At 37.9% G+C, this 57,671-nt stretch carries 50 protein-coding genes and 1 pseudogene (2 of these 51 only partly in view); 45 read left to right on the top strand and 6 right to left on the bottom strand.

Annotated features, from left to right (window positions below; genetic code table 11):
- Nucleotides 1-1,069: the 3' portion of a GMC family oxidoreductase gene (locus BW986_RS10180; protein ID WP_076367550.1), read on the top strand. It extends 695 nt beyond the left edge of the window; the window shows 1,069 of its 1,764 coding nt (coding positions 696-1,764); its start codon lies beyond the left edge, outside the window; its stop codon occupies nt 1,067-1,069.
- Between the two features lie 213 nt (nt 1,070-1,282).
- On the opposite strand, the gene BW986_RS10175 is transcribed toward BW986_RS10180, so the two are convergent.
- The gene (locus tag BW986_RS10175; RefSeq protein ID WP_076367548.1) at nt 1,283-1,792 is read right to left on the bottom strand and encodes a DoxX family protein; all 510 of its coding nucleotides are present in this window, start codon (nt 1,790-1,792) and stop codon (nt 1,283-1,285) included.
- A 589-nt stretch (nt 1,793-2,381) separates the two neighbouring features.
- On the opposite strand from BW986_RS10175, the gene BW986_RS31100 reads away from it, so the two are divergent.
- Nucleotides 2,382-2,594, top strand: coding sequence for a DinB family protein (locus BW986_RS31100; RefSeq protein ID WP_311316540.1), 213 nt, complete (start codon nt 2,382-2,384; stop codon nt 2,592-2,594).
- Nucleotides 2,595-2,616: 22 nt separating this feature from the next.
- Nucleotides 2,617-2,871: a hypothetical protein gene (locus BW986_RS31095; RefSeq protein ID WP_311316539.1), complete on the top strand. Its 255-nt coding sequence runs from the start codon at nt 2,617-2,619 to the stop codon at nt 2,869-2,871.
- A gap of 118 nt (nt 2,872-2,989) precedes the next feature.
- Here the strand turns inward: BW986_RS31095 and BW986_RS10165 are convergent, their stop codons facing one another.
- Nucleotides 2,990-4,447, bottom strand: a complete 1,458-nt coding sequence (locus tag BW986_RS10165) for a S8 family serine peptidase (RefSeq protein ID WP_076367546.1) — start codon at nt 4,445-4,447, stop codon at nt 2,990-2,992.
- A gap of 732 nt (nt 4,448-5,179) precedes the next feature.
- Between BW986_RS10165 and BW986_RS10160 the strand changes: the two genes are divergently transcribed.
- The 28 genes from BW986_RS10160 (at nt 5,180) to BW986_RS10035 (ending at nt 38,073) form a co-directional block, all read left to right on the top strand.
- Nucleotides 5,180-5,851 carry a GntR family transcriptional regulator gene (locus tag BW986_RS10160; RefSeq protein WP_076367544.1) on the top strand — a complete coding sequence of 224 codons (672 nt, stop codon included), beginning with the start codon at nt 5,180-5,182 and terminating at the stop codon, nt 5,849-5,851.
- A gap of 568 nt (nt 5,852-6,419) precedes the next feature.
- Complete coding sequence (locus tag BW986_RS10155) at nt 6,420-7,886, top strand: 4-hydroxyphenylacetate 3-hydroxylase family protein (protein ID WP_076367542.1); 1,467 nt, start codon at nt 6,420-6,422, stop codon at nt 7,884-7,886.
- A gap of 29 nt (nt 7,887-7,915) precedes the next feature.
- Nucleotides 7,916-8,707: a carbon-nitrogen family hydrolase gene (locus BW986_RS10150; RefSeq protein WP_076367540.1), complete on the top strand. Its 792-nt coding sequence runs from the start codon at nt 7,916-7,918 to the stop codon at nt 8,705-8,707.
- Nucleotides 8,704-9,381 carry a DUF2848 family protein gene (locus tag BW986_RS10145; protein ID WP_260320810.1) on the top strand — a complete coding sequence of 226 codons (678 nt, stop codon included), beginning with the start codon at nt 8,704-8,706 and terminating at the stop codon, nt 9,379-9,381. Before BW986_RS10150 ends, BW986_RS10145 begins: the two co-directional genes overlap by 4 nt.
- A 1-nt stretch (nt 9,382) precedes the next feature.
- Nucleotides 9,383-10,099, top strand: coding sequence for a cupin domain-containing protein (locus BW986_RS29550; protein WP_142244564.1), 717 nt, complete (start codon nt 9,383-9,385; stop codon nt 10,097-10,099).
- Nucleotides 10,100-10,625: 526 nt separating this feature from the next.
- Entirely contained in the window at nt 10,626-11,447 is an 822-nt protein-coding gene (locus BW986_RS10135) for an FAD synthetase family protein (RefSeq protein WP_179086042.1), read from the top strand.
- Nucleotides 11,447-11,908, top strand: a complete 462-nt coding sequence (locus tag BW986_RS10130) for a flavin reductase family protein (RefSeq protein WP_076367998.1) — start codon at nt 11,447-11,449, stop codon at nt 11,906-11,908. The genes BW986_RS10135 and BW986_RS10130 overlap by 1 nt, the downstream gene beginning before the upstream one ends.
- 91 nt (nt 11,909-11,999) lie before the next feature.
- Nucleotides 12,000-12,767 carry an IclR family transcriptional regulator gene (locus BW986_RS10125; RefSeq protein ID WP_081395565.1) on the top strand — a complete coding sequence of 256 codons (768 nt, stop codon included), beginning with the start codon at nt 12,000-12,002 and terminating at the stop codon, nt 12,765-12,767.
- Nucleotides 12,768-13,133: 366 nt separating this feature from the next.
- On the top strand, nt 13,134-14,477 hold the full coding sequence (locus tag BW986_RS10120; protein ID WP_076367536.1) for an MFS transporter: 1,344 nt from the start codon (nt 13,134-13,136) through the stop codon (nt 14,475-14,477).
- A gap of 32 nt (nt 14,478-14,509) precedes the next feature.
- Nucleotides 14,510-14,650 carry a hypothetical protein gene (locus BW986_RS30150; RefSeq protein ID WP_179086041.1) on the top strand — a complete coding sequence of 47 codons (141 nt, stop codon included), beginning with the start codon at nt 14,510-14,512 and terminating at the stop codon, nt 14,648-14,650.
- A gap of 159 nt (nt 14,651-14,809) precedes the next feature.
- Nucleotides 14,810-15,625 carry a carbon-nitrogen hydrolase family protein gene (locus BW986_RS10115; RefSeq protein ID WP_076367534.1) on the top strand — a complete coding sequence of 272 codons (816 nt, stop codon included), beginning with the start codon at nt 14,810-14,812 and terminating at the stop codon, nt 15,623-15,625.
- 283 nt (nt 15,626-15,908) lie between these two features.
- Nucleotides 15,909-17,264 (top strand): APC family permease, encoded by a 1,356-nt coding sequence (locus tag BW986_RS10110; protein WP_076367532.1) that lies wholly within the window; start codon nt 15,909-15,911, stop codon nt 17,262-17,264.
- 27 nt (nt 17,265-17,291) lie between these two features.
- The gene (locus BW986_RS10105) at nt 17,292-18,917 is read left to right on the top strand and encodes an amidohydrolase (RefSeq protein WP_076367530.1); all 1,626 of its coding nucleotides are present in this window, start codon (nt 17,292-17,294) and stop codon (nt 18,915-18,917) included.
- Nucleotides 18,918-18,949: 32 nt separating this feature from the next.
- Nucleotides 18,950-19,849: a carbon-nitrogen hydrolase gene (locus BW986_RS10100; RefSeq protein WP_076367528.1), complete on the top strand. Its 900-nt coding sequence runs from the start codon at nt 18,950-18,952 to the stop codon at nt 19,847-19,849.
- Between the two features lie 550 nt (nt 19,850-20,399).
- Nucleotides 20,400-20,540, top strand: a complete 141-nt coding sequence (locus tag BW986_RS30145; protein ID WP_179086022.1) for a hypothetical protein — start codon at nt 20,400-20,402, stop codon at nt 20,538-20,540.
- A gap of 1,000 nt (nt 20,541-21,540) precedes the next feature.
- Nucleotides 21,541-22,845 carry an MFS transporter gene (locus BW986_RS10095; RefSeq protein ID WP_076367526.1) on the top strand — a complete coding sequence of 435 codons (1,305 nt, stop codon included), beginning with the start codon at nt 21,541-21,543 and terminating at the stop codon, nt 22,843-22,845.
- Nucleotides 22,846-23,199: 354 nt separating this feature from the next.
- Nucleotides 23,200-24,117 carry a class II fructose-bisphosphate aldolase gene (locus tag BW986_RS10090; protein WP_076367524.1) on the top strand — a complete coding sequence of 306 codons (918 nt, stop codon included), beginning with the start codon at nt 23,200-23,202 and terminating at the stop codon, nt 24,115-24,117.
- 147 nt (nt 24,118-24,264) lie between these two features.
- Nucleotides 24,265-24,795: a thiol peroxidase gene (tpx, locus tag BW986_RS10085; protein WP_076367522.1), complete on the top strand. Its 531-nt coding sequence runs from the start codon at nt 24,265-24,267 to the stop codon at nt 24,793-24,795.
- A 596-nt stretch (nt 24,796-25,391) separates the two neighbouring features.
- On the top strand, nt 25,392-26,057 hold the full coding sequence (locus tag BW986_RS10080) for a GntR family transcriptional regulator (RefSeq protein WP_076367520.1): 666 nt from the start codon (nt 25,392-25,394) through the stop codon (nt 26,055-26,057).
- Nucleotides 26,058-26,429: 372 nt separating this feature from the next.
- Nucleotides 26,430-27,827 (top strand): NCS1 family transporter, encoded by a 1,398-nt coding sequence (locus BW986_RS10075; RefSeq protein ID WP_076367994.1) that lies wholly within the window; start codon nt 26,430-26,432, stop codon nt 27,825-27,827.
- A 133-nt stretch (nt 27,828-27,960) separates the two neighbouring features.
- Nucleotides 27,961-29,343 (top strand): allantoinase AllB, encoded by a 1,383-nt coding sequence (gene allB / locus BW986_RS10070; RefSeq protein ID WP_076367518.1) that lies wholly within the window; start codon nt 27,961-27,963, stop codon nt 29,341-29,343.
- 166 nt (nt 29,344-29,509) lie between these two features.
- Complete coding sequence (locus BW986_RS10065) at nt 29,510-30,265, top strand: IclR family transcriptional regulator (protein WP_081395564.1); 756 nt, start codon at nt 29,510-29,512, stop codon at nt 30,263-30,265.
- Nucleotides 30,266-30,505: 240 nt separating this feature from the next.
- Complete coding sequence (locus BW986_RS10060; protein ID WP_076367514.1) at nt 30,506-31,330, top strand: transketolase; 825 nt, start codon at nt 30,506-30,508, stop codon at nt 31,328-31,330.
- A 1-nt stretch (nt 31,331) separates the two neighbouring features.
- Nucleotides 31,332-32,279: a transketolase family protein gene (locus BW986_RS10055; RefSeq protein WP_076367512.1), complete on the top strand. Its 948-nt coding sequence runs from the start codon at nt 31,332-31,334 to the stop codon at nt 32,277-32,279.
- Between the two features lie 33 nt (nt 32,280-32,312).
- A complete protein-coding gene (locus BW986_RS10050) occupies nt 32,313-33,773 on the top strand; it encodes a four-carbon acid sugar kinase family protein (RefSeq protein WP_179086040.1) in 1,461 nt (486 codons plus the stop codon).
- Nucleotides 33,774-35,531, top strand: a complete 1,758-nt coding sequence (locus BW986_RS10045) for a thiamine pyrophosphate-binding protein (RefSeq protein ID WP_076367508.1) — start codon at nt 33,774-33,776, stop codon at nt 35,529-35,531.
- A 145-nt stretch (nt 35,532-35,676) separates the two neighbouring features.
- Nucleotides 35,677-36,615 (top strand): sugar phosphate isomerase/epimerase family protein, encoded by a 939-nt coding sequence (locus BW986_RS10040; protein ID WP_076367506.1) that lies wholly within the window; start codon nt 35,677-35,679, stop codon nt 36,613-36,615.
- Between the two features lie 207 nt (nt 36,616-36,822).
- Complete coding sequence (locus BW986_RS10035; RefSeq protein WP_081395563.1) at nt 36,823-38,073, top strand: allantoate amidohydrolase; 1,251 nt, start codon at nt 36,823-36,825, stop codon at nt 38,071-38,073.
- A 457-nt stretch (nt 38,074-38,530) separates the two neighbouring features.
- On the opposite strand, the gene BW986_RS10030 is transcribed toward BW986_RS10035, so the two are convergent.
- A complete protein-coding gene (locus tag BW986_RS10030) occupies nt 38,531-40,183 on the bottom strand; it encodes a PucR family transcriptional regulator (protein WP_076367502.1) in 1,653 nt (550 codons plus the stop codon).
- A gap of 519 nt (nt 40,184-40,702) precedes the next feature.
- On the opposite strand from BW986_RS10030, the gene BW986_RS10025 reads away from it, so the two are divergent.
- From BW986_RS10025 to BW986_RS31210, 9 genes and pseudogenes are all read left to right on the top strand, one after another.
- The gene (locus BW986_RS10025; protein ID WP_076367500.1) at nt 40,703-42,055 is read left to right on the top strand and encodes an allantoinase; all 1,353 of its coding nucleotides are present in this window, start codon (nt 40,703-40,705) and stop codon (nt 42,053-42,055) included.
- A gap of 428 nt (nt 42,056-42,483) precedes the next feature.
- On the top strand, nt 42,484-43,248 hold the full coding sequence (allE, locus tag BW986_RS10020) for a (S)-ureidoglycine aminohydrolase (RefSeq protein WP_076367498.1): 765 nt from the start codon (nt 42,484-42,486) through the stop codon (nt 43,246-43,248).
- A 129-nt stretch (nt 43,249-43,377) separates the two neighbouring features.
- Nucleotides 43,378-43,761 carry a cupin domain-containing protein gene (locus tag BW986_RS10015; protein ID WP_260320809.1) on the top strand — a complete coding sequence of 128 codons (384 nt, stop codon included), beginning with the start codon at nt 43,378-43,380 and terminating at the stop codon, nt 43,759-43,761.
- Nucleotides 43,762-44,008: 247 nt separating this feature from the next.
- The gene (locus tag BW986_RS10010; protein ID WP_076367992.1) at nt 44,009-45,313 is read left to right on the top strand and encodes a uracil/xanthine transporter; all 1,305 of its coding nucleotides are present in this window, start codon (nt 44,009-44,011) and stop codon (nt 45,311-45,313) included.
- A 330-nt stretch (nt 45,314-45,643) separates the two neighbouring features.
- Entirely contained in the window at nt 45,644-47,812 is a 2,169-nt protein-coding gene (locus tag BW986_RS10005; protein WP_076367496.1) for a malate synthase G, read from the top strand.
- A gap of 947 nt (nt 47,813-48,759) precedes the next feature.
- Nucleotides 48,760-48,924 carry a hypothetical protein gene (locus tag BW986_RS30140; RefSeq protein WP_179086039.1) on the top strand — a complete coding sequence of 55 codons (165 nt, stop codon included), beginning with the start codon at nt 48,760-48,762 and terminating at the stop codon, nt 48,922-48,924.
- The gene (locus BW986_RS29545) at nt 48,914-49,156 is read left to right on the top strand and encodes a hypothetical protein (RefSeq protein ID WP_076367492.1); all 243 of its coding nucleotides are present in this window, start codon (nt 48,914-48,916) and stop codon (nt 49,154-49,156) included. The genes BW986_RS30140 and BW986_RS29545 overlap by 11 nt, the downstream gene beginning before the upstream one ends.
- 113 nt (nt 49,157-49,269) lie before the next feature.
- Nucleotides 49,270-50,532, top strand: a complete 1,263-nt coding sequence (locus tag BW986_RS09990; RefSeq protein ID WP_076367490.1) for a pyridoxal-phosphate-dependent aminotransferase family protein — start codon at nt 49,270-49,272, stop codon at nt 50,530-50,532.
- Nucleotides 50,533-51,037 (top strand): annotated as a pseudogene (locus BW986_RS31210) (amidohydrolase family protein); the annotation flags it as partial.
- 374 nt (nt 51,038-51,411) lie between these two features.
- Here BW986_RS31210 and BW986_RS09980 read toward each other — a convergent pair.
- From BW986_RS09980 to BW986_RS09970, 3 genes are read right to left on the bottom strand one after another with little or no spacing between them, the layout of a single operon-like run.
- A complete protein-coding gene (locus BW986_RS09980) occupies nt 51,412-51,858 on the bottom strand; it encodes a PaaI family thioesterase (protein ID WP_076367486.1) in 447 nt (148 codons plus the stop codon).
- Nucleotides 51,859-51,875: 17 nt separating this feature from the next.
- Nucleotides 51,876-53,426, bottom strand: coding sequence for a solute symporter family protein (locus BW986_RS09975; protein WP_076367484.1), 1,551 nt, complete (start codon nt 53,424-53,426; stop codon nt 51,876-51,878).
- Nucleotides 53,423-53,776: a DUF485 domain-containing protein gene (locus tag BW986_RS09970; RefSeq protein ID WP_076367482.1), complete on the bottom strand. Its 354-nt coding sequence runs from the start codon at nt 53,774-53,776 to the stop codon at nt 53,423-53,425. The genes BW986_RS09975 and BW986_RS09970 overlap by 4 nt, the downstream gene beginning before the upstream one ends.
- Before the next feature lie 263 nt (nt 53,777-54,039).
- Here BW986_RS09970 and BW986_RS09965 point away from each other — a divergent pair, with 263 nt between their 5' ends.
- The 5 genes from BW986_RS09965 to paaC all read left to right on the top strand — a co-directional run.
- On the top strand, nt 54,040-55,368 hold the full coding sequence (locus tag BW986_RS09965) for a phenylacetate--CoA ligase family protein (protein ID WP_076367480.1): 1,329 nt from the start codon (nt 54,040-54,042) through the stop codon (nt 55,366-55,368).
- 202 nt (nt 55,369-55,570) lie between these two features.
- Nucleotides 55,571-55,810 carry a ferredoxin gene (locus BW986_RS09960; protein WP_076367478.1) on the top strand — a complete coding sequence of 80 codons (240 nt, stop codon included), beginning with the start codon at nt 55,571-55,573 and terminating at the stop codon, nt 55,808-55,810.
- Nucleotides 55,811-55,937: 127 nt separating this feature from the next.
- Nucleotides 55,938-56,894 (top strand): 1,2-phenylacetyl-CoA epoxidase subunit PaaA, encoded by a 957-nt coding sequence (paaA, locus tag BW986_RS09955; RefSeq protein WP_076367476.1) that lies wholly within the window; start codon nt 55,938-55,940, stop codon nt 56,892-56,894.
- Between the two features lie 18 nt (nt 56,895-56,912).
- Nucleotides 56,913-57,272, top strand: coding sequence for a 1,2-phenylacetyl-CoA epoxidase subunit PaaB (paaB, locus tag BW986_RS09950; RefSeq protein ID WP_076367474.1), 360 nt, complete (start codon nt 56,913-56,915; stop codon nt 57,270-57,272).
- Nucleotides 57,262-57,671 carry the 5' portion of a 1,2-phenylacetyl-CoA epoxidase subunit PaaC gene (gene paaC / locus BW986_RS09945; RefSeq protein WP_076367472.1) on the top strand. The gene runs 391 nt beyond the window's last position, so the window shows 410 of its 801 coding nt (coding positions 1-410); the start codon lies at nt 57,262-57,264; its stop codon lies beyond the right edge, outside the window. Before paaB ends, paaC begins: the two co-directional genes overlap by 11 nt.

Below are 57,671 nucleotides of genomic sequence, written 5' to 3'. Positions count from 1 at the left end.
ACCTGATGAATTTGGGGTTGGCAAGAGAAAGTTGACCATTTTTGCCAAAACAACGGTGAACAAAATCTTATTTAAGAAAAAGAAAGGGCAAATGGTTGCCATCGGGGTTGAATATGTTAAGGACGGTGTTTCACGCGTAATGTACGCACGGAAAGGTATCATTGTCTCTTCAGGCCAATTTTCCTCCGTCATACTTCAACGCTCAGGTATTGGCAAGTCTGAAGATTTAGCTAAAGCCGGCATATCGACCCTAATAGAAAGCCCTCATGTCGGATACAACTTCCAAACTCACTATTCTGTCGGTATGGGGATTAGAGTGGAAACAGGAAGACTTCTTCAGGTATTGGCAACTGATCCTAATCAGCCAGGAGCATTTGGAGCGTTTAAAAAAGTTAATAACCCTATAGGCGGCCGGCGCATTCAATTATTAGGCCTTCCACTGCCGGTCTTTGTACCTGGTCAGGAAGTTGCGATAAATGGTTGGGATTTTAACCCGGAAAATCCTAGTAATATTATGAGTATCGGAATTGTAGATGTAAATCCAAGAAGCCGAGGCACTGTCATGGTTTCCCACAGCGACCCAGAGGCATATCCAACCATTGATTTAAACCCGTTGGCAAATCCAGATGACCTAAATTTCATGGTCGATCAATATATTGAGACTTATAACATGATCGTTAGAGCACGCCAACTCGATCCGGGAGGCATATATCAGGCAGTCTTTCCTGATGAAAGCGTATTCCAAATTCCGGATGAGAATGAAAAGCGGGCTAAATTGGCTGGTTTTGTCAGATCTTCGTATTCCCTTTTTACTCACTTCGGAGGACAATGCAAAATGGCGAAGAGCATTCAAGATGGAGTTGTCAATGGACAACTGGATGTATTTGGTACAACTAATCTTAAGGTGGCCGATCTATCCATTTCGCCTATTTTGCCAGACGGCAATACATCCATCCCTGCTCAGATGATCGGTTTAAATGCCGTACGACTTATTCAAACCAATCCACATCCTTATGTGTTGGATGATGAAGACTTTGAGGATTTCGAAGAAAGTGAATCAGAGGATTAAAACTCCAATCTTCAACTAACGGGTGCGTTCGTATTTAGTTATGATAGGTTTATTGTAGGTATTTTAGAAGAAAAAATAGATAAGGGGATCCTGTTACTCCAAAAAGCTTGGTTTTCTAATGCAAGTTAAAAGTGAAAAACATAATCACCATTATCGGCAAAAAAGAGGTCGGGATACTGATCCCGACCTCTTTTTTTAATACTCTACTCTTTGTTAAGCTGCATTTTTTACCTCTCTTGTTCTGTTAGCAAATAGTTTTTCTTTAAGAGTAGGTATAATTATACCATCTACCCCATACCTTCCTGCATTCATAGCAGAAACAAGGATAAACATGGATAATAGAACAAGTTGTGGATTGGTACTTGTCGTGCCACTAAACAAATAAGAGAAGTTCATAACCAGACCAAAAAAGACAGCTGTTTTAGTGAAACAACCCACCAATAAACCTATCCCGACGAGGAATTCTCCCCAAGGTACTAACGCATTGAATATCTCGACATTAGGAATGGCTACATTTTCAAGAAATACAACCCACCATCCCTGAACAGCCGGATGCTCTCCAGTCGAATTTGCCAACGCACCCTGTAAGAAACCAGAAGCATCAAATTGTCCGCCAGTTAACTTCCCCCAGCCAGCCATAACCCACGTATATCCGAGATACACACGTAACACAGCCAAAAGAATGGAGACATTTTTGTTAAGCCTTAAAAGATCAATAAACATACTTTTCCTCCCTATAATTAAAAAATAATGACTAGGAGATATAATAACACAATTGAAAACGATTTTCATTATCAATTATGTAAATGTTATATAAATAATCTTCTTTTAATACAATTTGATTAATATAGATCACACTATAGATTACAAAGAAGATCAGAGCTGTCTTTAAAACAGCTCTTTTCTTATGGAGCTAGAAGGGCAGGGTAGTTGAAGAATGAATATGGTTTTTTATGGTAAAGAATATCCTGGCCATAAAGGGACATAATTTCATCCAGTAAGGATGTCACCTTTCATAGACCATTTCAATACAAACTCCTCCAAAACAGTTCACACTACCTTCCCTAGATATATAGACGATAGTACTTATAAGAAGGTTTTTTGTTTTATAAAATTATTCCTTTGTTACTACAGCTAAAAATATAGAAAACATTTTAGAAATAGTACAGCAATAGTAGGAATCATCGCCTGACAACATCCAATCAGAAAAGTTTAACCGGTTATAAACATGATAAACCGAAATAAATACTAGAATTTTTTTCTTATAGAACTTTTGGGGCAGATTAGTTGAATAAAAAAAGGTGGGACAAAAATGGAAGCGTTGATTGAAGAGTATGGTCGTGGATACGCAATGATTCGGAAAGCAATCGAAGGATTAGCGGAGGAGGAGCTTCGTTTCAAGCACGCACCGGACAAGTGGAGCATCCATCACATTCTCATCCATGTGACGGATGCTGAGGTCTTGTCTCTACATCGACTGAAAAAAAGTCTTGGCAGAGCAGGAGCCACTTCTGCTTTCGCTTAACCAAGACGGATGGGCGAATGGCTTGGGGTATGATCTGTTGGACCGTGAACAGTATTTGCTCTTGTTCCAATTGCTGCGTTCCAGTATGCAGCCTATTCTGGACCATCTGACAAATGAACAAAGCGGGCGGGTGGGAGTATATGACGATGCAAAGCGGTGCACATTTAAGCAATTGCTGGAATTTCGTGTTGAGCATGTTCGAGGAAACCTTGCCCAGATTGAGAGGGTGAGGGAAGCGTATCGGCAGAGCAATTGTCTGTTAAATTTATGGAACTAACGGGTGCAAGAGTTAAATATGGAGGCCACTCACCGAATCAGCAGTCTCCATATTTATTTTGATAAGATGATTTCCTTTTCATGTACTTTTAATATTTCATCTTATATAGAAGCATAAGCTACTTCTTTATATTTTCTAATGCTCTATAAGCATTTGCTTCTCCTGAACCAAACAAAGCATCTTGTCCTTTCTTTCCATGGTCAAGAGCTGTTTGCTTAATACGTGCTGTTACCTGGGCAGGATTATACTCCGGATTAGCTGCCTTAATAACTCCTGCAATTCCAGCTACTTGAGGAGCGGCCATGGAAGTACCAGCATTAAACTCATATGAAGTACCTAAATAGGTAGGCCAAGTACTTAGGATTAAGTTACTTGGATCAGCCGCCGCAGGGTCATTGGTTTCTGCATATTTAGGCCCATAATCCCCTCCAGGAGCTGCCACGTCAATGGCACTGTTTCCATAATTGGAGTAGAAAGCAAGCTGTTGAGTTGACCATTTTGTGGAGGCAGACACATTAATGACTCCTGGCATTTGTGCTGGTACTACAGTTGCAGGCCCTTTCACGCTCATTCCATATGGTTCGTACAGTTTATTTAAAAATTCGTTTACTTCCTTCTTGTCATCTAAATTTAAACTTTCATTACCACTACCGGCTACTACAGTTACTCCATTCTTTACTGCATATTGAATAGCTCTCTTCCAAAGTAACGTTTCAGCGACTGATTTATAACTTTCTCCCTCAATTGTCATTTTGGTATTATTATAGAAACGAAGAGACATATTAATAACATCTACCTTGTCATTTGTTGCTGCAATAATTCCATCTATAATCCAAGCTGGTAATCCAAGGGCTTGCTCTGAGTATAATACTCGATAGGATCGGATTCCTAGATCTGGTCCTACACCGTTTACTTTACCATTTGCACCAATGATCCCAGCAACGTGAGTACCGTGCCCATTGCGATCTTTTATATCAGTAGGATCACCTGTTTCAGATTCATCCATTCCAGCAGGAACAAGATTACGTCCACCTATTATATTATTTTTTAAGTCAGGATGAGACTCATCAATTCCAGTATCAATAACTCCCACCACTGCTTTATGAGTAATACTACCATCTTTATTTTTATATCCGCCTGTTTCTAAATCATATGATTTCCCGCCGTTGGTCACCCTTTGAATATCCCATTGGGAGTCCCAATAACTCTCTGAATTTTGCTGGCTGATGATACTAGACTCATAGTTGTAAGGGCTGACTGCTGTTTTGTCTATGGTTAGGGGGATTTCTCTGTTAGCAGCTTCTATTGAAGAATTACCTTTTAGGTTTTTAAGAAAAGCAGGCTCGTCAGATTGTGCTTCTATTCCACCAACTTCAGGAAGAACTTTGGTTACTTTACCACCAGCCTTCCGTATTACCTCTTGATAATTCTCTGGTAATCCACTTTTAAATGCTATTGCGTATGTATTGTTCATCTCCTGATTTTGACTCTTAGCTTGGGTAGGAACACCACCAACGGACAATATCCCTGCTCCTACTGCAATCGAAAGTACCGTATTTAGAATTTTCTTTTTCATAAGTCTCCTCCTATATATGGAAAATATTCATCATATACTATCTTAATATACAACAACTTAAATTCCAAGTTTTCCTAATAAATCTCATATTATTGAAATTGGCAGCTCTTTTCTTATTGTACTATCGGGGCAGAGTAGTTCATTAAGACTTTTAGAATCAAACTATCGGTTGAGACCTTTATCTTGTATATAGATAGGGAAATGTATTTTTGAATAGGGGATACAGGTCATGTTAGGGGATAGAAATATCAGTTTTGTTTCCGGAGGTATAGATGTATTTTAGGTGTTGTAGGTTTTTTATTTTTTAAGGAGACCAAGAAAAGCTAATTAAATTTCTAATTAAAGTAACGGATGCGTAAGTTTATAAGAAGTATGGAAAATGATCAAACTTCTTTTATATAAAAGTATCATTCAATTGAATATGTTAAGAGCATGTTTTGATCAATCTTTTTCAAAGCATGCTCTTTCTATTTATTTATCAAGGTTATTTGTATTAATTAATCAAACTTTAGAACCGTGAGTTAGTGCCATTGATGGCCGTCAATTGGCGGCTTTTTAAAGTATGATTCTTGATATAGGTTGGATTTAAAAATTCAGAAAAATATAAAAAATATGATTGACTTATGTTTTGAGTTTTATGTATTATGTATACATAACACATATTAAGTTTTACCAATCATATAGATTCCCATTATTCATATTGAAAAGACTCATCAAAAAGGACGGATTAACATGGCAGGAATCCATTTAAAACCAATCGAAAAGGAAAAAACAACGCAAGATAAAGTATATAAGCAAATTAAACAAGCGATTTTATTTGGTGGTATTACCGGTGATGAAATATTTACAGAAGTTCAATTAGCGGAAAGGTTAAATACTTCAAGAACGCCGGTAAGGGCAGCTATTCAAGATTTGGTGAAGGAAGGATTACTAGTCTCTATTCCGAGGAAGGGATTAACGGTAAGAAAGATTACACCAGAGGAACAGGATGAAATCTTTTTACTAAGAAGTGCTATTGAAGTTGAATCGGTGAAAAAACTAACAAAAGAAATTACATCACCTGAACAACTGAGGTTACTTAAATTAATTCTGAAGCAACAAGAAGAGGCATTGCAAAATGATGATGCCATTAGTTTCATAAGGCTAGACCATGAGTTTCATCTCTCGCTGACAAGACTAGCAAATTTCACCATAATAGAGCAAGTCTTGAACAATCTGCATAACCTTACTCAGCTTATGGGTTTAAAAGCAGTCAGTAAACATGGGAGAATGAAGAAAGTTTTGATGGAACATAATCAGATTATCCAGGCTTTAGAAGAAAAAAATCCCGAACTAGCTTCACAGGCGATTTTAAATCATTTAGAAAAAACAAAAGAAACATTAATTATTGTTGATAATTCCTGATTTTCCATCAAATGCTTGAAGGGGGGATTGCTCCTGGTAAAAGGTAGGTTACTACATCTCTAGGGACAAAAAATAAGGGTTTAGAATCAACTTCAGCCTATGAAATAGAAGATATACTGCAAGGTCAAACCAAGTCTTTTGTCACGTTTATAGCAAAAGCCTTGGGAAAATTCTTTCGAATGCCTTTTCCTGAGTTTTGCTATAAATAGTCTTATTGTTGAAACAATGAGAGATCAGTCAGAGGTAAGTCTATAGTTTATTGGAATTGAAAGCGTTTACCTGTCACATTTTGTTTTATGGTGCGCAAATCACAATTCATTAAAACGCTTAAGTTAGCACCCATCAAGAAGTAAAAGAACAAGCTGTTAATGTTCATAGGTAGAAGAGTAAAGGATATGAACATGAAATTCAATAGTATGTGTTTACCTTAATTATATGATCGGAAATGCAAACCTTTAATGTATACACAATACATAATACACAACACATAATACAATTAAGGTTCGCTGTTAAATTGTTTCTTGTTTTTAAAACATGTACTTATTCAAACATATAGGAGGAATCAGGTATGGTTAGAACAGGTAAAGAATATTTACAGACATTGAAAGATGATAGAGCGATCTACATAAATGGGGAACGAGTACAGGATGTGACGACCCATCCAGCTTTTACAGGAATTATAGATACCATTGCAGGCTTATACGATTTAGCATCAGATGAATCTCAGAATATGACATACAAAACTGAGGACGGTACACTGGCAAATAAAATTTATATGATTCCAAGGAGTCGGGAAGAACTTAAAGAGAGAAGATTGGCGATTTCTAAATGGTCTGAAGCAACTTGTGGATTTGTCGGAAGAAGCCCTGATCATGTCGCCAGCTTTTTGGCTGCCTTTGCCAGTTCACCCGAAGTGTTTGATCGTGGTGGAGAAGGTTATGGGAATAATGTTTTGAATTTCTATAAACATGTTCGAGATGGGGATCTATATGTAACATACGTTATTATTCCGCCACAAATTGATCGAAGTAAAGCAGCTCATGAGCAGGAAGATAAATTTCTCCCAGTTGGAGTGTACGAAGAAAGAGAGGATGGAATTATTGTTCGGGGTTCTCAAATGCTCGGTACTGCATCAGCAGTATCAGATTACTTATTTGTAAGCTGCCTTACACCGCTCAGACCTGGTGATGAAGATTATGCCCTGTCTTTTGTACTGCCGATTCATGCAAAAGGATTAAAATTTTATGCAAGGCCTGGTTATGCTGAAAAATCACCAAGCACATTTGATTACCCATTATCTTCTCGTTTTGATGAAAGTGATTCATTAGTTGTTTTTGACGATGTATTTATTCCTTGGAAAGATATTTTTGTTTACAAAAATATTGACATCGTGAGAGCTCAGTTCCATGAAACACCAGCTCATATATTAGGCAATAATCAAGCGCAAATAAGATTTAGCAATAAATTGAAATTTTTGATTGGTGCCGCTCGAAAAGTTTCTGCGATGAATGGAATTGATAAAATCCCTTCAGTCCAAGAGAAGTTAGGGGAACTTGCTTCTATTGCGGCTTCTGTGGAAGGTAATCTTTTAGCTTCTGAATATAATTGTACGATTGACAAAAATGGTGTGGCACGACCGAATCCACGTTTTCTTTATGGAGTAGTGGGTCAACAGGAAACTATTTATGCTTCCACCATTAAAATTTTAAGGGAGTTATGCGGTGGAGGTGTTTTACAATTACCATCTTCATATAAAGAACTCATCAATCCTGAAACGAAAGATGATATGTATCAATATATACGTTCTACGGGAGTTGGGGCTGAGGAGAAAGTTAAATTATTTAAGTTAGTGTGGGATATTATTGGTTCAGAATTCGGAGGCAGGCATCAACAGTATGAATTGTTCTATAATGGTGCACCTTTCGTCACGAAAGGCTTTTCATTTAGGAATTACGGCTATGATGAGCCGGTTCAAATGGTGGATAAATTTTTAGAAAGCTATTCTCTTCCCACTCAGGTGAAAGAACTAATATAAGAAATATAAATAAAAGGATGGTTGAAGAAATGAAAATTGCATCAATACAATTGGAGATTAAAGATAGTGAATCCAAAAGTGCCCGCATAGATCGCGTGGAGTCCATGATTGACGGATTAAAAGGACAAGATTTAATAGTTTTACCAGAAACGTGGGCAACGGGGTACTTTTCTTTTGATCGTTATATGGACGAATCGGAAGAATTGAATGGGAATTTTGTACAACGTTTCTCCTCAAAGGCAAAAGAAGTTCATTCATATATATTTGCAGGCAGTTTTATAGAAAAAAATAATGGAAAATACTACAACACTAGTGTGCTATTTTCTCCTGATGGGACACTTATAGGAACCTATCGAAAAATGCATTTATTTCGTTATGGTTCAAAAGAAGGTCAAATATTGACGAGAGGAAATGAAACAACTGTAGTGGATACGGAATTCGGGAAAGTAGGCTTATCAACTTGCTATGATTTGCGATTTCCTGAATTGTATCGTGCAGAAGTGAATTTAGGAGCAGAATTACTTCTTGTTACATCTGCTTGGCCACATAGAAGGCTGGAGCATTGGAAGTTATTCAATTCAGTCCGAGCATTGGAAAACCAGTGTTTCTTGATTTCGAGTAATTGTGTTGGTCATACTAATGACGTCCTTTTAGCTGGTCATAGTCAAGTGGTTGATCCATGGGGGATTGTTGTGGCTGCTGGAGGAGATGAAGAAACGATTGTAAAAACAGAGATTGATCCATCTCAGGTTACTAAAATTCGTGATGTATTCCCTAATTTGAAGCACCGAGTTTTAGATGGACAGGAGGAATTCAGTTGATAAATATTAATGTTTGTGGAAGAAATATTGTCGCAGATCCTAAACGATTACTTATTGCCGGCTATACGGGAAAAGACCAGGAATCTGTAAAAAAACATATTGATGAATTGAAGGAGATCGGAGTTCCAGCTCCTCCACAAGTTCCGATGATTTACGATCTTTCAACAAATCTTATTACGACAAATAAGTCAATTTCAGTTATTCAAGAAAGCAGCAGCGGAGAAGCGGAAGTGGTCATCATGAAAATTGGAGGGAAATGGTATTTAGGGCTAGGTAGTGATCACACTGACCGCGGGCTTGAAAAAGTGTCTATTCAGAAATCCAAACAAGTATGCAGCAAGCCCATTTCAACACAATTTTGGTCCTTGGATGACGTAAAAGATCGATGGGATGACATTGAAATGAGAAGCTGGATGATTGTTGATGGAGTGAAAAAAGAGTACCAGACAGGCAAGCTAGGAGAATTCCTGCATCCTGAAGAATTGCTCGAAATTATCGAGGAACGTGGATATGATAGTGAGGATATGATTGTGTTTTGCGGAACATTACCGATTAAAAATGGTGAATTTATTTATGGGGAAGCATTTTCGGCAGAATTATATGATCGTTTAACAGGTAACAAAATTCAATTGAATTATCAGGTTCATATTTTAACGGATGCGGAGGTAGTTTGACATGGAAAAATCAAAAATAGAGATTGATAGAAAACCAGAAATTGAATTTGTTGAGTATAAAACCTATGAGGCTGTTCCTTCAAAAACTGTAGAAGGTGCATCCCAACGAATTATTGCGCAGATTCCAGATACTAATGTAGCAACTCGCATTCTTGAACTAGAGGCAGGTACTGATACATCCCCAGATGGAGTGCAAGTTCATGATTTTTGGGAAGAATTATATATTATTGAAGGATCCTTAATTGATTTACGTCTAAATGAGGAATTTACGGCAGGAATGGTTGCTTGCCGTCCTCCCGGGATGGAACATGGACCATGGAAATCACCTAATGGTTGCAGGATTTTCGAAGTTCGCTATTATGCAGATCAGAAAAAAGAAGAACATGAATTTGTCGATCATAACACTTTTGAAGCGCAGCCTTTTAGTAAGGTTAAGAGCCTTTCTGAAAGAATCATTGCTTCTGACCCTACTACAGGAGTCGCTACAAGAATTCTTCAGAACGGTCCAGGGACAGATACTTCTCCTAATGGAGTGCAAGTCCATGATTTTTGGGAAGAATTATATATTATTGAAGGATCTTTAATCGATTTACGTCTAAATGAGGAATTTACGGCAGGAATGGTTGCTTGTCGACCTCCTGGGATGGAGCATGGACCATGGAAATCACCAGATGGCTGTAAGATTTTCGAGGTCCGTTACTACTCCAAGGAACAATAAACAGGTATGTTTTGAAACGAATTAGCTCCTGCATTCCTATACGAATATGGTAATCTATCAAATGGCTTCTCGTGACATCAAACAACGAGGAGCCTTTTATCTCCGATACATCCTTACTTAGGAACCAAGTGCTGATTGCTCAAATTGATAATTGGATTAGCTCGGGGAGTAAGTGTCTGAATTTTCTGTGTATCAAATTATGTATACACCATTCATTACACAGAAACCTTTAATCGTTAAACAATGAGTGCACATTCGGGATTATTGGAAAGTTAAATTATTGACTTGGTAAATTAATCACATGAATGGGTGATACCCGTCCACCAGAAACGAAACTTGGTCCTTGGTTACCAAACGGATGCAAGGCTTTTGAGTTCCGTTATTATATTAAATAAAATCGACAACACAATTTTTCCCCCTTTGACAAAAATTATTATCTTGATGACGAAGAAGGTGAAGCAAGTTGGAAGTTTTCCATTTAACACATCCACTAAAGGGGTCCATATTTCCAATGGAGCCTCATGTAATGGCATTAGGTTTTTTTGACGGTGTTCATTTAGGTCATCAATCACTGTTAATGCAAACCAAGAAAATAGCCGAAAAGAACAATCTTAAATTCACGGCGATGACCTTCGATCCACATCCAAATGAAGTAATCAAATTGGAGAAAGATTTGAGATATTTAACTCCTCTAGCTTTAAAGATTGAAAGAATGGCTGCTATTGGAGTGGATAAACTCTTTGTCATAAAGTTTAATTTATCATTTGCTTCCCTTTTGCCATCTGATTTTATTGATCAATATGTTTTAGGTCTTCAAGTTAAACACTTAGTGGTAGGATTTGATTTTACCTTTGGTAATAAAGCCCAGGGGACTGCTGATTATTTGCAAAAAGTGAGCAAAAATAACCCCTTTGATGTAACCGTCATTTCAAAACAGGTACATAATGACGAAAAAATAAGTTCAACTTTAATTAGAAAAATAGTAAGGGATGGGGATGTCCACCTTGTTCCTTACTATATGGGACATCATTTTGAAATTAAAGGGGTCGTTTATAGTTCAAATAGACATAAACACGAGAAAAAGAAAAATATGGAGTTCCATACCGAAAATAAGTATATCCTGCCAGCACCAGGTGTATATAGTGTAGAAATCAAAACCTGGAACAGAACCTGTCATGGGTTATTTAAAAGATATGGGTCCAGCAGGAAAAATGATGAAATAAGCGGTCAAATTATAGAAATGCTGAAGGGAGGTGTAGTGGAAGAAGTGACAGTTAAATTTTTAAAACAGATGCCTTTTGAGTCAAAGTCTCAGTGGAGTTCAAATTTTGAGGAGGTTATAAAATGATGGATGATAGAAATTTTAGAAATGCAATGGGGAAATTTGCTACAGGAGTAACAGTGATCACAACACTTTTAGAAGATGAAGCACATGGTATGACGGCGAATGCATTTATGTCAGTTTCCCTTAATCCAAGATTGGTCTTAATATCCATAGGCGAAAAAGCTAAAATGCTGGATAAAATTAATGAGTCTGGAAAATTTGCTGTAAATATATTGTCTGATGATCAAAAAGAGTTATCCATGCATTTTGCGGGACAGATTAAAGAAGACCGTCAGATTGAATTTGGCTGGATAAATGAACTGCCAGTAATAAAAAATGCTTTAGCAAACATCGTATGTAAGGTCCATAGTAAACAAATAGCTGGGGACCATATACTCTTTATTGGAGAAGTAACTGAACTCGTCATTAACGAAGGGGCACCACTAGCCTTCTATGAAGGGAAATACGGCAAAATACTCAGCTAAACTTATGGCAGGATGATTATTTAAGTTTGATGGTTAAAGTTGTATGAGCTTTCTAAAAAGCGCTTTTGTTGTGGTTAAGGAGGGGAAACTCATGCAAAATAAGACAGTCGTCAGATCAATGGATATCCTTACTCTTTTCTTGACTCATTCAAAGCTAAGTCTGAATGAAATCGTACATTTTTCAGGGATACCGAAAACATCTGTTTTTCGAATGGTAATGTCACTTGAAGAGATGGGTCTTCTCGATAAAGATAGAGATGGAAAGTATTCACTTGGCCTTTTATTTCTTCAGTTTGGCAATTTAGTAGCTGAACGGTTCGATATTCGAAAAGTAGCTTTGCCGACTATGCAAAAACTTCATGATAAGGTAGGGGAAGCTGTTAATCTCATCGTTCAAGACGGCAAAGAGGCAATCTGCATCGAAAAGCTGGATAAAAAACAGCATGTAAGGCATTATACGGCAATCGGCCGGAGAATGCCGCTTTATGCCGGAGCGTGTTCACGTGTCATTCTCGCTTTTCAGCCACAGTATGAGCAGGAACAATATTTAGAGCAAACCGAACTGAAGTCAGTCGCATCTGGAACGATTACAGATAAAGAGAGACTTCGTATTCTTTTAGAAGAGTCTCAAAAAACGGGATTTACGGTCAGTCACTCGGAACTTGAAAATTATATATCTGCGGTAGCGGCGCCTATTATTGATTACAAAGGTTATATCATAGCGGGCATTAGTGTTGCAGGTCTTGAGGTGAATTACCAAAAGGAGTTGTTGCCTCCATTGGTTGAAAAGGTTAAGAGTGCAGCACTCGAGATTTCAAGGAATGTTGGTTATACCGATAAACATCTTTGCTTAGGCTGATATATTAATATGTCCACGGTTGGGAACAAATTGCGATTGTCTTTAAGCTTTTTCACCAGAACGATTTTTGTCTTTTTGAAGGTATTTCTATAATGTATTGTGTATACACAATACATTATACATAATACCTATGGAATTAAAAGCTCATTAACTGCATGTTCAAGATGATTACGGATGAGAAGCAATACTAGAGGTAAGGATCAGACGCTCTTTATCGGGGGAGTAAGCCAGTTCGTTTTTAATGATGTTGCACCTTTTACCGTCTATTAAGGAAAATGGGAGGAATTATCAGCAGGCCATCTTGATAATTCTCCAACATCTAAGAAACCGCATCCAGATATGTAACTAATTCGGAGGTGTGTTAAATTGAGTGGAAAAAAGAAACTGGACAAGAAATCAAAAAAGATATTATTTGCGAGTTTACTTGGCAGTACTATTGAATTTTATGATTTCTTTCTTTATGGAACCGTTGCTGCACTTGTATTTAATAAATTGTATTTTCCTAATGACGATCCGTTTATAAGTTTATTGCTTGCTTATGCATCATTTGGAATTACATTTTTTATACGACCCCTTGGAGGGCTAGTTTTTAGTCATTTGGGAGACAAGTTTGGCAGGAAAAATACTCTCGTGCTTTCACTTTTATTAATGGGAATTTCTACAGTATGTATTGGACTCCTGCCAACATATAACATGATAGGGCTTTGGGCACCGATCCTTCTTGTTTTTTTTCGTCTCGTTCAAGGTATCGGACTTGGTGGAGAATGGGGAGGGGCAATCCTCTTAGCGGTTGAATCTGCACCTAAAGAAAGACGTGGCTTTTTTGGAAGTTTTCCTGCAATGGGAATCCCTCTTGGGATGTTACTTGGAACATTCTCTATTTCATTAATGAGTTTACTTCCTGAATCCCAATTCCTTTCATGGGGATGGAGAGTTCCATTTATCCTAAGTGCAATTTTGGTTGTTATCGGTATTTGGATACGAAAAGGGATTGAGGAAACTACGGCATTCAAGGAAGAGAAAGAAAAAGGAAATGTCGTAAAGATCCCACTCTTTGAGACATTACGATATCATTGGAAAGCGGTATTAATTTCTTTAGGTGCAAAATGTGTTGAGGTGGGACCATTCTACTTATTTTCCACATTTTTCATATCGTATGCTACGGAAACAATAGGTTTTTCAAGGACTACAGCGTTAAATGTAGTTACTGTAGCAACAATTGTTACAGCGATTTGCATGCCGTTCATGGGAATGTTATCTGATAAAATTGGCCGTAAACTTGTTTTTCTTATTGGTACAATCGGAATAACTCTTTTTGCCTTTCCATACTTTTATTTATTTTCCTTACAATCTACCACTTGGTTATACGTTATTTCAATAGTAGGCTTAGGAATTCTATGGCCCCCAATTGCGGCGACTATTGGTACAATGTTTACTGAAATGTTTAGTACGAATGTTGGCTATACAGGAATAACACTTGGTTATCAAACAGGCTCTGCATTATTTGGTGGAACTGCTCCAATGATTGCGACTATATTAGTTGGCGCTTACAATAATTCTTGGATTCCACTAGCATTCTTTTTAGTATTTCTTTGTATCGCATCCCTTATCTCAGTATTATTTGTCCGCAATAGTCAAAGTAAAAGTATTCCTTTCTCTGAAAATAGGACGATGGACGAAAAGGATAAAGAAAATCAAATAATCGGGTAATGGATTGCCTTTCTAAGAGGGACTCGATTCAAATGGCCGATTTATCTTTAAAAATGGCAGCGTTTACACAGTTGTCGAAGTTGGCTGAACCGTTTGGGTTAGGGAAGACGAGTTTCTTTACGTTGGTAGTGGCGAGGATGCTGCAGCTTACAAAGGGACTGACACCAAAGTGATAGATTTGAAAGGGAAAAGGCTTTTATCTCGATTTATAGACAGCCATGCCCAAGCGTATATTATGGCGGAAAACCTTTTATCTTATTTGATTTTTCAATATTGGCACAATAATTATTTCGGTGAGTTTTTTAATCATCGAATATACGGAGGCTTTTATTATGGAAAAGGTAAATATCGCTTTGGCACAACTCAGTTGTGAAGAAGGGAGAATTGAGAAAAATCTTTCTCGTTTAGATGATGTCGTTGATAAATATGGTCATTCTCATGACCTCATTGTGTTTCCTGAGACATTTATCACGGGATTTCTTTCACCGGAGGTTTGCCGTACATTAGCCGAGCCATTAAATGGACCAATTGTTAAACATATAGAACGTCAAGCGAAGAAATCTAATGCCTCAATTGTTGTTGGTTTATACGAAAAGGAGGGAGAAAACCTATATAACACAACTGTTCTGGTTGGACCGACAGGATTATTGCTCTCTTATCGTAAAACCCATTTGTGGGCTGGCGAATCTTCAGCCGTTAAAGCCGGAAATTATTATCGGAGCTGCAGCTGGCAAGGAACAAACATCGGACTGCTCATTTGCTACGATATAGAATTTCCAGAAACAGCACGTGCAGTTGCCAGTATGGGAACAGAACTATTGGTGTTGACAGATGGAAATTGGGATGGTCCGGTACACCGCCTTGCCATTAAGGCCAGAGCACAAGAGAATCAAATGTTTGTCGCGATGGCAAATCGAGTTGGACAGCTAGAGGAAACTGCGTTTTGTGGAGAGAGCGTTGTTGTTGATCCATATGGAAGGGTAATTGCTGAAGCTGGACGTGAAGAAGAAGTATTATCAGCATCGATAGACTTGTCGCTTGTTCAGGAGAGTAGACAACAATATCACTATCTGAAAGAGCGCAGGGTGCTATGTAATATACCTTCAAAGGAAATTGAAAAGGGAATTCGGGAAATTACAATTCAATAGATTCAACCGCCTTGTCTTTGGGGCATGAATTGAAATGGAACTCTGTCGCGATTACGGCTCAAAGCTTATTTCGAACCTTATTCGATCAACCGGAATACGCGGTGAGACAACTCTTCGGCTAAGGACTCATTATGCAATCTTAAATAATTAATGTAAGTTTGCATAACTTATTAATTTATTCAATTGTCTGTATATTTAAAATGTTGGGAAAATGCCATTAATCCCCACTTGGTATGGTATTTGCATATTAGTTAATTAATCACGAATAAGGGTGGAGTGATACATGGAGAATGCAAAATTAAGACGTTCGTTAACAGTGTTTCCTTTAGTGCTATTTGGATTGGCTTATATGGCACCCACAACAGTTTTTTCTACTTATGGGGTTGTTGCGGAAATAACGAAAGGGATGGTGCCTGCTGCTTATATCATGGCTTTGGTTGGTATGTTATTTACAGCCTATAGTTATGGTCAAATGGTTAAGGCCTACCCTGTTGCCGGTTCTGCATATACATTCACACAAAAGGCCTTTAATCCGCACCTTGGATTCCTAGTGGGCTGGGTTATCCTATTGGACTATTTATTTTTGCCAATGATCAATGGATTACTGATCGCCATTTACTTAACCGCATATTTTCCTTCCGTTCCTTTTTCCGTCTGGTTAATCGCCTTTGTCATTTTAATCACCATTGTAAATATAATTGGGGTGAAAATAGCAACAAAAATCAATCTTTTATTAGTTGCCTGTCAATTCTTGATAATAGTTATATTTACATTCCTCTCAATTAAAGGGTTACTTAACGGAATGGGTTCAGGAACATTATTCATGAGTTCTCCATTCGTGAATGGGGATATACCACTATCTTTAGTATTAGCGGGATCTTCCATTTTATGTTTATCTTTTTTAGGATTTGATGCTGTTACTACATTTTCAGAGGAAACCATCAATCCTAAAAAAATAATACCAAAGGCTATTTTCCTCGTTGCATTAATAGGAGGAGGTCTGTTTGTCACCATCTCATACATCAGTCACCTTGTATACCCAAATTTCCAAGCCTTTAAAGATCCAGATTCCGCTTCCTTGGAAATTGCTATGTACATCGGGGGTAATTTATTTCAATCTATTTTTCTGGCAGGTTATATTACCGGGGGGCTGGCGTCTGGTTTATCAGCTCATGCAAGTGTTTCGCGACTTTTGTATGCGATGGGGAGGGATGGAGTTCTTCCAAAGAGAATTTTCGGTCATATTCATCCAAAATTTCAAACTCCAACACACAACATCATCTTAGTGGGCATTTTTGCTTTATCTGCGTTATTTATTGATTTAGTGACAGCATCATCCTTTATTAACTTTGGAGCGCTCGTTGCTTTTACATTTGTTAATCTTTCGGTTATTTCCCATTATTTCATTAAAGAAAAACAGCGAAACGGAATTAATACACTAAAGTACCTAATATTGCCGCTGATTGGTACTGGTTTCACAATTTGGTTATGGACCAGCCTTGATTCAAAGGCACTTTTACTCGGACTAGGCTGGTTTGGAATTGGTTTCATCATGCTCCTTTCTAATACGAAAATGTTTAGTAAGCGGCCACCAGAGCTTTCTATTGATAGTGCGATCGAAAAAGAAATTCAAGCATAAAAGCTATTTTCATTAAGGAGGATAAATATGGTAAAGGCAGACATCGTTCTTTCTGGTCAACATGTTTTCACTGGGTTACAAGAAGAGCCAATAAAAGCAGCTATAGCCATTAAAGAAAATAAAATTATTAAAATCGGTTCTAAAGAAGATATAATGTCATTCCTTGGAAATCAAACAAAAGTGTATGACATGGAAGACGGACTAATCATTCCTGGATTTCATGATTTTCATATGCACATTATGATGGGAAGCATTTTACAGAAGGACAGTGCCAAATTATTTGATGCAGCTTCAGAAGAGGATGCAGCCAAAATAGTAGGTGAATTTGCAGAAACGAGACCAAATGATGACTGGATATTCGGTGTCGGTTGGGATCATACCAATTGGAAGAACAAAGTGCTGCCACATAGAACAACACTAGATAAATACATTAGTGATCGCCCTGTTTTATTATTCAATGCAGAAGTGCATTACGCATGGATTAATAGTAAAGCGATGGAAATGATTCAATTAACGAAGGATACCCCAGATCCGGAATATGGAGAAATTGGAAAAGATGAAAATGGGGAACTGACAGGCCTTCTATTTGAACAGGCAATTGGGTATGCATCAGAACATGCATACAAATTACCGAAAGATAAACGGGTAAGCCTATTCCAAGGTTTCCTTAATGAAACAAAAAGATTGGGAATCACATCCGTTAATGATTTATACGGAGCTAAAATTGCACCAAATCCATTAGACGATCTTGAAATTTTTAAGGAATTTGAGAGAGAAGGGTTACTTACAACCAGGATCCACTTTTCGCCGGAGTTAAAAATGGATTTAGCTGACGCAAAGGAATTACAAACAAATTATCAGTCAGACAAGCTCACCTTTTCTGGATTAAAACAATTTATTGATGGTGTTGTTACAAGTCATACTGCTTTTTTATTGGATCATTACAAAGACCGTCCAGATACAAAAGGCGGAACCACTTATCCAGCTGAAACAATTAAACAATTAGTAAAAAAGGCAGATAAGGAAAATTTCCAAATTCGTTTCCATGCTATTGGTAACGGTGCAGTCCGTTTAGCATTGGATGCATTTGAAGAGGCGAGAAACGTAAATGGAAAAAGAGATGCTAGACATGTAATTGAGCATGTGGAGGTATTGCATCCGGATGATGTTCATCGCTTTAAGGAATTGGATGTAATCGCCTCCTTTCAACCTAAACACATTGAATTAATGGAAAGTGAGGCATATACAGCCAGAATCAGTGAGAAACAACAACCTCTTTATTATCCTATCAAAACACTAGTGGATACTGGTGCTAAAATTGCCTTTGGTACAGATTTTCCTGTAGTGCCCTTAAATCCCATGATGGGTATTTATCAGGCAATCACCAGAAAAGATTTAACCGGGAAAGCGTGGAAAGAGTCAGAAGGAGTAACATTGGCACAAGCGTTAAAATACTACACGGCTACACCGGCATTCGGGTCCTTTAGGGAAAAGGAATTAGGCACATTGGAAGCCGGGAAGATAGCGGATATCGCAGTATTAAATAAAAATTTATTTAGCATATCAACAGAGGGAATTCTTGAAACAGAAGTGATGATGACGATCATGGATGGAAAGATCGTATATGAAAACCAGGTCGTCCAAACTGTATAAATAAAAAAATATAAAAAGGCAGGTAGTGAAAAATGTCAAAAGTAAAAGTCGGCCTTATTCAAATTCATTGCGGAGAATTCATTGAGCAAAATATTCAAAAAACGATAGAGAAAATAAAAGAAACAGTAAATAAAGGTGCACAAATCGTTTGCTTACAGGAACTATTTTCTTCGCAATATTTTCCGCAAACGGTCAATGTGGAAAATTATGATTTAGCTGAAGATGTAGATAGCGGTACATTAGCCGAAATGGGTGAATTAGCAAAGGAATTGGCAATTGTCTTGATTGTCCCTTTTTACGAAAGAGCGGGTGCTGGCATATATTTCAATAGTGCAGCTGTATTTGATGCTGATGGAGAATGTTTAGGGATTACAAGAAAAAATCATATTCCGGATGGTCCCCAGTATCATGAAAAATATTATTTCGTTCCAGGCAATACTGGGTATCCTGTCTATGAAACGGCTTATGGAAAAATAGGAGTCGGGATTTGTTGGGACGAGTGGTTTCCAGAAGTTGCCCGAATTTTGAGCTTACAAGGTGCAGAGATATTATTCTATCCTTCCGCTATTGGTTCAGAGCCAGATCATCCCGAGATATCAACAAGATCATCCTGGGAAAAGGCAATTTCCGCTCATGGCATTTCTAATGGTGTATTTGTTGCTGCGACAAATCGAGTGGGCCAGGAAAAGGACATGAATTTTTACGGTGGTTCATTCATTAGCGATACATTAGGGAATATCTTAGCTTCACTTGACGATGAAGAAGGAATTATTGTGCAGGAAATTGATTTAAAAGAGATAGAAAAGACTAGAAAAATTCTGCAATTCTTTAGAGACCGACGTGTCGATACATACGGCCCTATATTACAAAAAGAAATACTTCCATCCCCATCTCCTTCAAAAAAGGGAGCGAATAAAGCGCTGTTCAGTTAATTTATAAGGAATAGCAGGCCAGAGTACATGCTCAGACTGTATCCAAACCTAATAATGACATTATTTTTCACTCTTGGCACTCGCTTTCCGCGGGCGGTCCGGGAGCCTTCTAGGCGCCGCGCCTGTGGAGTCTTCCTTGGGAGTGCTAAATTTTAGGTGGAGTTATTAGTGGTAGAACTAAAAACACTGGTGTGCTTGTAGCAGTTACAAATAAGTACTGACTGCATTGCTTAGGTAATCTATCGTTGAAATGGTAAAAACCAATTTTCCTAAATGGAGAGTTGGTTTTTTACGTTATTCAATTGGTCGTTAATGTAACAGGCATTCTATATCCTGCTTTATGGAAATAACGGGTGAAACAGCTTTTGATCGGAGCTGTCGCTAAGGCGGCTTTTTCTTTATATGACGGTTAGCGAAGAACAATGTGGGAAATACTAAGATAATGAAAATCTTACCGAATTTTCAGAAAAATACATTGACGGGAAATTACAGTTGTTATATATTATTAATAAGTTAAATTTATTGTTATATAACAGAAGGAGGAGTCAAGATGATGAACATTCAGGATAAAGCCTATGAAAGTTATGTAAAGATTTGTGAAAGGTATGAAATCGAGTCGATAAACTTCGACCACTTCATCAAAAGTTTAACCAAAGATCAGTTGGATGAATACAGTAAATTAGCCGTTTAAATGAAAGGACGTGATTGCACAAGATGGACCTCCCGGTTGATGTAGATGTAGAAGCCAGTTAGAAACCCCACCAGTTGCCATTGGGAACAGGTGGGGTTTTGTCATGTGTTTTAAGAGGCCATTTTTAATTAGTAGGATAACTTGACTGACGAAAATGATAGGTAGCAAGAGCAATCTTTTTGGATAACCGGCAATTTTCATGTAAATCAAAACAATAAAATATCAATTACTATTACATGACTAGTGAAGGAAAAAAGCTGTATATTAAACTTTAGAGGGTAAGAATATAAAATTCAGAATTTTCTTGAAATGAATCCGTGCACATGTTAGAATTCATTTCAGGTAAGAATATTATAAATAAGATAATATTGGAATTATGGTGAAACTTCGTTTCTTAATAAGCAACAAAAACAATAAGGAAGGACTGAAGAGAATCTATATAGGAAAGAAAGTCTACGGGGATTGGTAAAATTTAACGATTCCTTATTTAAAAGCAAAAAATATCTCCTCTATTTATATCATCCAATCATCCAGTCATAGTCAAATGAGAACCAGTTACTATAGTGTTTTTTAAAACGACGCATTCTTGCCTATCTACCTTAAAACAACAAAAATCAGCACAATGATTGCTATGTATAACGACATAGCCAATAATTCTTTTTATATAAAATTTTTCGGAAATAAAAAGAAACGATGTTGCTTATTAAGAAACAATGGCCATGGATTACATCTTCAGTTTTAACATTATTCAAATCTATTTATGAAGGGGTGAGAGATAATTTGAAAGCGCTTCATCGAAATCGAACTATAGAAAAATCTGACGGAAAATAATATCTATGAAATCAGCTTAACAGCACAAATAAAAGTTATGTCGATGTAAATATGCTAATGATTTATTTTTTTGGATGGTGGAATTGTAAGCGCTTGTATGAAAGTGATCAGTGGGTAATGTCCAGCGTATTTAGCATATAAATGAAATCATTCAGGAGGTTTTTGATTAATGAACAAACAACTTCAGATGAATAAGAAATTTAAATGGAAAGTTCGTTATACTGTCTTATTTGTATTATGGTTATGTTGGCTGTTTTCTTTCCTTGATCGAATGGTTATCACTATTGCATTGCCTTTTATTGGTGAAGATCTAAATCTAACTGCGACAGCTCAAGGGTTACTGTTAAGTATTTTCTTTGCAGGTTATGCACTTTTCCAAATACCGGGCGGGATGTTATCAGATAAATTTGGCTTTCGTCGTGTGATGAGCATTGCGATTGTATGGTGGTCAATTTTCACATCATTGACTGGTTTAATTTTTTCTTATCCACTTATGTTAATTATTCGATTCGTATTCGGTTTAGGTGAGGCATGTTTACCAGGTGCTGCATACAAAGGAATAGCTAATTACTTTCCTAGTAAGCAACGCGGGACGGCCACAGGAATTCAGTCAACAGTTAATACGTTAGGACCGGCTCTTGCTGCTATTGCTGCGGCAGCAATCATTGCGGCATTTGGATGGCGTACAGTGTTTATCGTAATGGGTATTCCGGGCACTATAATCGGTCTGTATATCTGGTTTAAATTCAAAGATAATCCGAAAGATCATCCTAAAATGACGAAAGAAGAGCTTGCAGAATTAGAAGAAGACAGTGAGGCAGAAAATTTGAAAGAAGAAAAGAAATCTGGAGTTTCCTTTAAGGAACTTTTAAGAAAACCTATTTTATGGCAAATGGCGCTTATTTGGTTCTTCTTTGATATTACTTTCTGGGGCTTTACTTCTTGGCTTCCATCTTATCTGATAAATGTTAGAGGACTTTCTTTAATGGATACTGGTATTTTCAGTGCCTTACCGTATCTAGTTGGTACAGTTTCAATTGTTCTTGGTGGGTACTTGTCAGATAAAGTAAAAGGAAAAAGAAAATGGGTGTTTATCCCTAATGCTGTAATTGGTGGTTTAGCATTATTATTAATGCTTCAAGCTTCTTCCACTGCAATGGTCATTACGTATCAATGTGTTGCAGCATTCTTCATGTTCTTAGCTCAAGGAGCATTCTGGGGTCTGGTTGTTGACACACTTCCTGCGAAAATAATGGCTGCAGGCTCATCTACTGTTAACTGTTTCGGATCAATTGCAGGATTTATCGCCCCGTTTTTAATGGGATATATGATTGAAAGCAGCGGTGGTTCTTACAATTCATCTTTCATATTAATGATTGCAGCAATTATTGTAGCAGCAATTATTGCCCTTACGATTGGCAATAATACCGAAAAAGAAAATTCATTGAATTCAGAAACAATAGTAGAAGCTTAATTTGAATTGCAAATCCATCAGTAAGTAAATGGATTCATTCATCTATGCTGAGAAGAGCAATATAATAAAAATGATGTTTTTTAACATGGTAATAGCAGTATATTTACAAAACCCTTGATAAGCGGCTGTCAGATGGCAGGCGCTTTTTAATTTCAGTGAAATCAAGACTGAAAATTGAATAATCTACACAATGCAGACGCTTTTTTTTCAGATATTGGGTAAGAAAGAGGGAAAAAAGTGTTGTAATTTTCAGAAAAGTAATTAAAATTAAAAAGGAACACCGTTGCTTATTAGGTAACAGAAAGGGGTGAATAAACGAAATAAATTAAATCATTTAAAAGGGAGTTTGAATGAATGAAAGTAAATTTAAAACCAAGCAATGTTAGTTCATTAACAAAGGTACTTGCAGTAGCTACGCAAAATCAATTTGCTGTCGGTTCGTTTACTCCTAGAGCTACAAAGATGGTAACTCCTATACTTAGAGCGGCCCAAGAAAAGAAATCTGCGGTTATTGTTCAAACTTCTGAGAGAGAGCAGGAACGGTACGGAATTAATTTAGCGGAATTTAGCCGAGAGTTTTATCGTGTGATCCAAGAGGAGAATATTACGATCCCTGCCGTGTTACATTTAGATCATACGAAGGATTTCAATGTAATTGCTGAAGCCATAGAAGTTGGTTTTACATCTGTTATGATTGATGCATCAGAGCAACCATTCAAGAAAAATATTGAGATAACAAAAAAGGTTGTTGAGTATGCACATTCAAGAGGCGTAACTGTTGAAGCTGAATTAGGCAAGATAGGGACAACCGACTTTATTGAAACCGACGTTGATGAAGAGCTATTTACAGAGCCTAAAGAAGCAAAACAGTTTGTTGAAGAGACAGGTATTGATGCATTGGCGGTTTCTGTCGGAACTTCACATGGAGTTTATCTTGTTAAAAATCCAAAAATTGATATTGAACGTTTAATAGCAATTCGTGCATTAACATCTGTACCTTTAGTGTTACATGGCGGTTCAGGCACTCCTTCAGAGATGATTAGGAATGCAATTCAAATTCCTAATGGCGGAATTAGTAAAGTGAATATTGCAACAGATTTAGAACATATGATGATAAAAACTCTTAATAGGGAAAATTATGTTACAGAAAAAGAGTGGTCGGAACTACCAACTGAAACATTAACTTTAGTCCAAAACGCAGTTCAGGACGTAGTAAAAGAAAAAATTGAAAACTTTTTAATAAGTAGCGATAGCGCTTCTTACTATGTTTAAGAAGTAAGATTATACTAACTTTGAACTATACTCCCTTATTTTAGTCACATAAGATAAACCCTTTAACCACATAATAGATGGCTATACTAATTATCGTTAAGATAACTTTTTTAGAAGAATTGCTAAGGTAATAGGAGGAAAAATAATATGTCTTTAGAAAGATCTAGTATAGTAACCTTTGCTGGTAATCCAGTTACGTTGATTGGGAGAGAAATTCGTGTTGGTGATAAAGCGCCAAATTTTGAAGTATTAGCAAACGATCTATCAAAGGTTACACTTGAAGATTCAAAAGGGAAAGTCCGCCTTATTTCATGTGTTCCCTCTCTTGATACAGGAGTATGTGACGCACAAACACGGAAATTTAACCAATTAGCTAGCAATCTAGGAAATGATGTAGAAGTGTTAACAATTAGTGTAGATCTTCCATTTGCACAAAAAAGATGGTGTGGAGCAGCAGGAATAGAACAAGCCCAAACCCTTTCAGATCATTTTAAGATGTCATTTGGAACAGCTTATGGCACATATATAAAGGAACATCGTTTAGAATGCCGTGCAGTATTCGTTGTAGATGAAAAAGATGTCGTACAGTATGTTGAATACGTTCCGGATATTACCGAACATCCGAACTATGAAGCAGCTATAGAAGCAATTAAGTCATTAATAAAAGTTAAAAAGTAATATAAATAAGCAATATACACTATGTTTAAAGGACGTATATTATTTTCATTAATCCTAAGAAGTAAAATGTTTACTGCATTACAATCTTTTTTTCTCAGTTTATTTTATTCTAATCTCAAAATAGAAAGGCTGCCTCACAAAAGGTCAGCCTCTTCTATCAATGGTTTTAAAAATGGGGTGGTGAGGTGCAAACATAGAGACAAAAAAGTTGTTATTACCTTAAAGGAATAAGGGTAAAGTTTAAATTAATTTTTGTTAATAAGGAGTCGGCAATATTCTGAATATTATAACTTTTTTGTTGAAAAACTAAAGTAGTGGTGATAGTATAAAAGTGTCAAGAATTTATTAAATATAGAATAAAATGTTATATTTCACTCATTAATTGGAACGTCGTTGCTTATTAAGGGACAAAAAAGGGGAGCTAGATTTTTAAATTTTGGCAATGATATTTGAAAACAGATCGATTGAAGTATATTAAACAACTTAATTTAAATGACCAGGTTGTATAATTATCCAATTATAAATATTTTTTTACCCAGTATTGTATACAATACTGCATTCAATTTTGAATTCTTCATTGAGGGGAGGTATAAAGGTTGAATAGTTTAGAAATTGATATCTATAAAAAAATCAAGCAGGCTATTATCCAGCAAAAGCTTCGGCCAAATATGCAGCTAATAGAAAAGGATCTTGCTGAATCGTTTGGGGTAAGCCGTACCCCTGTTCGAAATGTTCTGCGCAGATTGGAATATGAAAAATTAGTGAAAATTAAGGAGCATAAAGGTACCTTTGTCTCTTGTTCAACAATTGAAGAAGCAAAAGAAGTATTTGAAATGAGGAGAATTTTAGAAGGGGAGGCAGTGCGAAGAGCATGCACACTCATTAACGAGGAACAATTACAAGAGCTAGAGACTCTAGTTGAAGAAGAACGACATATATATGGTAGTCTGGATTTTTATGAATCTTTAAAAATATCTGGGGATTTTCATTTGAAAATAGCTGAAATCGCAGGGAATTCATATTTTTATCAATATCTCGAAGACTTAATATCCCTAACTTATGTGATTATAGCAATCTATGGAAGAAGCAAAATGGAAGCATGTGGTTCTCACGATCATTTGCAAATTTTTAATGCTATTAAGCAAAGGGATGGTGATCTGGCAGAACGCTTATCTCTCATTCATCTTAGTGAAATTGAGTCGAATCTTCATTTTAATGAGGAATTACAGATCTCGCCTTCCTTGTCAGGTATATTTCTTTAATTTTAATTTGATTTACGATTCATTGAAAGCGCTTACCATTAAGGTTTTTAAGGAGGTGATACAGTCCATCGAAATCATTTTCAAACGTAATGCAGTTGTCATGTTATTTTTTTTCGATTTTCAAGAAACACTGTTGCTTAATATGCGACGATACCTCGAGTCAAACGCAATAAGATGGTGGAGGATCGATGGGAAATAGTACTTTTAACAAAACAAATTCGTATTTTAATTCCTGTGAATGAAGAACATAAAAGAACACTTAGAAGAAAGATTGCATCATATCATAGCCTTGGCAAACATCTAAGACCTGACTTGTTAACCAATGCATATGTCAGAAATGCGGAAAACAATAAAAAAGGGGTTGGATGTATCATGTCTACAAATTTAAAAAGTTACGTTCCACAAGAAACGCAGATCCAACATGATACGGGTGTGGATGAATCACTTAATCCGAAAACCGAGGAAGGTAGGACGGTAAGTCCGTTAAACTATATTTTTATGTGGGTTGGAGACGGTGTCAATCTAGGTAATATGACGCTTGGAGCTAGTATGATTGTAGCGGGAATCGCTACGTTAAACATCTTTCAGACATTTGTCGCGGCTATCATGGCAATTGGTATCATTTCAACTGTTTTTGCTTTAAATGACAGGCTCGGTTACAGAACGGGAATACCATATGTTGTACAGCTTAGAATGTCCTTTGGGCTCAAAGGTTCCGTAATATCATCACTAATGCGCGGTATTCCCGCCATCGTATGGTACGGTTTTCAAAGTTGGATTGGCGGTACTGCCTTAAATGAAATTGCGAAAATTATTACGGGCGGCGCCTTTGATAATGTTGCCATTTGCTTTGTAGTGCTACAGTTGGTGCAAATTGGGCTTTCATTGTACGGATTCCATGCCATTAAATGGGTGGAAACGCTTGCGTCTATTGTTATTGTACTAGCGCTTCTCTATGTATTTGGCGTTCTACTAACTTCCCATAGCGAGGTTATTGCAGAAAAATGGGTTCATGCAGAAGGATCATGGGGCTTACCTTTCTTTGCATTGATAATGATGTTTATGGGAAATTATGCGGCTATCTTTTTAAGTGCAGCAGACTATTCAAGAGAGCTAAAATCTGGTATTAGCGATGCAAAACGCGGGTTTTTGTACTTTCTTCCTATATTAATAGCGTACGGCTTGACACTTGCAATCGGTGGAATGCTTGCTTCCGCAACCGGCATCAACAATCCTGTGAAAGCGTTTGCGGTCGTGGTGGATAACTCTTATATTACACTCTTTGTATCCGCATTTATTGTTTTGGGTGCGGTTGCAGTGAACATGGTTGCCAATATTATTCCGCCAACCTATGTTATTACCTTGCTTACAAAAATGAAATATAAACCTGCAGTTACCATAACCGGACTGCTTGCATTTTGCTCATTCCCTTGGGTTCTTGTACAGGATTCTTCGGCAAAGGGTCTTGGTATTTTCATTCTTATATATTCCGCATTTTTAGGTCCTATTGTTTCTATATTATTAGTTGAATATTATATATTAAGAAAGCAAAAAGTAAATGTTGCAGATTTGTATAGGGAAGACGGTCCATTTGCCGGGTATAATCCAGCAGCGGTGCTTGCATTGCTTATCGGCGCCGGAGCAGCCTTCATGAAAGTGGAGCTGGCATGGATTATCGGTGTTTTTGTGGCAGGTATTGCATATTTGCTTTTGATGAAATTTGCATTTAAAGATTCAAAATTCAAAAAGGGTACCATTTTTGAAAAGTAAACCTGTATTTCTAGGTTTCTACGGGTTATTCACTCTGTCTATTTATATTGGATTGATGCAATCTGAGGATGAAATAAACTAGGTGGTTGAGTAATGTGAATATACGGAAAATTGAGAAAAAGGAGTTGGGAGAATGAAGTTTGATTTAATCATAAAGAACGGAAATGTGGTAATTGAACATACAGTAGAACAACTAGATATCGGTATACTTAATGGTAAAATTGCAGAAATTTCGAAAGAAATAGTCGGAGAATCTGCTGAAATTATAGATGCTTCTCATCAATATGTCATGCCTGGGATGATAGATGCCCATGTCCATATTTGCGAGCCAGGAAGAACGGAGTGGGAAGGGTTTGTAACAGGAACTCAAGCACTAGCGGCAGGGGGGACAACATCATTTGTTGATATGCCATTAAACGCTTTGCCGGCAACGACTACAAAGAGTTCACTGCATCTAAAATTAAAATCTGCTGAAAATAAGGCGTATGTTGATTATGCTTTGTATGGTGGATTAGTTCCTGATAATCTCGAAGATTTAGAGGACCTTTCTAACGAAGGTGTTGTGGCCTTCAAATGTTTTATGGCAACATGTGGCAGTGAAGAAATTGGAGATTTTAAAAATGTTGATGATTTTACTCTATATCAAGGTATGAAAAAACTATCGGAATTGGGGCATATTTTATCTATACATGCTGAGAATGCAGAGCTTACTGATAAACTGGCAATCGAAAAGAAAAAACAAGGGAAGACAACAGCAAGAGATTATGTGGAGTCCCGTCCAATTTTTACTGAGGTTGATGCTGTAAAACGTGCTTTGTTATTAGGTAAAGAGACTGGATGTAAATTACATTTTGTTCATATTAGTAGTGGGGAGGCTATTGAAGAAATCCTTAAAGCACGTAAACAAGGCCAAGAGGTTACGATAGAATCGTGTCCTCACTATTTCATGTTAGATACGGAAACCTTTGAAAAGATAGGACCTGTTGCGAAATGCGCTCCCCCGCTTCGTTCTAAAGCAGAACAAGATAAATTATGGGAAGCTCTTAAGGAGGGGAAAATTGATATCCTGACATCAGACCATTCCCCATGTCCTCCAGATATGAAGCAGAGCAACACAAATAATATGTTTGATGTGTGGGGAGGGATTAGTGGCTGCCAAAATAATGTTGATTTAATGTTTGACGAGGCTGTTAAGAATCGTGGGGTTTCTGTAAGTGAATTTTCAAAGATGATTGCGACAAAGCCTGCAGAAATATTTAACTTAAGAAATAAAGGAAGCATTAAAGTTTCCTATGACGCTGATATCATTCTCCTTGATCCAAATAAATCGTACACCGTTAAGCCAGAAGATTTGTATTACCGTCATCAACAAAGCCCTTATGTTGGAAGAAAGATTAACTGTCGAGTGACGAAAACGTTTGTAAGGGGACAACTAGTATTTGATTTTGAGAAAGGGATTGTAGGTCAGCCAATCGGGAAGTTTATTTCGGCAAGAAGTAGTTTCGTAAAAGCATAAAATTCTCTAAAGAAGGTTGGCCTAAAAGGGCACTTAAGTTGCTCCTGACGGCGTCATACCTTCTTTTTGTTTTATTTTTTGAATGGTATTATGTCTGGGGATTGCTATTGTGGTAAGATAAAGAAACAGGATCAGTAATATAGGATTTAATCGGAGGGTAATGCAAATGGTTAAGTCAGTGGATAGGGCGTTAACAATTATTTCATTAGTAAGCAAGCGTAAAGAAGGGATTGGGGTTACTGAGCTTGCCTCCAATCTAGATTTAAATAAAAGCTCTATATTCAGATTATTAAGTACTCTTGTAGATCATGGATTCATCGAACAAAATCCTGAAACTAAAAAATATAGATTAGGCTATAAATATTTAGAATTAAGTTCGATGCTGCTTGAATCTATTGACTTGAGAACTCAAGCTAAACCTTTTCTGGAAGAGTTAGAATCACATATTAATGAAGTGATCCACTTGACCGTATATGATCAAGGAGAGGTAATCTATATTGAAAAACTTGAGGGAAGTGAAACCCTTAGAACACATTCACAAGTAGGAAGACGGGCCCCAATGCATTGTACGGCAGTCGGGAAGGTAATCTTAGCCCATCTGCCATTAAATGAGATCGTAGATATAATTGACAAGCATGGTTTACCAAAGCATACTGAACAAACGATTACAGATAAAGATTCTTTTTTTAAAGAATTGGGGAAAATAAGGAACGAAGGTATCGGTAGAGAAATTGAAGAAAATGAACAAGGAATCACCTGTATAGCAGCGCCAATTTTTGATAATCGGAAGAAAATTACTGCTGCCGTTAGTATTTCAGGACCAAGCATCCGAATGACTGAAGAAAGATTAACTGAAATTAAACCAATTATAATGGATATTGGTAAAAAGATTTCCAAAAGGCTTGGTTACACAGACAATTAAATAATGACATTAGAATTGGTATAATACCAATTCTTTTTTTGTGGAAATTTATTGATTCAAGTTTATCCCTTTGAAGAATTTTTATAAAAAATTTATTGACAAAAATACTTGAAATATTCAAAAAACGGTGATAATATCAAAATAAGAAACATGGTTAGTTAATAAGCAACAAGATGCTTATTTTTTTAATTATTAAAAGAAACTACGTTGCTTATTGCGCGACTAAAAGGAGGAGTAATAGTGGATTTTTCTAAAGAGAAAAGCAAATTTTATAATAATCTAACGAAAACAATTCGCCGGCACATAGTTAAGATGACGAACCATGCAGGAAGTGGTCATCCCGGTGGTTCTTTATCAGCAACTGAACTAATGTCCGTGCTATTTTTTGAACACATGAATGTTGATCCTAACAACCCAGATTGGCAAGACCGAGATTGTTTCTTCCTATCTAAGGGTCATTGTACACCTGTATTTTATTCAGTATTAGCTGAAAAAGGTTTCTTCCCAGTTGAAGAGTTAATGACATTCAGGGATGTTGACGGTAGGTTACATGGACATCCATGTGGAGAGCATATTCCAGGTGTAGACATATCTTCAGGATCACTTGGTCAAGGATTATCAGTAGCAAATGGTGTTGGATTAATTGCAAAACTAGATGGTAGCAATAGAAGATCATATTGCATGATTGGTGATGGGGAATTACAAGAAGGTCAAGTATGGGAAGCAGCAATGACAACTGCACATTACAATCTTGATAACGTTTGTGCGATTATCGACTGGAACAAAATTCAACTTGATGATTTTGTTGAAAATGTAAAAGGTGTAAAAAATCTTGGTGATAAATTTAGAGCTTTCGGTTGGCACGTTGTTGAAATTGATGGTCATGATATTAATGCAGTTAATGAAGCGTATAAAGAGGCTAAACGCACTAAAGGTAGACCTACTGCAATTCTAGCTCATACGGTTAAAGGTAAGGGCGTTTCATTTATGGAAGATACACATGATTGGCATGGAATGGCTCCGAATGATGAGCAATTAGAAATCGCTTTAAAGGAGTTGGCTTAAGATGGCAAATCAAGAAGCACCACGTAAAGGTTTTGCTGATGCACTGATTAGACTTGGAGAAAAACATGACAATTTAGTTGTACTTGACGCGGACTGCGCAAAATCAAATATGACAAATCTATATAAAAATAGATTTCCAGAACGCTTTTTCAACATCGGTATTTCTGAATGTGATTTAGTAGGTACTGCAGCTGGTATGGCAGTAGCAGGTAAAGTACCATTTGCGAATGCTTATGCAAACTTCCTTACTGGGCGCGCATTTGATCAAATGAGAATTTCTGTATGTTATTCAAATAACAATGTGAAAATTGTCGGTCATAACGCTGGTACATCAGCTGCTCAAGAAGGTGCAACACATTTACCCCTTGAAGATATTTCTTTAATGCGCTCACTGCCACGTATGACTGTAATTGTTCCAGCAGATGCAGTTGAAATGGAAAAAGCAGTAGAAGCTGCTTATTACCATGACGGACCTATTTACCTGCGGGTTGGCAAATTACCAGTACCGATCGTTACAAAAAAAGAAGAACCATTCAAAATAGGTAAAGCAATTAAATACCGTGAAGGATCTGATATTACAATCATCAGTACTGGGATAATGCTTGATGAATCGCTAAAAGCTGTAGGTGAATTAGAAAAGCAAGGTGTAAGCGCCGAACTTTTACACATCCATACAATTAAACCTATTGATAAAGAAGCCATTATTGCATCTGCTGCGAAAACAAAACATGTTATCACAGTTGAAGAGCATTCAATTATAGGTGGATTAGGTAGTGCTGTTGCTGAAGTATTATCAGAAAGCCAACCAGCTAAATTAAGAAGGATCGGTACAAATGACCGTTTTGGAGTATCTGGAAAAATGGATGAATTACTTGATTTCTTTGAATTAAGAGCACACCGTATTGTTTCTACTGCAAATGAATTATTGGGGCATAGAGTAACTAGCTAATCACATTTTTAGATAATGAAAGGGGGAGGGTTTTTGTCAAACGCAACCCAATATCTAAGTTTAAAGGATACTTTAGAAAATCCTCTCTTCTCTAAATCGGATGATAGCCTTCGTGCTAAAATCAAAGCTCATTTAAAACGAACAAAACATAAGTTTATCGTTTTAGATGATGATCCAACTGGTGTCCAAACGGTACATGATATTTTTGTCATTACGGACTGGGGAAAAGACTGGATTAAAAAAGGATTATCTGATGAGAGAAGTGTACTTTATATTTTAACAAACACAAGAAGTTATAATGCAGAAAAAACGGAAAACATCAATAGAGAGATTGTCCAAAACATTGTTGACGTTACTAAGGAAATGGGCATTAATTATTCAATCATCAGTAGAAGTGACTCAACTTTAAGAGGGCATTATCCACTTGAAATTAATGTGCTCCAAGATGAATTATTAAAAACTGCTGATGTACAAATTTCAGGTCATTTAATCATACCGGCTTTTTTTGAAGCACATCGTTACACCATAGATAATATTCATTATTTAGGTATGGATGGTCAGCTTGTACCAGTAAATGAAACAGAATTTGCGAATGATTCCGTTTTCGGTTTCAATACTGCTAATTTGCCGAAATGGATTGAAGAGAAGACAAATGGAAGCGTAGCTTCAGAGTCAGCTTTGATCATTTCACTTGAAGATATTCATAATGGTGGCATTGATAAAGTTTATGAGATTTTACTATCTGCCAACAATAATGCTCCTATTATAGTAAATGCAAAATCTTACTATGATTTGGACATCGTATCATTAGCTGTCCTTAAAGCAATTGATTCTGGCAAGCAATTCTTGTTTAGAACTGCAGCATCTATTGTAAAATCGATTGCGGGAATTCAGGATCGGCCATATTTATCAGCTAATGAGATTGTTTCAAATGATGAAAGCCAAAACAATGGTGGCTTTATTATAGTAGGTTCTCACACGAATAAAACTACCGAACAAATTAAGGAACTAATGAATAAATTCCCGATTGAACAAATCGAAATGAATGTCGTGAAAGTTCTAAATAAAGAAACAAGAACTGAAGAGCTAACACGAGTATGTCAATTAGTAGATCAAAATATTTCTTCTAATCGCGATACGCTTGTATATACGAGTAGAGATTTAATTAGTGCGAAAGATATGGAAGAAAACTTAAAGATTAGTCAAACTGTTTCAAGTTCTTTAGTTAAAGTTATTCGCTCACTAAAAATAAAGCCGAAATTTATCATTGCAAAAGGTGGTATAACTTCGAGTGATGTGGCAACTGACGGCTTAGATATTAAATATGCAAAAATTTTAGGGCAAGCGATCGCCGGTGTTCCAGTATGGTTAACCGGAAGTGAAGCTAAGTTCAAAGATACACCTTATATCGTATTTCCAGGCAACGTTGGGGATAAAGATTCAATTGCTCAAATCTTTGAAAATATAAAAAAGGATCAAAAGGGAGAGATATAAATGGCTAAACAAAAAATGACAGCTGCTGAGTTAATTGCCTTGTATTTAGAAAAAAGAGGAGTGAAACATGTTTATGGTGTACCGGGAGCTGCAATTTTACCATTCTATGATGCAATAAAAGAATTAACTAAAATTGAATCATATATTGTTCGTCACGAGCAAACGGGTGCTTTCATGGCTGATGGTTATTCAAGAGCAACTGGTGAAGTAGGTGTATGTGCTGCCACATCAGGTCCTGGTGGAACTAACTTCTTAACTGGTCTTTATGGTGCATGGATGGACTCCATTCCAATGATAGCCATTACCGGTCAACAAAAAAATAGTCTAATTGGAACCATGCAATTCCAAGAAGCGCCTATCGTTGAAATGGCAAAGCCTGTAACGAAAGCTGCATACCGTTTAACTGACGGTTCGAAAGCTGCTGAATTTATCCATGAAGCATGGGTAACAGCCACTACTGGGAGAAAAGGTCCAGTTCTTCTTGATTTACCAGTTGATCAACAAAAAGTTGAAATAGAAGTCGACTTGGATGTGCTTATCGCTTCTACTCCAGTCGATAACTTACCACAAGCTTCTGACGCTGATATAGAGAAAACATTAGAATTATTGAAAGATGCTAAAAGACCGGTCTTACTTTCTGGTGGAGGGGTTAACATTGCAAACGCTACCATTGAATTAAAATCGTTAGCAGAAGAGCTGCAAATCCCTGTCGTAACTTCTGGCATGGGGATGGATACTTTCCCTAACGATCACCCTTTATTCGCGGGACGTATGGGAACGATGCTTGATACTCCATTCGGTAACAAAACAATTGTAGAAGCTGACTTAGTAATCAACCTTGCCGGACGTTTCGCCGATCGTTCAACTGGTAATGTTTCGGTATTCACACAAAACGGTAAGAAAATTATCCACGTAAATCTTGATAATAAGGAAATTGGTAAAGTTGTACCAACGATTTTAGGTATCGTTTCTGATGTTAAAACATTCATGGTTAAACTTGCAGAAGCCCATAAAGCACTTGGTGCTCATGTAGCTGCAACTGCCGAAGTAGGCACTAGAGTAAACTTAACTGAAGAGCGTAAGAAATGGGCACGTAAAACGGATTACACAACACTTCCAATCAGACAAGAGCGTGCATTGCGAGAACTTCGTGAATTCTTGGATCGCGATGCCTTCGTATCACATGACTGCGGTATCAGCCAAATCTGGTCTAGTCAATTATTTGAAACGTATGTACCAAGAACATACTTATTAACTGGCGGTGCGGGGACAATGGGTTGGGGCCTTGGTGCAGCAATGGCAGCAAAACTTGCATTTCCTGAAAGACAAAGTGTAAACATCCTTGGTGATGGAAGCTTAGGAATGTCATTGCAAGATATTGCTACAGCTGCAAAACATGATATTCCGGTCATTATTTTCTGTATGAATAACTCATTAATGGGATTAATTCGCCAACAACAAAACTGGTTCTATAATGAACGCCAAATTTCCACGGACCTAATTTACAAAAATGAATTATGTGATAATGAAGAGCGAGGAATCGACTTTGTTAAAACTGCTGAAGGTATGGGTGTTCGTGGTGAGCTTGTTACACATTATGATGATATCAAACCAGCTCTGCAACGTGCAGTTGATTCAGGGAAACCATATTTAATCGAAGTTATAGTTGATCCAGATCCTAAGAACGCATGCGAATTCTCTAATAACGGTGCACTAAACGGATTCAAATACTCTGAAAAAATTGATTATTCAAAATGATCATCACTCTTGATGGAAGTGGTTTTTTTGAAGCAATGGGATATAACCTATTGCTTCAAAAAACATATTAGTAATAAAAAGTAGGATTGACTGTACTTAAATAATGGGTTTATTAAAGGAGGGAAGCCGAAAAATCGGCGAAACAATGTCAGAAAATCTTCATAATTCCATGAAAGTCGGAATTGTTCACTTTATGGCTTATCCGGAAACGATGGGTGGAGATGGTCCAACTGTTGAAACAATTAAGAAAATTGTACAAGATGATTTTTTCTCTGGAATTGAAATTACATCTATTAACAATCCTGAAGAACGTAAAGAGGCTACTCAAATTTTACAATCTGGTGGAATGACTGTAGGATTTGGTGCACAACCGATTCTATTAAGAAATAAAGGAAACCTTAATTCTTTTGATGAAGCCGAGCGCAGAAGGGCTATCGATTTAGTAAAAGTCGGAATTGACCAAGCTTACGAAGTAAATGCTGCTAAACTTGGTTTCTTAAGTGGGGCTAAACCAGATACTCAACAAGATGTTGCATTACAATTACTAACGAATTCTATCAAAGAATTATGCGATTATGCAAAATCTAAAGGTGATTTAGTACTCTCACTTGAAACATTCGATGATGAGACTGATAAGAAATGTCTAATCGGTTCGAATAAACTTGCTGTTGAAGTTGCAAAAGAAGTTCGTAAAGTAGATCCTACTTTCGGTTTAATGCTTGATTTAAGTCATTTACCAATGCAACGTGAAACTTCTTCTGATGCATTAACGGTTGCTCGTGATTATATTAACCATGCCCATATCGGAAATTGCTACATTAAAGATACTTCTGATCCTGCTTACGGAGATCAGCATCCGCGTTTCGGATATCCAGGAAGTGAAGTTGATGTTTCTGAATTGGCGGAGTATTTACGATCTCTATTAGAAATTGGTTACATCGGTGAAGGTATAAAGAATATAGTCGCTTTTGAAGTAAAACCTGTAGGTACAGAATCATCAGATATTGTAATTGCACAGTCAAAACGTACTCTCATTGATGCATGGTCATTATTACATTCAAAAAAAGGGCGTTTGGTTGGTTAGCCTACCTATATATTTACAATATGTATTAAACGGTGACAAGCACTTTTGCCTGTCACCGTTTAATCTAAAATTCAATTAGCTTATCATGCAGAATTCCTATTGAGCAACAACTAAATAAGGTGTTAATATGACTTTGCATTAAAAAAAACTGGATTTGTAATAAATAACAAAATTTTTTTAGAGATTAATTGGCAAGGAAGTGATCGATTGGTTAAACTTCAGAAGGATGTTGATGCTATAAGAATCAACACTAGAACCGAAGAACTTGCTGCTTGTTCATCTACATCTGTTGGTGTCACTAGACTACCTTTCACAGTGGAAAGTTTAAAAGCAGAAAGCCTAGTTGAAGAGTGGATGAAAGCAGCTGGGATGAAGGTAAGAAAAGATGCTCTTAACAATATAATCGGACGTTATGAAGGGAAAGATCCTACAGCTCCAGTTTTAATGATTGGTTCACATTTAGATAGCGTGATTGAAGCAGGTAAATATGACGGTATTTTAGGAGTTATAACTGGAATAGAAGTTGTCCAAACTCTTAAGGATAATGGCATTATATTATACAATCCAATCGAAGTGGTAGGTTTTTGTGATGAGGAAGGAGTAAGGTTTCACTCAACTTTCCTCGGTAGTAAAGCGATTGCAGGAACTTTTACCGCTGAAGATTTAGAAAGGGCAGATGAACAAGGAATAACAATTGCTGAAGCGTTAAAAGGAATTGGTATTGCTGACCCATATGCTTATAAAAAAGCTAGTCGTACTCCAGAAGAACTCCTCGCTTATTTGGAACTTCATATCGAACAGGGTCCTGTGCTTGAGAAGGAGAATGAACCTGTCGGAATAGTTCGTGGGATTGCTGGTGCTACAAGATTTTATTTTGAAATTATCGGGAAACCTGGTCATGCAGGGACAGTTCCTGTTGCCCTTAGACAGGATGCACTTTTAGGAGCGAGTGATCTCATTTCCTATATTGAGAACATAGCTATCCAAAATGAACCATTGGTAGCGACCGTTGGTAAACTTACTGTAAGTCCGGGTGCTAGTAATGTAATACCTGGCCTTGTAACAGGGACGCTGGATATCCGTGATTTAAATGTTGATCGTAAGAAAAAAGCTATTGATGCCATTTTAACTGAAAGTGAAAAAGTAGCAAAAGCTAGAGGACTCCAAATTCATTTTGAACAAGTCATGGAAGCCGATCCTGTATACTGTGATGAACAATTGATTACAGTAATCGAAGAATCCATTCACGAACTGGATGGAAGCGTCATCAGTCTTGTAAGTGGTGCTGGTCACGATGCAATGGCTATGGCGGATGTAACGAAAGTTGCGATGATTTTCGTTCGTTGTAAAGATGGTCTTAGTCATCACCCTGATGAATTCGTTACTGTAGAAGATATGGGTGCAGGAGCTAGAGTTCTTTACTCTACAGTAATTAAAATAGCCACAAAACAATATTGAGGGACATATAAGGTTTTATATAAATATAAGACTAACTTACAATAAAACTCGTGATCCGACTGTATCGGATCACGAGTTTTTTCAAAATGAATACATTTCAATCAGTACCTCTTGAACAAATCAGTCAACTGTTGTCAGAAGCATTTTCCTATAAGATTGAATGCTTCGAAGTGCTCATTCGATAAGAAATATATTTAAAGACAGAGATCCTTCAAGCGATGAAAACAGTCATACGTATCAACTCAGATCCAATGGTTACAAAAGGAGTTCCGTATGGACTCTTTATCATGTTCATAAAAAAGCCACTGAAATTCCTGGATTCCTCCATAATGGATTCTGTAGCGTAACTTCCAGAAAAGAAGTCGAGATTTACTCTTCATCTTGATCTCTGTCTGCGTGGGCAGTTTACCTTCAGTCAATGCCTTCTTTAGTATTTAGTAGTAATTACAATTACTTATTAATCACTGTTATCTCTGAAAATTGAACCCATGAGTAGGGCTATACGTAAATGAAGTGAGTTTTTTGAATCATGGACGGAATAATTCAAAATGTCCTCACATTTGGCAATTCGGTATTTAACGGTATTACGGTGAACAAACAGTTTTCTGGATGTAATCGCAAGTTCACAATTATTATCCAAATATACCAATAAGGTATTAACTAAGTCTTTTTCATCTTTATTTTTCGGATAGGATAGAGAACGTAAAGTATTTTCATAAAATTTTTTTAAATCTTTTTCGGGAATTAACCGAATCAGTTCGATTAATTGCTTGGTCTCGTAAAAGTTTATAAATTTATTTTGAAACAGTTCAGACCCATGTGTCCATGCTTCCACTGCCTCTTCGTATGTAAGGTGGATAAAGGTAAGGTCATTAGAAAAGTTACCAACTCCAAACGACAACGAAATTTTTAGATTTGAATAAGCCTCATTCTGGAATTCCTTCAGCCTTTCTTCTATTATGCTTTTAATCGAATCATTAATATTCAGAGGAGATTGCATCAAAATAACAAAATAACCATCTTTCATAAAAACGATGTTGTTAGTATCTATTTTTAAAAATGATTTATGTAAAAATTTATATAAATAGTCGTATAATCTATTCATTATTTCTGCACTTTTTTGTAAAGCGTTTTGTTTATCATAATCAATCTTACATACAATGCATACGTATTTCATATTGTCGATTAAGCCATGTTGTTTTCCCCTATGAATAATTTCTTGTTTGTTGGAAATCTTTCCATCAACAAGGGAAGCAAAAAAGTTATTTTCTAACAAACGACTGTTTTCTCTAATAGCCTCGTTTTTAAGCAGCGTGAATGAAATGACTGTTGATGCTTGCTCTATAGCTAATTGGGAAGATGGGTATGAAAGCTTCTCAGGGTGAAGAATTATTAGTAAATATGGATAGGGACGCATTGTTTTCACCCGAAACAATTTTATAGAAATGTCAGTATTTTGGATGTTAATTGTGAGCTGGTTTTTTTCTAGGTATGTTTCTATATCACTTTTAATGTGTTCCTGAACATTTTTCATAATGATTTTCATATTTCCTGTACGAAAATGATGAGAAAAGGATGTTACATCACCAATAGGATCAAGTAGGAGAACAGGACATATTAATAGGGAGCCAAGATTTTCAATTAAAGAATTCAGGCTGTAGCCTTTTATCATCATATTGGTAAATTCCTTGTGAATATGCATCGCATAAAATAACTCTTCGATTTGGTTATCCCATATAAAGCTTAATAATTGATGAGCAACCGCACCTAATGTTAATGTCTCTGGAATTTGAATAATGGGAAATTCTAATGAGTCAGCTAATTCGATTACTTCCGGCGGTATCTTATCAATGAATCTTTTAAGTTTAATGGCGATCCCTGCACATGGAAGTTCATTAATTTGGGAAATGAGATTGCATAATGCATGAGGGTCGTCTTTAAAAGCGTATCCTGTTGTCAATAATAGGGAGTTTTCAGCTAAAAAATTGATGGCATCTGGTGTTTCTGAAATCTCAATTGATTCTACTTTCCTTTTAAGTCCGGCATGTCCAGCAATAATTTTGGCTTCTCGAAACACATCAACGATAAATAAATCTTCTACCTTTTTCATCATACACCTTCTAATTCTACATTTTGTCAGTTTTTATTTCTAGAAAGGGAAGCAAACGAATGTTGTTAAATTTGGACAAAAATTTAAATGGTAATTGTTTACATCGCATAATGATTTTGTGAATTAATCCGTTTATAATCAATTGTATAGAGGATTGAAGGTTAATGAAACTGTTTTCATGATTTTTTTACATTCCATAAATATCAAGTTTTTATTATATTCAGCAACTATATTTATATTTAGAAGCACATACAATCATAATTTTTTTCAATGGTTAAAATTGTTTTTTTTAGATATTTTCTTCAAGAAAAGTACAGGAACGAGAGGATGTGGTTAAAGGGGCTTAATTGATGGGAATGTGAAACAGTCAGTGTAATAGTCCGAATATTAAAAAAATACTTTTAGGCAGGTATAAACGTTGAAGGGGAAAGTACACTCATTATTGACCGCTTTGGCGGGTTTCATTATGCAACTGTAAAAGAGGATTGGCTTTGATTTCCCATAGAAAGGAATGAACCTATGGCTACATATGATTTACTCATTAGAAATGGAAATCTTGTAATGTTTGATTCGATTGTTCAAGGAGATATTGCAATTAAGGAAGGGAAAATTAAAGAAGTGTCCATCGGAAAAAATATTGATGCTATTGCAACAAGAGAAATTAATGCTGAGGGGCAGCACATCCTCCCAGGATTAATTGACACTCATGTTCATTTCAACGAGCCAGGCAGAACTGAGTGGGAAGGTGTTCGAACTGGTAGCAGAAGTTTAGCGGCAGGTGGGGTGACAACCTATTTTGATATGCCATTGAACAGTACACCACCAACGATCAATAAAGAATATTTGGCATTAAAGAGAGCTTGCTCCGAAGAAAAGTCGGTAGTCAATTGCCGCTTTTGGGGTGGACTTACACCAGAAAATATTGAGAATATTAAGGAACTTGACGAAAATGGAGTAATTGGATTTAAAGCTTTTATGTCACCGAGCGGAATTATCGATTTCAATCATGCCGATGATAGTACGATTTTTAAAGGGATGAAAGAAATTGCCTCTGTAGGTTCACTTTTAGCCGTTCATGCTGAAAGTACAGTCATTTGTGATCAGCTTGCACAAGAAAAACAAAGACAAAATAAAACGACTGCAAAGGACTTCGTCGAATCAAGGCCGATAATTTCCGAAATTGAAGCGGTTAGAAGAATAATTTCATATGCTGAAGCTACAGGTTGTAAACTGCATATTGTTCATGCGAGCAGCCGGAAGGTAGTGGACATCATTAATCAGGCAAAGCAAAGAGGCCTGGATATTACGGTAGAAACATGCCCTCATTATTTATCTTTGACATTAAAAGACTTAGAGGAAAAAGGCGGATTGGCAAAATGCTGCCCTCCACTGCGTGATGATGAAGAAGTAGAACAATTATGGGAAGCTGTAGCAAACGGTGAAATTGACGTTATAGCATCCGACCATTCACCAGCACCTCCATCTATGAAAGAGGTAATAAATGATGACTTTTTCAGTGCCTGGGGTGGGATTTCTGGTGCCCAAACTACGCTCAATATTATGTTGACAGAGGGGCATTTTAACCGTAATCTTCCTCTGGGGAAAATTGTTGAATTAACATCAACGAATCCAGCTAAGTTATTTGGCCTTTATCCCCATAAAGGGATAATAGCCGTTGATAGCGACGCTGATCTGGCGATAGTTAATCTGAACAGAAGCTTCGAGCTGAAAAAGGAAGATTTGTTCTACCGCCATCAGCAATCGCCTTATGTTGGCAGGACATTCAAAGGGCAAGTAACGACGACGATCGTCAATGGGGCTATTGTTTTTGAAAATGGAAGCATTACCACTGTGGAAAAAATTAAAATCTAGAATTGTTAAGCAATAAAGGACTTAGAAAATCTTAATCATTTTATTCGCTTTCAGACATTTGTTTTAGGCTTACCAATTTTAAAAGTAAAAGAAGCCTGTAAGGGACTAGGACCTGATTACCTAAAAGAGAAAATCATGGATGAAGAAATAAGAAGATGTTTTATCTATAATAGACAAAAATATAATTCGTTTTTATCGAATAGGCATAATGACTATTCAAATGAAAGCGTTTAACATTTATATTAAGAGACTTAATGGTTTCTGACACAAGCTATTAATATATGAAAAAGAAGCTTCAATTATAAGTTAATCTATATCGGTAACAGGGAACACCATGATTCACATGCTTATTTTGGCTCACGATTAAAACGTTGATTGGTGTCATATGAATTAGCTAACAAAATACGATTAAAAGGAGAGTTTAAAAGATGGGTTATCCTAAAGATTTATTAGCAAGCAGATCAATAATTGAGCACGGTAAATATGCTTTAATTGCGCCTGAAGGATTGGTCAATAATGTTGTTCCAGGATTTGAGAATTGTATCATTTCCATTTTGGGTTCTCCAAAGCTTGGAGCAAGCTTTGTCGATTATATTGTGACAATGCAAAAGGACGGTAAGAACAGCGAAGGGTTTGGTGGACAAGAAGATGTAGAGACATTTGTCTATGTTATTGAAGGGAAAATAAAAGCTGCTGCAGGTGAACAAGAGTTTGTCCTCGATGAAAGCGGTTATTTATACTGTCCGCCAGGAACAAAGATGTATTTAGAAAACCAATTGGATGGAGATTCTAAACTATTCCTATATAAGCAAAAGTATCGTCCGCTTGAAGGACGGAGGCCATGGGTTTATTCAAACCACGCGAACAATATTGAATTTAGGATTTATGATGATATGCATAATGTCCATCTTAAAGATCTTTTGCCTGCTGATATAGATTTTGATATGAATTTTCATATTCTTTCCTTTGATCCAGCTGCATCTCATCCGTTCATCGAAACACATGTGCAAGAACATGGCGCTTACTTACTCTCGGGAGAAGGGATGTATAATCTGGATAATCAGTGGGTACCCGTAAAGAAAGGAGATTACATTTTTATGGGTCCATATGTACATCAAGCAGCCTATGCGGTAGGTAGAGAAAATTTAACATATGTTTACTCTAAAGATTGTAATCGTGATGCATCCTTGTAAAAGGTCACATCACTTAGTAGGAATGCGTAGATGCCAAATTCAAGAGATTTAATGCGGGCAGAATCTGTATTATAGGGAGATCTGGTAAGTGTAATTCAAACCCATTAAATATAAAAGAGGTGCTGAGATATGGACCAGAATATAATTTTGAACAAAGAGTCGATAATAGAGGAAAGAGTTTTTGAAATCGATAAAATAGCAAAATTCGATTCTAATGCACCACAAAAAAATTATTTCTATGAAACGGATAAAACTGTTGGGGCAGTTTGGTGTCTTGAACCTGAGCAGGAAGTATATTTACATTCTCATTCGAATGTTGATGATATTTGGGTTTGCATTGAGGGGGAAGGAACATACTTTCCGGATTTAGAGAATGAGATTACGATCAGAAAAGGAATGGTAGTATTGGCCAAGCCTAATCAAATTCATGGAATGCGTAATACAGGAAACAGTCGATTCATGTTTGTAGGCTTTGCTGCAGGGGCATTGCCAATGGATATAACAAGATATTAGAAAAATTCTAAGATTATTAAACAATTACAATATAATTTAAGTTTCTTCTTTCAAAAAACAAAAAAAGTGATTAAGGCGAAGCGATTGTAATGAAGACAGCGCTTCGCTTATATTTTTATTTATTAAAAGAGATGATTTGTAATTTTTACGAAGAAACTATGGCTTCCAAAGGAAATCAATACTTTTAAGAATTGGCTTCCTTAAAAACTCGCAAACAGACTTTATAAAGGAAATGGTGATGATTAAGATGAAACAGCAAGGAGTTACTGTAACATTATTGTCCTCTTTACAGTGGCTTTTTTTTATTTTTGCCAATACGGTTGTCGTACCAATTTCTGTAGGAGCAGCATTCCAGCTTCCTTCAGAAACAATTGAAATGACGATAAGATGCTCCTTTATCTTTACAGGAATAGCCTCTATTCTGCAGGCCTGGATTGGGCATCGTTATCCATTATTGGACAGCCATTCGGGGCTAATGTGGGGTCTGATGATAAATATGGGCATCTCTGCATCTGCACTCGGTTTGGATTTTGCAACCGTAGGAGGGGGAATTGCAACAGGTATTCTGCTGGCTGGAGCTGTAACCGTACTGCTTGCGGCATTTAACCTGATTTATATCATACAGAAAGTAATTAAGCCGATGGTGATAAGTGTTTATATATTTTTGCTAACCTTTCAGCTCATCTTTATTTTCTTCAAAGGTATGTTTAAAATAACCGAAAGTGGAACAATTGATCTCCCTGTCAGTTTGTTTTCAATCTTGATTGTCATCTTCGTTGGCTTTTTAAGGATTAAAGGAGGGAAAATACTTGGCAATTTCTCAATCTTAATCGGAATTATCGTAGGATGGTCATTATATCGAATTATTTTCCCTTCAGATCTTCCGGCGGCTAGCTCTTCAGGTATGGCATTCACATTCTTTCCCCTTGGAACTCCAAACTTGGATATTGGTATTATTCTTGTCTCCTTTTTTGCGGTCCTTCTGAATTTAACGAATTCTTTCGCTTCTATTCAAGCTGTTGCAGATGTTTACAAGGAAAAGGTGGAACATAGTCAATACAGGAGATCTATTTTTGTAACAGGTATTTTTGCGTTTATCTCTTCGATTTTTGGCTTGGTCCCTTTTACACCATTTACATCTACAATAGGATTTTTACAAAGTACCAAGTTATTTAAACGAGAACCATTTATTATAAGCGGATTCTTGTTTATTCTCCTTGGAGTTATTCCGCCATTAGGGAGGTTCTTAGGAACAATACCACTAACAATAGGTAACGCTGTTTTATTTGTCGCATACCTTCAATTGTTTGGGACCGCATTAAACAGCCTAAAAGGAACGTTATTCAACTCTGAAACGATACTCCGTTTAGCGGGACCAGTCCTAGTTGGAGTCAGCATTATGAATATCCCGCCAGCATCATTCGGCAGTATTCCTGTCCTCTTGCAGCCATTCATTACAAATGGTCTCATTATGGGTGTCATTATATCGATCTTTTTGGAAAAACTTATTGATTGGAATAAGTTAACGAATAAGTTGGAAGTCAGGCAGTAACCTTTATATCTACCTGAAAATGGATAAATGAGCAACAACAATAGGTGATTATTCTAAAAGGAAAAAATGGGATTTAATATTACAATTGAAGAAAAAAGGAGTTCATATAATATTGACTACTTTGGACATCAGTTGAAGGCAATGGTCAACTTTCTAACGATAAACTTGAAATTGATTATAAGAGAACAAAACAATAAATTGAGAACTTGATTAATCGATAACAAATTAAGTATTGAACCCGTTCAAAGGTAAAAGAGCTCACCTGGTTTACGAAATTTCTTCTCGGCGTATGCCCGGGAGTCAAACTAATTTTTAAAGGAGGAATACACCATGGGAGAATATGTGAAAATAGGTAATCTTCAAGTGGCTCCGGTACTTTTTGAATTTATCAATAAAGATGGGATACCTGGAAGCAAACTGAATCAGGAACAATTTTGGGTTGATTTTGAAAAATTGGTACATGACATGTCTCCAAAAAACAAAAAATTGTTAGCTCGTCGTGATGAAATTCAAACCAAAATCAATGCATGGCATAGAGAAAATAAAGAGATTGACTTTGCTGAATATAAATCATTTTTACAAGAGATTGGCTATCTCGAACCTGAAGGAGAAGACTTTCATATTACGACAGAAGGGGTAGATGATGAAATAGCCATCCAAGCTGGGCCGCAGCTAGTTGTCCCGGTGGATAATGCCCGTTATGCTATTAACGCTTCAAATGCAAGGTGGGGAAGCCTTTATAATGCCCTTTATGGAACAGATGTTATTAGCGAAAAAGGAGGAGCCTACAGAGAAGGGAGCTACAATGAAGTACGCGGTGGAGAAGTCATTTCATTTGCAAAGGATTTTCTTGATCAAGTAACTCCTTTAAAGGATTATTCACATAAAGACGCTGTGAAATATGCAGTAGTAGATGGGAAATTAGCTGTTACGCTCAGAAATGGAGAAATTACGAGTTTAGTAGAGGAATCTAAGCTAGTTGGCAATCAAGGTGAATACGAAAAGCCATCGGCTATCTTATTAAGAAATAATGGTTTGCATTTTGAAATCCAGATTGATCGAAGTCACATGATCGGTAAAATGGATGAAGCAGGCGTTAAGGACATTCTAATGGAATCTACTCTTACGACCATTATGGATTGTGAGGATTCTGTTGCCGCAGTGGATGCTGATGATAAAGTCCTGATATATCGAAATTGGTTAGGTCTTATGAGGGGGGATCTGACTGTAACTTTCAAAAAGGATAATAAAGTGATGACACGTACAATGAACCCGGATCGGTTATACAGAGCACCAGATGGAGAAGAATTCTCTTTGCCTGGTCGTTCACTTATGTTTGTCCGTAACGTGGGACACTTAATGACCACAAACGCAGTCCTAGATGCAAATGGTGAGGAGATTCCTGAAGGGATTATGGATACAGTCATGACTAGTTTACTTGCTAAACATTCCCTGTTAGGTAATGGTAAATATTATAATTCCTCTAAAGGATCAGTCTATATCGTTAAGCCAAAAATGCATGGATCCGAAGAGGTGGCTTTTGCCAATGAACTCTTTGATCGTGTGGAAGATATGCTTGGTCTACAGCGAAATACACTGAAAATCGGTGTTATGGACGAAGAACGTCGAACTTCATTAAACTTGAAAGCTTGTATCCGCCAAGTTAAAGAAAGAGTGGCATTTATTAATACCGGGTTCTTAGATCGAACTGGCGACGAAATTCATACTTCTATGGAAGCGGGACCCATGATCCTCAAAAATAACATGAAAGGATCAAAGTGGCTACAAGGTTATGAAAAATCGAATGTCAATGTAGGTTTAGCAACCGGTTTTCAAGGTCGTGCTCAAATTGGTAAAGGAATGTGGGCAATACCTGATATGATGGCGGAGATGCTAACGCAAAAGATTGGCCATTTAAAAGCAGGGGCGAATACAGCATGGGTGCCTTCTCCAACTGCAGCGACATTGCATGCTCTTCATTATCATCAAGTTGATGTAAAAAAGGTACAAGATGAGTTGAAAAAGAATCCAGTAAATTTACGTGATGATATTTTAGAAATCCCAGTGGCACAAAACCTCGAATGGAGTCCGGAAGAAATTCAGCAAGAGCTAGATAACAATGCTCAAGGTATCCTCGGTTATGTTGTACGTTGGATAGATCACGGAATTGGTTGTTCCAAAGTACCAGATATCAACAATGTAGGGCTGATGGAAGACCGTGCCACACTAAGAATTTCGAGTCAGCATATGGCTAACTGGCTTCACCACGGAATTTGTACGAAAGGACAGGTTTTGGAGACTTTACAACGAATGGCTAAAGTAGTGGATGAACAAAACACTGGAGATTCAGCATATCAATGTATCGCGGAAAATTACGACAACTCAGTGGCGTTTCAAGCGGCATGCGACCTAGTGTTTCAAGGCTATAACCAACCAAGTGGGTATACTGAGCCTATCCTGCATCGACGGCGCATTGAAGCGAAGAAAAATAAGTTGTAACAATAAGTGAAATTTTCGGGGCATTCATACGAACCAGGATGCAATGTTATTAAATTCATAAAGCTTAGCGCAGGAAAAACTAATTGTCTTTTTCTATTCATTGTTTAGGGCTTTAGGTTAAAGTGTTGGGGTATCCCGTATTATTCGATAAAATGGGGAACAAGTGATTAAAATTACTTGTTCCCCATTTTGGTTTAATTCTTTATAAAAGGCTGTTTTCGCATACTTTGTTGCTATTTACCAAGTTTAGCGGTGTGGTTGATTTCCCCTCCAGATGCCCGCTTTCCGCGGGGCGGGCGGTGAGCCTCCTCGGCGTAAACGCCTGTGGGGTCTCACCTGTCCCGCTGCTCCCGCAGGAGTCTCACACTTGCGCTCCAATCAACCTTAAATCGTTTCGTTTTAAAAACAACAATCTTTATGAAAAGAGCCTTATAAAAAGAAGAAGCTAAGTAAACATATGTGAATTAGAAAGTAATAAGAATAGTCTTCATCTTTTTAGGTTCGCAGACCATCAGAAGTTAATTTGGACGGCACTAGTAGAACAAGTATATTATTTATCAAAAAATACCAGTGAAATATGATAAGGTGCTAACTAACAATAAGTACCACTTCTTTTGATCATAGAAATCTGTATATTTTACACATTATTGGTTTGCTTCCATTGGTTATTTTGCACAAAAAAACACCAAAATACTAACAGAATTGTCAATGAAGTTAAATGCGAAAGCAAGTAAAATAATAGATGATATAAATTTAGTGAATATTCATCACGTGAATGGATATTGAGAAGGGGAGCGATGTGATGGGCAATCAAAACGAAAGATTCATAGATGAAAAGGATGATGTTGCATTTGATGATAAAATGGTTAGCATCTTTCGGGGACAACAGAGAGTAATGGGGTGACCCGGTTATTATATTCCAAGAATGGATGAGCGCTCAGCAAGCAATGAAAGCTGAGATGGAAAAAGAAAACCTTATTACATATTTTGATAGTGTAGGCAACTTGTTTGGCAGGCTTGAGGGAACGGATTCCTCCGGTGGAATCATTCTGGCCGGTTCTCATATAGACACGGTCAAGGATGGTGGCGACACTTGGCAGAATGGATGTTAAACCTAATGTTCCGAATGTCATTGCTGGTGAAGTGGAGATCAGTCTTGATATCAGGCATCACGAGGAAGAGGTTCTTGAAAGTTTTTGTAAGGAAATCCTTTCAACTTTCGAACCCTTGGCAAAAGCAGGTGAAATGAAGCTGGAGGTTTCACGATGGATGGATGTCAAACCTGTTGCGATGGATCGGGAAATGAATCGCCTTGTCCGACTTGCTGCTGTTCGTTCCAAGTAAGGGGGGCTTAGCCATTCGCCTAAGGAATTTACTAGTGTTGAGGATATGGAAAAGGGAATCGACGTTTTAAGTGAAATACTATATAAATTAGCCTATTAAAGGAGTTGGTTAAAATGGCATATTCAGAATTGAATGCACCGATGAGAACGATCATGACACCAGGGCCGGTCGAAGTGGACCCGCGTGTCTTAAGGGCGATGAGCACACCGATATTAGGGCAATTCGATCCTGCATTCACTACTATCATGAATGAAGTGATGGAAATGCTGCGTTTGGTTTTTCAAACAAAAAATAAATGGGCGTTTCCGATAGATGGTACCTCAAGATCGGGAAATGAAGCGATCTTATGTAGCATCATTGAGCCAGGAGATAAGGTTCTGGTTCCTATATTCGGCAGGTTCGGTCATTTGTTGGTGGAAATTTGTGAGCGATACGGAGCTGAAGTCCATACGATGGAATGTCCTTGGGGAGAGGTGTTCGAACCGGAAGCCGTCATCGCGGAAATCAAGAAGGTCTCCCCTAAAATAACAGCAATCGTCCATGGGGAAACTTCCACTGGTTGTATGCAGCCTTTGAAGGAAATCGGGTTGGCTTGCCGTGAATTGGGAGTCCTGCTTGTGGTGGATGCGGTTGCCTCCATCGGGGGCACCGATGTAAAGGTGGATGAATGGTGTATTGATGGATTGATAGGCGGGACACAAAAATGCTTATCCGTTCCTTCGGGTATGGCACCGATTACGTATAATGAGCGAATAGAAGAAATCATCCAGTCCCGTAAAAAGGTGGAACGTGGTATTGCGACGGATGAAGACAACCAAAAGGTTTCGGTCCGCCGGCCGATCGCCAGTAATTATTTCGATTTAAGCATGCTGCAGGATTATTGGGGGCCGCGCCGTTTGAATCACCATACAGAAGCTACTTCCATGATTTATGCGTTACGTGAAGGGTTGCGCCTTGTACTCGAAGAAGGTCTGGAAACGCGCTTTGCCCGTCATGAACTCCACGAATCTGCTCTCGTTGAAGGGATCAAGGCAATGGGACTTACGTTATTCGGGGATGGGAAAAACAAACTTCCATGTGTAACTTGCATCGAAATTCCAAATGGAATCGATGGTGAAGCTGTTAGAGCCATGCTGTTGAATGAATTTGGTATCGAAATCGCTTCCTCGTTTGGTCCGCTTCACGGGGAAATTTGGAGGATCGGAACCATGGGGTTCAGTTGCAGGAAAGAAAACATCCTGTTTGTATTGGCCTCCTTGGAAGCTGTCCTTTTGCGCCAGGGGTTCCAAGTTAATCGGGGAGAGGCTTTGCAGGCTGCCCTTGATGTGTATGTAGGAAAAACGGAGAAAGTGGTAGCATCACGAGGCTCTCTTTGAGTAATTGATGTCCATGTGCATCTTCAGCGAACCTGGCTGCGCTCATTGGGAAGGCTTTGAAACTGGATCGCAAATGTGGCGGCGGGAGGCTGCACCACATATTTCGATATGTCATTGTATGGAATCCCTTCAACAGTCGTTCGAAAGGCTCTCCTTGAAAAGGGCAAGCTCGGTGAGATGAAGTCGGTTATAGACTTTGGAATATGGAGAGGAATGGTCCCGGGAAATATCGATGATTTAGTGGATCTCGCCAAATCCGGAGTCATTGGGTTTAAAGCTTTTCTCTCAGCGACGGGAAATGAGGAGTTTGAACGAGCGGATGATTTCACCCTTTTACGTTGAGACGTGTCCGCATTATCTATTATTCAATCAGGATGATTTAATAGAAAATGTGCGGTTGCAAAATGCGCTTCCCCACTTAGGGGAAGAGAAGAACAAGAAAGATTGATTAACTATTTATATAGAAGGGAAATTCGATAAGATTTCTTCCGACCACTCACCATGCCTTTGAAAGCTGAAAGTTCCTGCCATACATAATGTTTTTGAAGCGTGTTAGCAAAACATAAGCAAAGCGTTTATATGGGCCCTACCTTTCCTTGCCAAATCACGGGAACCATTAATAAAGGGAAAATAGTTTATCAGATTGATGTAATAAGTGAAGGGGAGCGTAGGGAGTGGCTAAAAGTGATAGATTCCGGCTTGCGGGTCAATAACTAGGGAGAAGGCTTGGCAAATAAGGTTCGGGGCAATTGAATTCATTATAAGGGGGGATTCCGAATCGGGAATCCCCCCTTTTTTTCAGCTCTGCGCATGCATCATGGGCAAATCAAGGGAAAAGAAACCGGACAAGTGGATTGCTTGTCCGGTTTCAAACGTTTCTTATTCAACGTGGTCGACGAAATATTGATTTTTCCTGAATACCATCGCCTCCATGGTTGCGATCAATTCCCTTTCATTTAACACGTCTATTTTATACCATGCCAGTTTATGGTTTTTCTTTATCTCTTTTGCTCTAGCGGTTAAAGTCTCCCCCCGTTTGCCAGCTGATAAGAAGTTGATATTATTTGAAACGCCAACCGCTATTTTGCCATATGAATTGCTGGCTGCTGCGAATACATAATCAGCAAGTGAAAAGATAATGGCACCGTGAACCGTTCCATGTGCATTGAGCATGTGGTCACTTGGAATCAATTCTGCTTCAGCTGTGCCGGGACCGAGTTTCGTCAATCTCATCCCGAGAAAAGAAGCATACGGTTCGTCAAGCAGTACTTGTTTAATTTGGTCGTAATGCAATTCATGAACATCCTGATCTAAATGTGTGGTCATGAAAATCCCCCTTTTTATTAATGGTCTTTTGCTGAACTTATCCCATATCCTGTGTTAGATTTGAACAGTACTTCAGGAAAACTGTTTTCCTCATCTTTTGCTTTTGACAAGATTGTACCTAAGTAGGCTCCAATAAAGCCAAGCGGTACGGTGAAAATGGTCGGGTTGCTCATCGTGAAGAGGGGATTGCCTGTGAATATACCCATTCCTGGTTCCGGATTCCATACATTGGGACTGAGCATGACCAGTATGATGGAACTGAGTAACCCGAATAACATTCCTGTGATCGCTCCGGTTGCGTTGAAGCGTTTCCAATATATTGTGCAAAGGATGATCGGTAAATTGGCACTTGCAGCAATTCCAAGCGCGAGGACTGAAAGAAAAGCGACATTCATTGATTGTGCAAATAATGCAAGTAAAATCGAAATGACAGCTACGCCGACAGAAGCCATTCGGGCGACTAGTATTTGCTGTTTTTCCGTGATCTTTCCTTCCTTGATGATTTCACCGTATATATCATGTGCAAAAGCGGATGCTGACGTTAAAACAAGACCGGATACAACCGCTAAAATCGTGGCAAATGCCACAGCAGAAACGAATGCGAATAAAAATTCACCGCCCATGGTTAATGCAAGAAGGGGCGCGGCCATGTTTCCAGCTGAGTTTGCTTCGACGATCCGCTCAAAACCGACGAAAGATGCAGCACCGAAGCCAAGGAAAATCGTCATGATGAAAAATATCCCTATAAACCATGTAGAATAAACGACGGATTTCCTTGCGGTAGCTGCGTCCTTTACTGTAAAGAAGCGGACGAGTAAATGCGGAAGGCCTGCTGCTCCGAGGACAAGCGACATATTAAATGAAATCATGTCGAGTCCATCGGTGTATTTATTTCCAGGATTCAAAAATTCCTTTCCGAGTGGTGTTGCAGTTTGGACATGATGGAACATCTCTGAAATGTTGAAATTAAAACGGGAAAATACGATGAACGTCAGCACAGCGGAACCGCCTAGTAAGAGAACCGCTTTGGTGATCTGCACCCAGCTTGTCGCTCTCATCCCGCCGAAAATTACATAAATCGTCATCAATACACCGACAAGTAGGACGGATAGCCAATAATCGATGCCGAGCAGCAGTTTAATTAATCCCCCTGCACCAACAAGTTGTGCAATCATGTAAAAGATTGAAATGACAAGTGTATTGGCGGCTGCTATCCCTCGCACTTTTTTTGATTTGAAGCGTGCTGAAATCATGTCTGCCAGCGTAAACTTACCTAGATTGCGAAGTGGTTCCGACACAAGGTACAATAAGACAAGAAAGGCAACAAGGTTCCCGATGCTCATGTAAAAGCCATCGAAACCAATCAGTGCGATTGCACCTGTAATTCCCAGGAAAGAAGCGGCTGACATAAAGTCACCTGCCACGGCCAATCCATTTTGCCATGCTGTCAATCCGCCGCCGGCAGTATAAAAATCACTGGCATTTTTCGTCTTCTTAGAAGAGTAATAGGTTATTGTAAGCGTTAACAAAATGATGCCCAAAAAAAGTGTGAGGGATAAAATGCTCATTCGCCAAGCTCCTTCTCATATTTTTTCAAGATATTTTTAGCCAGTTTGTCGTACTTCGCTGCCTTTTTGATATAGACAATTCCTCCTAACCATACGACGGCAAATTGGAGAAGTGCATATACCCACGCCCAAGTAATATTGAAAAAAGCTTCACCTTTCAATACTTCGCTATAAGCAGCTAAAATAGGCAGAATAAAATAAAAAGCAAGAAAGAAGAGAGTGATAGGTACGATGAAAGCTTTTTTCTTTTGAAGCAAAAACTTGAATTCTTCCGTTTCAATTAATTGACGATACTTATTTCCGCTGTCATGACCTGATGGTGGATGCCCAGTTTTAGCTGGTGATTCCATAGTAAGCCCCCTTTTTAGTATAGAACGTTTTTAAAACGAACGTTTGATAAAATGATATATCATTGTTAAAATTAACATAGTCTGAAAATTTAGTAAATTATTTTTTTGTTTGTTCGGTCATTTTTCTGAATTAAAAAAACATTATTGACAACGTAGAAATGACGTATTAATCTTGAAATAAATCATAACAATAATTTAATATCCGTTTTATTACCGTTATGTATGTCAGATGGGACAATGTAAAATTGAGGGGGACAAAAACAATGTACAATCCGGAAATTGAAACGGCTTCGCGTGCTGAAATGGAAAGTTTACAATTGGCTCGCTTAAAAAAAACGATAAGCCATGTATATGAAAATGTACCTTATTACAGAGAAAAATTTAGGGAGATGGGCTTGGAACCAGAAGATATTCAAACTCTAAATGATGTGATAAAGCTTCCTTTTACAAAAAAACAGACTCTTCGAGATCAGTATCCATTCGGTTTATTCGCCGTTCCGATGGAGGATGTCACACGCATTCATGGTTCATCCGGAACAAGCGGAAAGCCTACAATTGTCGGTTATACGAAAAATGATTTGGAAAACTGGGCAACAATCGTCGCACGTGGAATTGCAGCTGCTGGAGGTCGCAAGTCAGATATTTTCCATAACGCATATGGATATGGTCTGTTTACCGGGGGCCTCGGTTTGCATTGTGGTGCAGAAAAACTAGGAGTTGCGACAGTGCCCATTTCAGGGGGGAATACCGATCGGCAGATTACGATCATCAATGATTTTAAACCGCGCGGCATTTGTGGAACCCCTACTTATATTTTGAATATCGCCGAAAAGATGGAAGAGATGGGGATTGATCCTGCAGATAATGGGCTTGAGTATGGGATTTTCGGAGCTGAGCCATGGTCAGAGGAAATGAGGGCAACACTTGAGAGAAAACTGAATTTGAAAGCCATCGATATTTACGGACTAAGTGAGATCATGGGGCCCGGAGTTGCGGTAGAATGCCATGAAGCACAGGATGGACTGCATATCGCAGAAGACCATTTTCTTGTCGAGGTCATTAACCCGGACACGCTTGAACCAGTGGAGGACGGCGAAGATGGGGAACTTGTCTTTACCAGCCTTACAAAGGAAGCGCTGCCAATCATTCGTTATCGGACGGGTGATATCGCCTCAATTACCCATGAACCGTGTAAATGCGGGCGTACCACAACTAGAATGTCCCGTGTTAAAGGCAGAACGGATGATATGATCATAGTCAGGGGAGTGAATGTATTTCCTTCTGAAATTGAGCGTGTATTATTCCAAATGGAGGGAATTGTGCCTCATTATCAGATTCATCTTGTTAAGAAGGGGAAAATGGACGGTGTTGAACTGCATATTGAAATTGAAAGCGGTTTCTACAGGGAGATTGAAGAAGACTTAACGCATGGAAATGTAGAGATATTAAGGAAAACGATTCAGCATCATTTGAAATCTGCATGTCTTGTAACGATGGATGTTGTTGTCAACATTCCCAAAAGCATACCCCGTTCAGAAGGAAAAGCGATTCGTGTCGTTGATAAGCGGAAAGATGAAGTCATTAGTTTATAAATTCAGTGCTCATGAACATAATTCTGACGTTCAGTATATGCCTGCGTATGTACCGATTGAAATACGTGAAGCCCAAAAACTCGAACAAGTGGTGCGAAAACACGATACATAATGCGGGTGCATTCGTGGTTAACCATGGGTTTATTTCTTAATGTAAGCTGAGATTAGAACCAAACATGAAATAGGGAAGGAGGAGGGCATCTTGGCTAAATATACAATTGTTGATCAAGAAACTTGCATTGCTTGCGGTGCATGCGGTGCTTCTGCCCCGGAAATCTTTGATTACAATGATGAGGGGGTGGCATTTGTCATCCTGGATGAAAATGAAGGAACTGCAGAGGTCGCGGAAGATTTATTTGATGATCTGGATGATGCAATGGAAGGCTGCCCAACAGATTCAATTAAAGTGGAAACTTCGCCCTTTAAAGTTTTGGTAGATTAAAAGATTAGTGAAATACCCTGATAATTTCCTTTTATTATGAAAAAAGACAGAATAGTCTTGCATTTAATATAACAATTAAATATAATAACGTTATATAAACGTTATATTATAAAAAGAGGTGATTTGGATGAACGTTCTTTTAAATGATATGGCAGGAGAAGAAAAGCTGAATCAATTCATTGCCAGAATCGAAGCAGGAGAAAAGATAGAAGCGGATGATTGGATGCCGGAAGAATACCGGAGCACTTTAATCAAGTTAATATCGATGCATGGAATCAGTGAAATCATGGGGGCGCTTCCAGAAAAGGAATGGGTGCCTAAAGCACCGACCTTAAATAGAAAACTTGGGATCATGGCTAAGGTGCAGGATGAAATGGGGCATGGGCAATTATTGCTTCGGGTCGCCGAGGATTTGCTAAAGCCGTACGGAAAAAAACGGGATGACCTAATGCAAGATTTGTTTAAAGGAGATTTAAAGTTTCATAATGTTTTCCATATGGAAGCCAAATCCTGGGGCGATGCTGGATTGATTGGTTGGCTGGTTGATGGAGCAGCCATCATTTCCCAGACGAACATGCTTGGCGCCTCATACGGACCTTATGCCCGGGCATTACAAAGGATTTGCGCGGAAGAAGTTTTTCACGCCCAGCATGGTGAAGCGATAATCATGGCTTTGGCTGAAGGGACGGAAGAACAAAGGAAATTGGTTCAAGACTCCATCGATTATTGGTGGGAATCTTTATTACTTTTCTTTGGACCTCCCAGCAAGAATGAAGTGGGCACATCCAAACAGGATATAACGATTAAGTACAGAATCAGAACCAGTACGAATGAACAGCTTCGACAAGCCTTTTTTTCTAAATATGTGAAGCGGATCCTTTCACTCGGTTTTAGCATTCCCGATGAAACGCTTAGGTTTGATAAAACATCTGAAACCTGGATTTACAAACAACCCGATTGGGGGAAATTGAAGGTGCTCGCAAGGAATGAAGGCCCCCGTTCGCAGGATCGCCTAAGCCTTCGAAGAATTTCTTATGAAAATAATAAATGGGTACGTGAGGCGTTGGCGCCAAAGGTCATCTAATGGAGGGGGAAGGACGATATGGAAACTAGACAAGGAAATTACTTTGAAGAATTTGAAGTATTCAGCCGTAAAACGCAATCATCGCCCGTTCAATACCACTTCAGCCTGCTGGCCCCAAATGAGGATATCGCCATCATGATGGCACAAGAAAACTTCATGAGACGTGAAGCGGTTGATGATATCTGGGTTGTGAAAAGACAGAATATACGGAAAATGACGGTCGAGGAAAAGAAAACGCTTCAACGTATTGATAATAAAGATTACAGGACCACAAAAGGGTACGGGTATTTAAAGAAAAAATGGCGGAAGTATGAGCAGGGAATGCTCGATGAAAAAGAGATCATGTCTTGGGCTGGAGGTGTGAAAAATGAGGAATGAATCATTGAAGGACATCGCAATCAAGGAATTGCTGCTTCAACTGGCGGACGATGACTTCATCCATTCTTACCGTGGTGCAGAATGGCTTGGACTCGCACCGCATATCGAAGAAGATGTTGCATCCGCTTCGATATCACAAGACACGATGGGTCATGCAGCCATATATTATAAATTACTGGATGAACTCGGTGAAGGGGATGCTGATAAACTGGCTCACGACCGTCCTGCCAAGGAACGGCGCAATGCAATCATTCTCGAATTGGTCAATGGTCCTGGTTACTATATGAAAGATCCGGATTATGATTGGGCGTTTGCGGTAGTGCGGAATTATTTTTATACCCAAGCCAAAGCGATTAAGGTTCAATCCCTTCAGTCATGTTCATATGAACCGCTTGCCGA

Source organism: Peribacillus simplex (assembly GCF_900156045.1).
GTDB classification, from domain to species: Bacteria; Bacillota; Bacilli; order Bacillales; family DSM-1321; genus Peribacillus; species Peribacillus simplex_D.
Note: the sequence above shows the minus strand (reverse complement) of the source record. Positions and strands in the feature narration are given on the sequence as shown.

Excerpts from the sequence above, each read along its gene's own strand:
- BW986_RS10175 (WP_076367548.1), bottom strand. The coding sequence starts at position 1,792 with ATGTTTATTGATCTTTTAAGGCTTAACAAAAATGTCTCCATTCTTTTG.
- BW986_RS31100 (WP_311316540.1), top strand. The coding sequence starts at position 2,382 with ATGGAAGCGTTGATTGAAGAGTATGGTCGTGGATACGCAATGATTCGG.
- BW986_RS10165 (WP_076367546.1), bottom strand. The coding sequence starts at position 4,447 with ATGAAAAAGAAAATTCTAAATACGGTACTTTCGATTGCAGTAGGAGCA.
- BW986_RS10160 (WP_076367544.1), top strand. The coding sequence starts at position 5,180 with ATGGCAGGAATCCATTTAAAACCAATCGAAAAGGAAAAAACAACGCAA.
- BW986_RS10155 (WP_076367542.1), top strand. The coding sequence starts at position 6,420 with ATGGTTAGAACAGGTAAAGAATATTTACAGACATTGAAAGATGATAGA.
- BW986_RS10150 (WP_076367540.1), top strand. The coding sequence starts at position 7,916 with ATGAAAATTGCATCAATACAATTGGAGATTAAAGATAGTGAATCCAAA.
- BW986_RS29550 (WP_142244564.1), top strand. The coding sequence starts at position 9,383 with ATGGAAAAATCAAAAATAGAGATTGATAGAAAACCAGAAATTGAATTT.
- BW986_RS10135 (WP_179086042.1), top strand. The coding sequence starts at position 10,626 with ATGGCATTAGGTTTTTTTGACGGTGTTCATTTAGGTCATCAATCACTG.
- BW986_RS10130 (WP_076367998.1), top strand. The coding sequence starts at position 11,447 with ATGGATGATAGAAATTTTAGAAATGCAATGGGGAAATTTGCTACAGGA.
- BW986_RS10125 (WP_081395565.1), top strand. The coding sequence starts at position 12,000 with ATGCAAAATAAGACAGTCGTCAGATCAATGGATATCCTTACTCTTTTC.
- BW986_RS30150 (WP_179086041.1), top strand. The coding sequence starts at position 14,510 with ATGGCCGATTTATCTTTAAAAATGGCAGCGTTTACACAGTTGTCGAAG.
- BW986_RS10115 (WP_076367534.1), top strand. The coding sequence starts at position 14,810 with ATGGAAAAGGTAAATATCGCTTTGGCACAACTCAGTTGTGAAGAAGGG.
- BW986_RS10110 (WP_076367532.1), top strand. The coding sequence starts at position 15,909 with ATGGAGAATGCAAAATTAAGACGTTCGTTAACAGTGTTTCCTTTAGTG.
- BW986_RS10105 (WP_076367530.1), top strand. The coding sequence starts at position 17,292 with ATGGTAAAGGCAGACATCGTTCTTTCTGGTCAACATGTTTTCACTGGG.
- BW986_RS10100 (WP_076367528.1), top strand. The coding sequence starts at position 18,950 with ATGTCAAAAGTAAAAGTCGGCCTTATTCAAATTCATTGCGGAGAATTC.
- BW986_RS30145 (WP_179086022.1), top strand. The coding sequence starts at position 20,400 with ATGATGAACATTCAGGATAAAGCCTATGAAAGTTATGTAAAGATTTGT.
- BW986_RS10095 (WP_076367526.1), top strand. The coding sequence starts at position 21,541 with ATGAACAAACAACTTCAGATGAATAAGAAATTTAAATGGAAAGTTCGT.
- BW986_RS10090 (WP_076367524.1), top strand. The coding sequence starts at position 23,200 with ATGAAAGTAAATTTAAAACCAAGCAATGTTAGTTCATTAACAAAGGTA.
- tpx (WP_076367522.1), top strand. The coding sequence starts at position 24,265 with ATGTCTTTAGAAAGATCTAGTATAGTAACCTTTGCTGGTAATCCAGTT.
- BW986_RS10075 (WP_076367994.1), top strand. The coding sequence starts at position 26,430 with ATGTCTACAAATTTAAAAAGTTACGTTCCACAAGAAACGCAGATCCAA.
- allB (WP_076367518.1), top strand. The coding sequence starts at position 27,961 with ATGAAGTTTGATTTAATCATAAAGAACGGAAATGTGGTAATTGAACAT.
- BW986_RS10065 (WP_081395564.1), top strand. The coding sequence starts at position 29,510 with ATGGTTAAGTCAGTGGATAGGGCGTTAACAATTATTTCATTAGTAAGC.
- BW986_RS10055 (WP_076367512.1), top strand. The coding sequence starts at position 31,332 with ATGGCAAATCAAGAAGCACCACGTAAAGGTTTTGCTGATGCACTGATT.
- BW986_RS10045 (WP_076367508.1), top strand. The coding sequence starts at position 33,774 with ATGGCTAAACAAAAAATGACAGCTGCTGAGTTAATTGCCTTGTATTTA.
- BW986_RS10040 (WP_076367506.1), top strand. The coding sequence starts at position 35,677 with ATGTCAGAAAATCTTCATAATTCCATGAAAGTCGGAATTGTTCACTTT.
- BW986_RS10030 (WP_076367502.1), bottom strand. The coding sequence starts at position 40,183 with ATGAAAAAGGTAGAAGATTTATTTATCGTTGATGTGTTTCGAGAAGCC.
- BW986_RS10025 (WP_076367500.1), top strand. The coding sequence starts at position 40,703 with ATGGCTACATATGATTTACTCATTAGAAATGGAAATCTTGTAATGTTT.
- allE (WP_076367498.1), top strand. The coding sequence starts at position 42,484 with ATGGGTTATCCTAAAGATTTATTAGCAAGCAGATCAATAATTGAGCAC.
- BW986_RS10015 (WP_260320809.1), top strand. The coding sequence starts at position 43,378 with ATGGACCAGAATATAATTTTGAACAAAGAGTCGATAATAGAGGAAAGA.
- BW986_RS10010 (WP_076367992.1), top strand. The coding sequence starts at position 44,009 with ATGAAACAGCAAGGAGTTACTGTAACATTATTGTCCTCTTTACAGTGG.
- BW986_RS10005 (WP_076367496.1), top strand. The coding sequence starts at position 45,644 with ATGGGAGAATATGTGAAAATAGGTAATCTTCAAGTGGCTCCGGTACTT.
- BW986_RS30140 (WP_179086039.1), top strand. The coding sequence starts at position 48,760 with ATGAAAGCTGAGATGGAAAAAGAAAACCTTATTACATATTTTGATAGT.
- BW986_RS29545 (WP_076367492.1), top strand. The coding sequence starts at position 48,914 with ATGGATGTTAAACCTAATGTTCCGAATGTCATTGCTGGTGAAGTGGAG.
- BW986_RS09990 (WP_076367490.1), top strand. The coding sequence starts at position 49,270 with ATGGCATATTCAGAATTGAATGCACCGATGAGAACGATCATGACACCA.
- BW986_RS09980 (WP_076367486.1), bottom strand. The coding sequence starts at position 51,858 with ATGACCACACATTTAGATCAGGATGTTCATGAATTGCATTACGACCAA.
- BW986_RS09975 (WP_076367484.1), bottom strand. The coding sequence starts at position 53,426 with ATGAGCATTTTATCCCTCACACTTTTTTTGGGCATCATTTTGTTAACG.
- BW986_RS09970 (WP_076367482.1), bottom strand. The coding sequence starts at position 53,776 with ATGGAATCACCAGCTAAAACTGGGCATCCACCATCAGGTCATGACAGC.
- BW986_RS09965 (WP_076367480.1), top strand. The coding sequence starts at position 54,040 with ATGTACAATCCGGAAATTGAAACGGCTTCGCGTGCTGAAATGGAAAGT.
- paaA (WP_076367476.1), top strand. The coding sequence starts at position 55,938 with ATGAACGTTCTTTTAAATGATATGGCAGGAGAAGAAAAGCTGAATCAA.
- paaB (WP_076367474.1), top strand. The coding sequence starts at position 56,913 with ATGGAAACTAGACAAGGAAATTACTTTGAAGAATTTGAAGTATTCAGC.